The 57671-nt window shown below is 66.3% G+C and carries 51 protein-coding genes and 1 pseudogene (2 of these 52 running past the window's edge); 37 read left to right on the top strand and 15 right to left on the bottom strand.

Annotation, left to right across the window (positions count from 1 at the left end):
* From VSR34_RS12360 to VSR34_RS12350, 3 genes are all read left to right on the top strand, one after another.
* On the top strand, positions 1-594 hold the 3' portion of the coding sequence (locus tag VSR34_RS12360; RefSeq protein WP_342962588.1) for an MBL fold metallo-hydrolase. It extends 51 nt beyond the left edge of the window; only the last 594 of its 645 coding nucleotides appear in the window; its start codon lies beyond the left edge, outside the window; its stop codon occupies positions 592-594.
* A 14-nt stretch (positions 595-608) separates the two neighbouring features.
* Complete coding sequence (locus VSR34_RS12355; RefSeq protein ID WP_028211851.1) at positions 609-1247, top strand: exonuclease; 639 nt, start codon at positions 609-611, stop codon at positions 1245-1247.
* A gap of 77 nt (positions 1248-1324) precedes the next feature.
* Complete coding sequence (locus VSR34_RS12350; RefSeq protein WP_174480071.1) at positions 1325-1795, top strand: Lrp/AsnC family transcriptional regulator; 471 nt, start codon at positions 1325-1327, stop codon at positions 1793-1795.
* A 66-nt stretch (positions 1796-1861) separates the two neighbouring features.
* Here the strand turns inward: VSR34_RS12350 and VSR34_RS12345 are convergent, their stop codons facing one another.
* The 3 genes from VSR34_RS12345 to VSR34_RS12335 all read right to left on the bottom strand — a co-directional run bounded on the left by VSR34_RS12345 (position 1862) and on the right by VSR34_RS12335 (position 4738).
* Entirely contained in the window at positions 1862-3043 is a 1182-nt protein-coding gene (locus tag VSR34_RS12345; RefSeq protein WP_342962587.1) for a cation diffusion facilitator family transporter, read from the bottom strand.
* A 292-nt stretch (positions 3044-3335) separates the two neighbouring features.
* Positions 3336-3644, bottom strand: a complete 309-nt coding sequence (locus VSR34_RS12340) for an H-NS histone family protein (protein WP_028211853.1) — start codon at positions 3642-3644, stop codon at positions 3336-3338.
* 413 nt (positions 3645-4057) lie between these two features.
* Entirely contained in the window at positions 4058-4738 is a 681-nt protein-coding gene (locus VSR34_RS12335) for a pyridoxamine 5'-phosphate oxidase family protein (protein WP_028230480.1), read from the bottom strand.
* A gap of 189 nt (positions 4739-4927) precedes the next feature.
* Here VSR34_RS12335 and VSR34_RS12330 point away from each other — a divergent pair, with 189 nt between their 5' ends.
* The gene (locus VSR34_RS12330) at positions 4928-6148 is read left to right on the top strand and encodes an MFS transporter (RefSeq protein WP_028211855.1); all 1221 of its coding nucleotides are present in this window, start codon (positions 4928-4930) and stop codon (positions 6146-6148) included.
* 99 nt (positions 6149-6247) lie between these two features.
* On the opposite strand, the gene VSR34_RS12325 is transcribed toward VSR34_RS12330, so the two are convergent.
* Positions 6248-7393 (bottom strand): branched-chain amino acid ABC transporter substrate-binding protein, encoded by a 1146-nt coding sequence (locus VSR34_RS12325; RefSeq protein WP_028211856.1) that lies wholly within the window; start codon positions 7391-7393, stop codon positions 6248-6250.
* A 780-nt stretch (positions 7394-8173) separates the two neighbouring features.
* On the opposite strand from VSR34_RS12325, the gene VSR34_RS12320 reads away from it, so the two are divergent.
* Together VSR34_RS12320 and VSR34_RS12315 are read left to right on the top strand one after the other, a co-directional pair.
* Positions 8174-8872 carry a dienelactone hydrolase family protein gene (locus VSR34_RS12320; RefSeq protein ID WP_028211857.1) on the top strand — a complete coding sequence of 233 codons (699 nt, stop codon included), beginning with the start codon at positions 8174-8176 and terminating at the stop codon, positions 8870-8872.
* A 199-nt stretch (positions 8873-9071) separates the two neighbouring features.
* Positions 9072-10586 (top strand): amidase, encoded by a 1515-nt coding sequence (locus tag VSR34_RS12315; RefSeq protein ID WP_342962586.1) that lies wholly within the window; start codon positions 9072-9074, stop codon positions 10584-10586.
* Positions 10587-10688: 102 nt separating this feature from the next.
* Here VSR34_RS12315 and VSR34_RS12310 read toward each other — a convergent pair whose 3' ends face one another.
* From VSR34_RS12310 to VSR34_RS12300, 3 genes are all read right to left on the bottom strand, one after another.
* Entirely contained in the window at positions 10689-11000 is a 312-nt protein-coding gene (locus VSR34_RS12310) for a high-potential iron-sulfur protein (protein WP_028211859.1), read from the bottom strand.
* 204 nt (positions 11001-11204) lie between these two features.
* Positions 11205-12311 carry an NAD(P)/FAD-dependent oxidoreductase gene (locus VSR34_RS12305; RefSeq protein ID WP_342962585.1) on the bottom strand — a complete coding sequence of 369 codons (1107 nt, stop codon included), beginning with the start codon at positions 12309-12311 and terminating at the stop codon, positions 11205-11207.
* A 232-nt stretch (positions 12312-12543) separates the two neighbouring features.
* On the bottom strand, positions 12544-12858 hold the full coding sequence (locus VSR34_RS12300) for a DUF4148 domain-containing protein (protein ID WP_342962584.1): 315 nt from the start codon (positions 12856-12858) through the stop codon (positions 12544-12546).
* A 651-nt stretch (positions 12859-13509) separates the two neighbouring features.
* Between VSR34_RS12300 and VSR34_RS12295 the strand changes: the two are divergent.
* The 14 genes and pseudogenes from VSR34_RS12295 to VSR34_RS12230 all read left to right on the top strand — a co-directional run.
* A pseudogene (locus VSR34_RS12295) lies at positions 13510-13929 on the top strand (hypothetical protein); the annotation flags it as partial.
* Between the two features lie 40 nt (positions 13930-13969).
* Positions 13970-14767, top strand: a complete 798-nt coding sequence (locus VSR34_RS12290) for an endonuclease/exonuclease/phosphatase family protein (protein WP_028211861.1) — start codon at positions 13970-13972, stop codon at positions 14765-14767.
* 129 nt (positions 14768-14896) lie between these two features.
* Complete coding sequence (locus VSR34_RS12285) at positions 14897-15541, top strand: LysE family transporter (protein WP_342962583.1); 645 nt, start codon at positions 14897-14899, stop codon at positions 15539-15541.
* Positions 15542-16195: 654 nt separating this feature from the next.
* Positions 16196-16966: a ferredoxin--NADP reductase gene (locus VSR34_RS12280; protein WP_028211863.1), complete on the top strand. Its 771-nt coding sequence runs from the start codon at positions 16196-16198 to the stop codon at positions 16964-16966.
* A gap of 396 nt (positions 16967-17362) precedes the next feature.
* Positions 17363-18376, top strand: a complete 1014-nt coding sequence (locus tag VSR34_RS12275; RefSeq protein WP_342962582.1) for an ATP-binding protein — start codon at positions 17363-17365, stop codon at positions 18374-18376.
* Positions 18373-19029, top strand: coding sequence for a response regulator transcription factor RqpR (gene rqpR / locus VSR34_RS12270; RefSeq protein ID WP_028211864.1), 657 nt, complete (start codon positions 18373-18375; stop codon positions 19027-19029). The genes VSR34_RS12275 and rqpR overlap by 4 nt, the downstream gene beginning before the upstream one ends.
* A 309-nt stretch (positions 19030-19338) precedes the next feature.
* Positions 19339-20760, top strand: coding sequence for an amino acid permease (locus VSR34_RS12265; RefSeq protein ID WP_342962581.1), 1422 nt, complete (start codon positions 19339-19341; stop codon positions 20758-20760).
* 458 nt (positions 20761-21218) lie between these two features.
* Complete coding sequence (locus tag VSR34_RS12260) at positions 21219-21707, top strand: (2Fe-2S)-binding protein (protein WP_342962580.1); 489 nt, start codon at positions 21219-21221, stop codon at positions 21705-21707.
* 14 nt (positions 21708-21721) lie between these two features.
* Complete coding sequence (locus tag VSR34_RS12255) at positions 21722-24121, top strand: xanthine dehydrogenase family protein molybdopterin-binding subunit (RefSeq protein ID WP_342962579.1); 2400 nt, start codon at positions 21722-21724, stop codon at positions 24119-24121.
* Positions 24122-24134: 13 nt separating this feature from the next.
* Positions 24135-24932, top strand: coding sequence for a xanthine dehydrogenase family protein subunit M (locus tag VSR34_RS12250; RefSeq protein ID WP_342962578.1), 798 nt, complete (start codon positions 24135-24137; stop codon positions 24930-24932).
* An 82-nt stretch (positions 24933-25014) separates the two neighbouring features.
* Entirely contained in the window at positions 25015-25902 is an 888-nt protein-coding gene (locus VSR34_RS12245; RefSeq protein ID WP_028211869.1) for a MoxR family ATPase, read from the top strand.
* Between the two features lie 119 nt (positions 25903-26021).
* Positions 26022-27206: a VWA domain-containing protein gene (locus VSR34_RS12240; protein WP_238327807.1), complete on the top strand. Its 1185-nt coding sequence runs from the start codon at positions 26022-26024 to the stop codon at positions 27204-27206.
* Positions 27197-27778 (top strand): carbon monoxide dehydrogenase subunit G, encoded by a 582-nt coding sequence (locus VSR34_RS12235; protein WP_342962577.1) that lies wholly within the window; start codon positions 27197-27199, stop codon positions 27776-27778. Before VSR34_RS12240 ends, VSR34_RS12235 begins: the two co-directional genes overlap by 10 nt.
* Positions 27751-28773, top strand: coding sequence for an XdhC family protein (locus VSR34_RS12230; RefSeq protein ID WP_342962576.1), 1023 nt, complete (start codon positions 27751-27753; stop codon positions 28771-28773). Before VSR34_RS12235 ends, VSR34_RS12230 begins: the two co-directional genes overlap by 28 nt.
* A 159-nt stretch (positions 28774-28932) precedes the next feature.
* Here VSR34_RS12230 and VSR34_RS12225 read toward each other — a convergent pair whose 3' ends face one another.
* Positions 28933-29061, bottom strand: coding sequence for a hypothetical protein (locus VSR34_RS12225; protein WP_028211872.1), 129 nt, complete (start codon positions 29059-29061; stop codon positions 28933-28935).
* 13 nt (positions 29062-29074) lie between these two features.
* Positions 29075-30475: an OFA family MFS transporter gene (locus VSR34_RS12220; RefSeq protein WP_028211873.1), complete on the bottom strand. Its 1401-nt coding sequence runs from the start codon at positions 30473-30475 to the stop codon at positions 29075-29077.
* Between the two features lie 456 nt (positions 30476-30931).
* Between VSR34_RS12220 and VSR34_RS12215 the strand changes: the two genes are divergently transcribed.
* Entirely contained in the window at positions 30932-32875 is a 1944-nt protein-coding gene (locus VSR34_RS12215) for a DUF3857 and transglutaminase domain-containing protein (RefSeq protein ID WP_342962575.1), read from the top strand.
* Positions 32876-32890: 15 nt separating this feature from the next.
* Here VSR34_RS12215 and VSR34_RS12210 read toward each other — a convergent pair whose 3' ends face one another.
* Together VSR34_RS12210 and VSR34_RS12205 are read right to left on the bottom strand one after the other, a co-directional pair.
* Positions 32891-33931, bottom strand: coding sequence for a serine/threonine protein kinase (locus VSR34_RS12210; RefSeq protein ID WP_028211875.1), 1041 nt, complete (start codon positions 33929-33931; stop codon positions 32891-32893).
* Positions 33932-34054: 123 nt separating this feature from the next.
* Positions 34055-34267, bottom strand: a complete 213-nt coding sequence (locus VSR34_RS12205) for a hypothetical protein (protein WP_028211876.1) — start codon at positions 34265-34267, stop codon at positions 34055-34057.
* A 545-nt stretch (positions 34268-34812) separates the two neighbouring features.
* Between VSR34_RS12205 and VSR34_RS12200 the strand changes: the two genes are divergently transcribed.
* From VSR34_RS12200 to VSR34_RS12180, 5 genes are all read left to right on the top strand, one after another.
* Entirely contained in the window at positions 34813-37995 is a 3183-nt protein-coding gene (locus tag VSR34_RS12200; protein WP_342962574.1) for an efflux RND transporter permease subunit, read from the top strand.
* A gap of 10 nt (positions 37996-38005) precedes the next feature.
* Positions 38006-39265, top strand: coding sequence for an efflux RND transporter periplasmic adaptor subunit (locus VSR34_RS12195; protein WP_342962573.1), 1260 nt, complete (start codon positions 38006-38008; stop codon positions 39263-39265).
* On the top strand, positions 39265-40821 hold the full coding sequence (locus tag VSR34_RS12190) for an efflux transporter outer membrane subunit (protein ID WP_342962610.1): 1557 nt from the start codon (positions 39265-39267) through the stop codon (positions 40819-40821). The genes VSR34_RS12195 and VSR34_RS12190 overlap by 1 nt, the downstream gene beginning before the upstream one ends.
* A 166-nt stretch (positions 40822-40987) precedes the next feature.
* Positions 40988-42229 (top strand): MFS transporter, encoded by a 1242-nt coding sequence (locus tag VSR34_RS12185; RefSeq protein ID WP_036018939.1) that lies wholly within the window; start codon positions 40988-40990, stop codon positions 42227-42229.
* Positions 42230-42561: 332 nt separating this feature from the next.
* Positions 42562-42747 carry a hypothetical protein gene (locus VSR34_RS12180; protein WP_028211880.1) on the top strand — a complete coding sequence of 62 codons (186 nt, stop codon included), beginning with the start codon at positions 42562-42564 and terminating at the stop codon, positions 42745-42747.
* A 192-nt stretch (positions 42748-42939) separates the two neighbouring features.
* On the opposite strand, the gene mgrA is transcribed toward VSR34_RS12180, so the two are convergent.
* Entirely contained in the window at positions 42940-43983 is a 1044-nt protein-coding gene (gene mgrA, locus VSR34_RS12175) for an L-glyceraldehyde 3-phosphate reductase (RefSeq protein ID WP_028211881.1), read from the bottom strand.
* Positions 43984-44202: 219 nt separating this feature from the next.
* Here mgrA and VSR34_RS12170 point away from each other — a divergent pair, with 219 nt between their 5' ends.
* Positions 44203-44409 (top strand): DUF3185 family protein, encoded by a 207-nt coding sequence (locus VSR34_RS12170; RefSeq protein WP_028211882.1) that lies wholly within the window; start codon positions 44203-44205, stop codon positions 44407-44409.
* 53 nt (positions 44410-44462) lie between these two features.
* Here the strand turns inward: VSR34_RS12170 and VSR34_RS12165 are convergent, their stop codons facing one another.
* The gene (locus tag VSR34_RS12165) at positions 44463-45224 is read right to left on the bottom strand and encodes a phytanoyl-CoA dioxygenase family protein (protein ID WP_342962572.1); all 762 of its coding nucleotides are present in this window, start codon (positions 45222-45224) and stop codon (positions 44463-44465) included.
* Between the two features lie 553 nt (positions 45225-45777).
* On the opposite strand from VSR34_RS12165, the gene VSR34_RS12160 reads away from it, so the two are divergent.
* Entirely contained in the window at positions 45778-46146 is a 369-nt protein-coding gene (locus VSR34_RS12160) for a hypothetical protein (RefSeq protein ID WP_028211884.1), read from the top strand.
* Between the two features lie 126 nt (positions 46147-46272).
* On the opposite strand, the gene metK is transcribed toward VSR34_RS12160, so the two are convergent.
* Positions 46273-47460, bottom strand: a complete 1188-nt coding sequence (gene metK / locus VSR34_RS12155; protein ID WP_028211885.1) for a methionine adenosyltransferase — start codon at positions 47458-47460, stop codon at positions 46273-46275.
* 180 nt (positions 47461-47640) lie between these two features.
* On the opposite strand from metK, the gene VSR34_RS12150 reads away from it, so the two are divergent.
* From VSR34_RS12150 to hslU, 9 genes are all read left to right on the top strand, one after another.
* Complete coding sequence (locus tag VSR34_RS12150; protein ID WP_342962609.1) at positions 47641-48621, top strand: lipid A biosynthesis lauroyl acyltransferase; 981 nt, start codon at positions 47641-47643, stop codon at positions 48619-48621.
* Between the two features lie 70 nt (positions 48622-48691).
* Entirely contained in the window at positions 48692-49558 is an 867-nt protein-coding gene (gene dapF / locus VSR34_RS12145; RefSeq protein ID WP_342962571.1) for a diaminopimelate epimerase, read from the top strand.
* Between the two features lie 132 nt (positions 49559-49690).
* Complete coding sequence (locus VSR34_RS12140) at positions 49691-50374, top strand: DUF484 family protein (protein WP_028211888.1); 684 nt, start codon at positions 49691-49693, stop codon at positions 50372-50374.
* A 34-nt stretch (positions 50375-50408) separates the two neighbouring features.
* Complete coding sequence (xerC, locus tag VSR34_RS12135) at positions 50409-51347, top strand: tyrosine recombinase XerC (protein ID WP_028211889.1); 939 nt, start codon at positions 50409-50411, stop codon at positions 51345-51347.
* Between the two features lie 76 nt (positions 51348-51423).
* On the top strand, positions 51424-52626 hold the full coding sequence (locus VSR34_RS12130) for a class I SAM-dependent rRNA methyltransferase (RefSeq protein WP_028211890.1): 1203 nt from the start codon (positions 51424-51426) through the stop codon (positions 52624-52626).
* Positions 52627-52883: 257 nt separating this feature from the next.
* The gene (locus tag VSR34_RS12125) at positions 52884-53972 is read left to right on the top strand and encodes a GTP-binding protein (protein ID WP_342962608.1); all 1089 of its coding nucleotides are present in this window, start codon (positions 52884-52886) and stop codon (positions 53970-53972) included.
* A gap of 607 nt (positions 53973-54579) precedes the next feature.
* Positions 54580-54999, top strand: coding sequence for an RNA polymerase-binding protein DksA (dksA, locus tag VSR34_RS12120; protein ID WP_028211892.1), 420 nt, complete (start codon positions 54580-54582; stop codon positions 54997-54999).
* 366 nt (positions 55000-55365) lie between these two features.
* Positions 55366-55902, top strand: coding sequence for an ATP-dependent protease subunit HslV (gene hslV, locus VSR34_RS12115; protein WP_028211893.1), 537 nt, complete (start codon positions 55366-55368; stop codon positions 55900-55902).
* Between the two features lie 28 nt (positions 55903-55930).
* Complete coding sequence (hslU, locus tag VSR34_RS12110) at positions 55931-57280, top strand: ATP-dependent protease ATPase subunit HslU (RefSeq protein ID WP_028211894.1); 1350 nt, start codon at positions 55931-55933, stop codon at positions 57278-57280.
* A 249-nt stretch (positions 57281-57529) separates the two neighbouring features.
* On the opposite strand, the gene VSR34_RS12105 is transcribed toward hslU, so the two are convergent.
* On the bottom strand, positions 57530-57671 hold the 3' portion of the coding sequence (locus VSR34_RS12105; protein WP_342962570.1) for a type II toxin-antitoxin system RelE/ParE family toxin. It continues 176 nt past the right edge of the window; only the last 142 of its 318 coding nucleotides appear in the window; its start codon lies beyond the right edge, outside the window — the gene reads right to left on this strand; it ends in the stop codon at positions 57530-57532.

Raw genomic sequence — 57671 nt, 5'->3', positions numbered from 1 at the left:
CTCGTCGACGAAACGACGAACCGCGCCGCCGTCGTCGACCCTGGCGGCGACCTCGAGCGCATCGAGGCCGAGATCGAACGCCAGGGCGTGCAGCTGGAAAAGGTGCTGCTCACCCATGGCCACCTCGACCACTGCGCCGGCGCGAAGGCGCTCGCGACGAAATTCGGCGTGCCGATCGAAGGGCCGCAGGAAGACGAGCGCTTCTGGATCGACCAGTTGCCGCAGCAGAGCGTGCGCTTCGGCTTCGGTCACGCCGAGGCGTTCGAGCCCACGCGCTGGCTTCGCGACGGCGACACCGTGCGCTTCGGCAGCGAGGAACTCGAGGTCTATCACTGCCCCGGGCACACGCCCGGCCATGTGATCTTCTTCAGCCGCAAGCACCGCATCGCCACCGTCGGCGACGTGCTGTTCGCGGGTTCGATCGGCCGCACGGACTTCCCGCGCGGCAATCATGCCGACCTGATCCGCTCGATTCGCGAAAAGCTCTGGCCGCTCGGCGACGACGTCACGTTCGTGCCCGGTCATGGCCCAGTCTCGACGTTCGGAGAAGAGCGCCGTTCCAACCCATACGTCGCAGATGGCGTACCTGGATGAGAGTGAAACGTACGATGAATCAGGCCGCTATTGAGGAAATCTACGTCAGCACCGACGTCGAGGCCGATGGTCCGATCCCCGGCCCGCATTCGATGCTGAGCTTCGCTTCGGCTGCTTACACCGCCGACAAGCGTCTGATCGCCACGTTCTCGGCCAATCTGGAGATGCTGGAAGGCGCGGCGCCGCATCCGGTGCAGGCCGCGTGGTGGGCGACGCAGCCCGACGCGTGGGCCGCCTGCCGCAAGGATCTGCAGGATCCGGCGGCGGCGCTCGTCGCCTATGTGGAATGGGTGGAGGCGCTGCCCGGGAAGCCCGTGTTCGTCGCGATGCCGGCAGGCTTCGATTTCACCTTCATGTTCTGGTACATGATGCGCTTTGCGGGGCGCTGCCCGTTCTCGTGGTCGGCGCTCGACATCAAGACGCTCGCGTTCGCGATGACCGGCCTGCCGTACCGCAAGTGCATCAAGCCACGCTTTCCGAAACACTGGTTCGACGACCATCCGCACACGCACGTGGCGCTGGACGACGCGATCGAACAAGGCGCCCTTTTCTGCAACATGCTGGCCGACCTGCGGGCCGGCTTCAGTGCAAGGCAAGCCGACCCTGATGGGGACGACTCAGGGCAAAACACCGCAAGTGCACCGGCAAATTAGGTAATCTCCCTCATCGGTTGCGCTTTACATTGCGTTCTGTTCTCCTGACCTCTACCATTCAGGGATACAGCGACGCAATGGAGGCGCAGTTGACACTCGATACGTTCTCTCAGAAGATCCTGCGCCTGCTGCAGCTCGACGCGCGCCGTTCCGTGCAGGAAATCTCCGACCAGGTCGGTCTGTCCAGCACACCGTGCTGGCGCCGCATCAAGGACATGGAACAGTCGGGCGTGATCCAGCGCTACACGGCGCTGCTCGATCGCGAAAAGCTTGGCCTGCACGTCTGCGCGCTCGCGCATATCCATCTCACGCGACATACTGAAGGCGGCGTCGAAGCCTTCGAGCGCGAGATCGCCACCTGCCCCGAAGTCACCGAGTGTTACAGCACCACGGGCGAATCGGACTACATTCTCAAAATCGTCGCGCCCGATATCAAGGCCTACGACACCTTTCTGCACGAGCGCATCTTCCGCATTCCCGCCGTGGCGCAAGTGCGCACCAGCGTCGTGCTGCGGGAAATCAAGTTCGATACGCAGTTGCCGCTCTAATCCAGGCCAGCGTAGGCGCAGCGGCGTCTTCGCCGCGCCGCTCGCCTGCGCGCCGTGCGACGCGGCTCAGTCCGTGGCGCGCGGCTTGTCGTGCGTTGCGAGCGCGCCTTGCGCATCGAGCGACTGCATCACGTCGAGCTTGCTCGCGCCGAGGCGCGCGCGCAGTGCTTCGAGATCCACCAGGGCGATGCGGCGTGCGTCGTCCGCGGCGGCCAGCACCACCTGAATCTCCAGCCCCGTGCTCAGGTAGTGCAGCGTCACGCCTTCCACATGGACGTCGTGCTCCGCCAGCGCCTCACGCAGATGCGCCGCCACGTCCTCGCGCGGCGGCAGGTTGGCCACCGACCGCACGTGCATATCGTCTTCGGGATCCACGTGAATGAGCGCGTCGAGCACGCGTGAATCGGTGAGCAGGCGCGCGCGCGCCGTCTCGGCGATGTAGTGACCTTCCGAAACCGAAATCAGCGGATCGACGAGGATGTGCGCATCCACGAGCGCGAGGTCGCCGGTCTTGCGCGTGCGCATCTCGTGCACGTCGAGCACGCCCGGCGTTTCGACGAGGAGCGCGCGCAGGTCGGCTGCGGCGGCCTCGTCCAGCGCGCGGTCGGAGAGGTCCTGCAACGCGTCCCAGCCGAACACCCAGCCCATGCGCGCGACCATGAAGCCGACGATGGCCGCCGCGATCGGATCGAGCAGCCGCACGCCCGCGAGGCTGCCGACGATACCGATCGCCACCACGAGCGACGACGCCGCGTCCGATCGCGCGTGCCACGCATTGGCGATCAGCATGGCGGAGCGCACGCGCTGCGCCTCGCGCAGCATGTAGCGAAAGAGGCCTTCCTTCAGAACCAGCACGAGCAGCGCGACGATCAGCGCGCTCGCGTGCAGCGGCGGAATATCACCGAGATTCATGATGCGCGTGCCGGCGCGCACCAGCATGCCGACGCCCACCGCAATCAACAATGCGCCGAGGAAGAGCGAGGCGACTGTCTCATAACGGCTGTGGCCGTAGTTGTGATCGGCGTCCGGCTTGGCGCCGCTATGCCGGTTGGCCAGCAGCACGACGAAATCGGAGACGATATCGGCCAGGGTATGGACGCCGTCGGCGATCAACGCCTGCGAATGCGCCACCACGCCGACCACGATTTGCAGCACCACCAGAACACAATTGACAGCAACGCTGACCCACGTAGTGCGGCGCGCGACGTCGTGTTTATCTGATAACGGTGGAGCGGAGGAGGAAGTCATGCACAGCAACCGGCAAAATTAGGGAATAACCGCAATTGTAGTCCCCCTGTGCGTCGATTTTATGGATATCCCTAAAAATCTCTTTTAAATCAGACGCCTACAATAACGCGAAGCATTCGCATTCCTGTCCCGGATCCGGTTCGATCCGCCTGCCGCGATCAGAAAATCAAAAAGCCGCGCGTCGGTCGACTGCGCGGCTTCTCGTTTAGCGGATCAGACGATTCCCCGCCTGACCCCACTCCTGCATCGGCTCGATGCATGGCGCGTTCGTGCGCGCCGCCGGCGAGCCGATTTACTTCTGGATCAGAAAACGATCGCGATCCTGGCCAGCGATCCAGCGCGGCGGCTTGCCGCGGCCCGACCAGGTGCTTCCGCTTTCCGGATCGCGGTATTTTGGCGCGACGCTCGCGCGTGAGCGGCTGGCGGCTTTTGCGGCCTTCGCGTTAGCGCGGCCGCCGCCGAGTTCTGCCAGGGTAATGCCGTAGTCGGCCATTTTTTGCTTGATTTCGTCGAGGACCTCGGCATATTCGCGAGCCTTCGCCTCTTCAATCTGCTTTTCCAGCTTTTCTCGCTGAGCGAGGAGTTCCTTGTAGGAAGACATAGGTGCCCTTGTGGTTTGATCATAATGGCTACTGATCTCATGCCAGTATGCCCATTGAGAGATGCGTGCCTCGGAAATCGGTGGCGAGATTAACACAGAATCGAATGCCCGGAAGTACACGGACAATAAAAATGACCTTAACGTGATATCGATTCCACCGTCCTTCCCACTAGGGTCTAACTCTTTGTCATTTCGTGCAAATCAGGATTTTTACTAAATCTTGCTTTTAACAGAAAAATCCACATCTCATAATTAGCAACGGATGAAAATTAAATGTCTTGAAATGCGTCAAACATTTCATCGCATGACAACTTGCGGCCCATCGACGGCGAAGGGCCATACCATTGGCAAGTCGCGAGAGGCAATCCGCTATATCGATGGGCTATTAGCGGCCGCATGCGCGGAAAACCTCGTCACGACGAATGTCGCTCGATGCAGTCCGCTAGCACCGCATGCAAGGATGGCAAATCCGGCTGCGGCGCTTCGAACACGAAGCGGGTGCAGGCGCCATCGATCACGAGATCGGCGCCGTAGCGATCCACGCCGGCAAGATCGAGTCCGGCGCGCCGCTGCGAATGTGTCTCGAAAAAGCGGATCAGCGTGGTTTCATCGTCGGCGGCGAGCGGTTCCAGCGTGTCGAGATCGGCGCCGTCCATCCAGCCCATCGCGCCAAAACCGCCGATATAGCGCAGCCGCTCGACCTGCATGATCCAGAACGTGAAGTCGCCGAGCGCGAGATAACGTTCGGCATCGGGGTGATAGCGCAGGTAGCGGCGCGCCAGTGCCACGCTCGCTTCGCCATCGGCGGCGGCAGCGACCGGTTCGAAGCGGCCGAGCAGCGTGGCGCGCGGCGCGTTGAGCACGTCGGCGTCGGCTGAGTGCGCGACGAGAAAACCGGCGCGCGGATCGTCGAGCAGGTTGCGCGTGTGCTCGGCAAGCCGGCTCACGAGTATTACCGGGCGGTGCCGCGCGTCGGGCGCGAACGGCAGCAGCGTCGGATACGGAAACCCGCGCGGCTCGCGGGAGTGCGTGGCGAGCGCGCCGACGGCCGTCTGGTGCATCAAATGCAAGGGTGCGTGAGCGGGGATTTTCAAGGGCACGTCCTCCAACGGTGCTGTGGGCAAGGGACAGCGGCGCGGCACACCGCTCCTGGATAGTAGAACAGCGCGAGCGCGCCCGGCAGCCGTTGCGCGCCTTCGCTAGAATCGACTCCTTTCAGGAGGCTTCCGTTTCTGGTGCCACTTGAGTCTCCGTTTCGCTCAACGCCTCTGCCCGGAATTCCCGTGTCCGACCGACCAACCGATCCCGCCCTCGCCGTCGCCGGCCCCACCGCTCATCACCGGGCGCTGCCCGCCGGCAGGCGCAACCGCGCGCGCATCGCGACGATGGCGCTCTTTTTCATCGCCGGCATGATGTACGCGTCGTGGGGCGTGCACGTGCCGACCGTGCGCGACAAGTTCCATCTGAGCCCGGCGCTGCTCTCGTACGCGCTGTTCGCCGTGGCGGGCGGCTCGATCGCCGCGATGACGACCCTCGGCGGCTGGATCGCGCGCGCGGGCTCGCGCCGCGCCTGCCTCACCGGCGGCCTCACCATGTGCGTGTCCGGCGCGCTGATTCTCGCCGTGCCCTATTACTGGATGCTGCTCGTCGTGCTCGCCGTGTTCGGCATGGGCATGGCGACGCTCGACGTCGCCATGAACGCGGAGGCGAGCGCCGTCGAGGAAGCGGTGGCGAAGCCCATCATGTCGGGGCTGCATGGCATGTTCAGTCTGGGCGGCATGGCGGGGGCGGCGATTGGCGGCGTGCTGCTCGCGCGCGGCATGGCGCCCGCGCTGCACCTCTTTCTCGCCGCGGCGCTGTCGGCACTCGTGCTCTTCCTTTCGTGCCCCGCCGTGCTGCCGCACGTGCCGCACGCGACGCATGGCGAGCACGCGAAAACCGGCAACCGCTGGCGCACCCCGGCGCTGTGGGCGCTCGGCGCCATCGCGCTCATTGCGCTGATCGCCGAAGGCGCGATGTACGACTGGGCCACGGTCTATATGCGCGACGTCGTGCTCTCCACGCCCGCACTCGCCAGCGCGGCCTACGCGGCGTTCTCGGGCGGCATGGCCGCGGCGCGCTTTGCCGGCGACGCGGTGCGCGCGCGCTTTGGCGCGCCCCAGCTCGTGATGGCGAGCGCCTCGCTCGCGTGCGCGGGCATGATCGGCGCGCTGGTGCTCCCTTACTCGTTCACGGCGCTCGTGGGCTTCACCCTGATGGGCCTCGGCCTCGCCAACATGATGCCGGTGCTGTTCGCGGCCGCTGCGCGCGTGAAGGGCATCCACGCGGCCGAAGGCCTCGCGCACGTCGCGGGCCTCGCTTATTTCGGCTTGCTGTTCGGGCCGGTGGTGATCGGCGGCATTACGCAGGTGACGAATCTCACGATCGGGCTCGCCGTCGTGGCGCTGTGCGCGGCGCTCGTGGCGTTTGCGGGGCCGAAGGTGCTGCGGCGGCTGCGGATCTAGTCCGCGAACGCGTGTTGCCCGAGGCAATAAACAAAAAGCCCGCGGGTCCGAAAACCCGCGGGCTTTTCCAATCGCGCAAGCGATATCGCCAGAGGCGAATTACATCTTCACGACGTCGAGCAGCGACTTCTTGCCCGCCTTGTAGTTGTACAGCGAGATCACGCCGTGCTTGAGGTCGCCCTTCGAATCGAAGGTCGTCTCACCGATCACGCCCTTGTAGTCCGTGCTCGGCATTTCGGCGAGGATCTTGGCCGTATCCGTCGAGTTCGCACGCTTCATCGCGTCGACGATGATGTACACGGCGTCATACGTGAACGGTGCGTAGATCTGGATCGGCTGGCCGAAGCGCTTCTCGAACTTGGCCTGGAAATCCTTGCCGCCCGGCATCTTCTCGAGCGCCATGCCGGCTTCCGAGCACACGACGTTGTCGGTCGCGTCGCCGGCCAGGTCGGCCAGCTTGTCGGTACAGACGCCGTCACCCGCGAGCACCTTCGCGCGCAGGCCAAGCTGCTTGGCTTGCTTCGCGAACGGGCCGCCGGTGGCGTCCATGCCGCCGTACATGATCGCGTCGGGGTTTTCGCCCTTGATCTTCGTGAGAATGGCGCGGAAGTCCACGGCCTTGTCGTTGGTCGCGTCATGCGACACCACGGTCATGCCGAGCGCCTTGGCGGTCTTCTCGAATTCGTTCGCGAGACCCTGACCATAAGCCGTCGAATCGTCGACCACGGCCACGGTCTTCACCTTCAGGTTCTTCGCTGCGTAGTTCGCGAGCGCCGGACCCTGCTGGGCGTCGGTCGCCACGACACGGTAGGTCGTCTTGAAGCCTTGTTGCGTGTAGGCCGGGTTCGTGGCCGACGGCGAGATCTGCACGATGCCCGCATCGCTGTAGATCTTCGAAGCCGGGATCGAGGTGCCCGAGTTCAGGTGGCCGACGACGGCGACGACCTTGTCGTCGACGAGCTTCTGCGCGACCTGGGTGGCCGTGCGCGGGTCAGCCGCGTCGTCTTGTGCGTCGAGCACGAGCGTGACCTTCTGGCCGCCGACCACGAGGCCCTTCGCGTTGATCTCTTCGACTGCGAGACGTGCGCCGTTTTCGTTGTCTTTACCGAGGTGCGCAATGCCGCCCGTGAGCGGAGCGACGTGGCCAATCTTGACCGTGACGTCTGCGCTCGCTGCCGTTGCGAACGACGCGAACAACATGGCCGCAGCGCTGATCGGCAACAGCTTGTGAAGCTTGATATTCATGTAAGTCTCCAGTTTCGAACCCAAAAGCTACGTAATCGCCCAGTGCTCCCGCGCCCCGAACGTGTCGCTCCCCGTGCGGACGACCACGCAGGATGCATCCTTGATGCACCTGGCCAGCATGGTGAAAGACCCGCTCATGGCGGAACCCCCATCCATACTTGCGCGCAAGTGTAGGCGATCAAATTAATTTGGGGGACTTTTTTCAGATATTGGTGCGAGTACCAATATGCGTAATGCAACAACGGTCTGGAACCCTGATCTTTCGACCGAAAGCCTTGTGTAATACGGCATCCCGCTTTGGATGCAATGCCTGGAAAGGCCCGCGATACGACTCCCGCGAGCTGTTTTTGAGATTTTTGACGGGAGTTGTTGGTTGTTCGCGCACCCGTTGCGGGAATCCACCAGGGGCGTAATGCGGCAATATGAAGAGTCCTCGCCTTCGCGATAACGTTTGCCATTCGTGGCGTCATGCCGCACGCGCGATGGCGCGAGGACCGGTTCAAGTAAGCATTCGATTAATTTCGGATCCCGACGCATCGCAATTTGGCCGCATCGAGCGCCTGGCTCTTGAATCGCCAGCGAGTTTGCCGAGCGTCGCCTGGCTCCTGGCGGTCGATGCGCGCCGTCAAACCCGCGCGCGCTCTGCAGAGGTTCATGGCCCTATGGCAAACTGGCTCCCCGATTTCGCGATGCCATCGCCCGCGCAAACACAGCCAAACACACGCCGCGCCGCGCGATGGCCACCGCATGACTCATCAACGCAATAAGACGGAGAGCAACATGAGCCTTTCGACTCGATGGATCGACATTCCCGCCGGCAAGGACAGCTTCGGCGCGTACCTCGCGCTGCCCAAGGGCGGCAAGGGCCCGGGCATCGTCATCATCCAGGAGATCTTCGGCGTGAACGGACACATTCGCGACGTGGTCGAGCAATACGCGCTCGATGGCTACGTCGCGATCGCCCCCGATGTGTTCTGGCGCACGGCCCCGCGCATCGAACTCGGCTACGTGGGCGCGGACCGCGACCGCGGCATCGAGCTGCTGCAGAAGACGAACGTCGACCTCGCGGTCGAGGACATCGGCGCGACCGCAGCCGCGCTGCGCGCGCTGCCCGAGTGCACGGGCAAGGTCGCTGCGATCGGCTACTGCTTCGGCGGACGTCTCGCCTACCTCGCGGCCGCCAGCGGCTCGCTGGATGCGGCGGTGTCCTACTACGGCGGCGGCATCCAGAACCAGCTCGACGTCGCCGACAAGGTCACCAAGCCGATCCTCTTCCACTACGCCGAACTCGATCACGGCATTCCGCTCTCGGCGGTCGGCCAGGTGAAGGAGCGCTTCGCGGGCCGCCCGAACGCCGAGTTCCATCTGTATCCGAACGCCGATCACGGCTTCAACTGCCCGGTGCGCGCGTCGTACAACCAGCACGCCTCCGCGCTCGCGCACGGCCGCACGCTGAGCTTCCTCGCCGAGCATCTGTAATACCGGCGCCGCCGGGCGGCGGGCGGCGTTGCGCAGCCTTGCGCACCGGGCGCCGCCTGGTCTGCCGCGCGCCGATCGTGGCGCGCGCAAGCATCTGCGCCTGCGTTGCCCGTCCAATGGCACAACGCCCGCGCGCCCGCTTACACTCCTCTCGTACGCTGCCGGATGACCCCCAACCCGACGACGAGGAGTGCGCGCCTTGCAGTCCGACTATCTGGAATACGACGCCATCGGCCTCGCCGATCTGGTGCGCCGCGGCGAGGTGAGCGCGCGCGAATTGCTCGACACCGCCATCGCGCGCGCCGAGGCCACCAATCCCGCGATCAACGCCATCATCCTCAAGGACTATGAGGCGGCGCGACAGCGCGCGCGGCGCATCGAGGCCGGAGGCAACGGCGTCGACTCGCTCCATGACGGTCCGCTCGCGGGCGTCCCGTTTCTCGTGAAGGATCTTGGCGCGGCGGTGGCGGGCCTGCGCATGACCCTGGGCAGCCGCCACTACCGCCATTACATTCCCACCGCGGACGCGCCCGTGGTCGCACGCTTTCGCGCCGCAGGCCTGAACATCTTCGGCAAGACGAGCGCTTCCGAGCTCGGGCAGATGCCCTACACCGAGCCCGAGCTGTTCGGCCCGTGCCGCAACCCCTGGAGCCTCGATCACACCCCGGGCGGTTCGAGCGGCGGCGCGGCCGCTTCGGTGGCGGCCGGCATCGTGCCGCTCGCGCACGCGTCCGACGGCGGCGGCTCGATCCGTATTCCCGCCTCGTGCTGCGGGCTCTTCGGGTTCAAGCCGTCGCGCGCGTTCCAGCCCGCCACGGATGTGCCGCCGCCGCCCGGCGCGCTCGGCGTCGATCTCGCCGTTTCGCGCAGCGTGCGCGACAGCGCGCTCATGCTCGACCTGATTGCCGGCGATCCCACCTTGCCGCCGGGCGCGCCGGGCACCTTCCTCGCCGCCGCGCGCGCGCCGCTCGAGGGCTCGAAGCCGCTTGCCATCGCGCTGCTGCGCGAACCCATGTTCGCGGATACGCTCTCGCCCGAAGTGAGCGGCGCGCTCGACGACGCGGCCGCGCTGCTGACCTCGCTCGGCCATCGCGTGGAGCCGTACGCGCTGTCCGTGGATTACGCGGCGGCGCGCGAGGCCTTCCTCATGCTGTGGTCCGTGGTGGCAGAGCAATACGTGCTGAACGCCGACGAGATCACGGGCACGAAGCCGCGCCGCCAGGAGTTCGAGATCGCGACGTGGGCCATGGCGCACGTCGGCCGCAAGCTCGGCGAACGCGAGCTGCCTGCGGCGCTCGACGTGCAGCAGCGCATCACGGCGCAACTGGCCGACCTGATGACGCGCTACGACGTGCTGCTGTGCCCGACGCTCGCCGCGCCACCGGTGAAGATCGGCGAGCTGAAGCCGAGCTCCGGCGAGCGCATGCAGATGCGCGCGGTCACGGCCGTGCCGGTGGAAGTGCTGATGCGAAAGCTGCTGACCGAAGCCTCGAACAAGGCGTTCGCGTGGGCGGGCTGTACCGAGCTCTTCAATCTGACGGGACAGCCGTCGATGTCGGTGCCGCTCGCGTGGAACGCTCGCGGGCTGCCGATCGGCGTGCAGTTCGCCGCGCGCGAGGGCAACGATGCGCTGCTGTTGCGCCTCGCCGCGCAACTGGAGGCGGCGCGCCCGTGGTTCGGCCGGCGTCCGCCGCTCCTGCAGGCGCGGCGCTAGCGCGCCCCGATGACTTTGCAGGTGAAGCGCGCGGCGCCCGGGTGCGCGAGGCCTGCGCGCCATAACCGGGCACCCGGTCTCCCGCGCCGCTTTCCGCTTGCCTTACGCCTTCTTGTTATACGCACTGCACCAGCCCTTGCCCGCGACCTGCTTGCCGCCGAACATCGGGCACGGCGCGAACGCGTCGGTGGCTTTGCCCTGGTAGAACGAGCAATTGCTGCAGTCCTGGCCGGCGGCGTATTTCGCGAACTTCGCCTTGTCGACCTGGGTCGCGTCGAGCTTGTAGCCGAGCGCCTGGGCGGTGGGATCGGATTCGGCGACCTTGGGCGCATCGGCGAAGGCCTGGCGCGAAAGCGCGAGCGTCGAGGCAACGCCAATGCTCGTGATCAGAAAGCTGCGACGGGACGATTGCATATGACTCACTCCAGTATTGTGTTGTGGCGATTCGTTCGCTGGGGTAACGCGCGGCTTTTGCCACGCGAATGCCGGACGCCGCTCCGTTGGCGGCGTGGCGAAGAAGCTTAACAACGAAGCAAGACGGCGAGACGCTGCAATGCCGGAGATAAGTGAGCCGCAACATGCGGCTCACTCACGGAAGGGGAATGGCAAGAAGGGAATTCAGTCGATCGCGGCCATTTCGCACACGCGCTGCGCGATCGCGAGCGAAGCCGTGAGCCCCGGCGACTCGATGCCGAACAGGTTCACGAGGCCGCGCACGCCGTGCGAGGCCGCGCCCTGGATCATGAAGTCGGCGGCGCTCTCGCCCGGGCCCGAGAGCTTCGGGCGAATGCCCGCGTAGGCCGGCTGCAGTGCGCCGTCGGGCAGCGCGGGCCAGTAGCTGCGGATCTGCGCGTAGAACGATTCGGCGCGCCGCGGATCGACGTCGTAGTCGATCGCGTCGATCCATTCGACGTCGGGGCCGAAGCGCGCATGCCCGCCCAGATCGAGCGTGAGATGAACGCCGAGGCCCGCGTCGTTCGGCATCGGATAGATGAGACGCGTGAACGGCACGCGGCCCGACACGCTGAAGTAATTGCCGCGCGCGAGATAGAGCGGCGGCACGTGGCGCGCGTCGAGCCCCCGGATGCGCTTCGCGAGCTTCGTCGCGTAAAGGCCCGCGCTATTGATGACGCAGGCCGCGCGGATGTCGGTCGGCGCATCCCCGGCCGTCCTCACGGTGAAGCCGCTGCCGAGCGCGTCGATCGATTCGACCGGCGACTTGAGCGCGATCACGGCGCCGTCGCGCTCGGCGTCGCCCTGCAGCGCGAGCATGAGCTGATGGCTGTCGACGATGCCCGTTTGCGGCGAGTACACGGCCGCGACGCATTCGAGCGCCGGCTCGAGCGCGAGCGCCTCGCTCCCGCTGATGCGCGTGAGGTCGAACACGCCGTTTTCCTTGCCGCGCGCGAGTATCGCCTCGAGCTGCGGAATCTGGTTCGCCGCGGTGGCGACGAGCAGCTTGCCGCAGCGCGCGTGGGGCACGTTACGCGTCGCGCAGTAGTCGTACAGCATCTCGCGTCCGCGCACGCACAGCGTGGCCTTGAGCGAGCCGCGCGGATAGTAGAGCCCGGCGTGAATGACTTCGCTATTGCGCGAACTGGTGCTGGTGCCGATGGCTTCGGCGGCTTCGAGCACGATCACTTCGCGCCCGCGCGCGGCAAGCGCACGCGCCACGGCGAGGCCGACCACGCCCGCGCCGATCACAACACATTCGATCTGGTCCATGTCCCTGCGTCCCGCCTTCGCGACGCCAGCAGGCAAGCCGGCCGCGCCACGATCCTCTCTGCCATGGGTATGGCGGTGCGCATCGCGCACCGCTGCTTGAGGAAAATTGTACGCCGCCCACCGAGGCGGCTACGACTTGCACTCGCGGCGAAGGAGCGGAAGGGAACAGAGGAAGGCAGTCAGCGTGTCCGCGCGTCAGCCGCGAACGTCACGGCGACGCTGAAAGACACCGCTACTGCGTGCGCCGGGCGCGGAAGAAGCCCGCCGTGATCTGCTCGCGCGGCACGGTGTAGCCGCCCATCGCATATTGCTGCGGATAAGCCGGCGAATTGGGGTCGAGACTGAGTTCGCCGTCGGCACGGGCGCGCGCCAGTTCGGCCTTCACTTCGGCGCGCGTCCTGGGACCGTTGTTCGAGGCTGCTACGACGACCGGATCTGACTGAACGGTCGGCGCCGCATCGCCACTCGCGAATGCCGGCGCGGCTGCGAGGGCGGTGGCGGTGGCGGCGCTGACCAGCAGCGCAGCGAACGGAATGGACTTCTTCATGGCGGTGCTCCTTCCGGCGACTGCGGATCACGGTGCGATGGGCTGCCGGGGATGCAGGCCAGGCGGTGCGCAATCCGGGGAGAGGTTTGGAATACGCGAGAGCCAGTGTAAACATCGACTATCGAAAAGCCACGCCGATAAGCAACAAGTCTCCGTTGCACTGAAGACAACAATTTCGTGCGGAATACCGCGCGCGGTTCGGGGTTGTTGCGCTCAAATACTCAATCTCCCGGCGCGCTGCGGTTGAAGGGGATCGGCCGCGTCCCCATCTCAAATGAACCGCAGCAGTCCGGCCTTTGCGAACCGGGTATAGGATCGATGGTCAGAACGTACCCGCCCTGTTGCGTTGCCGACGTGATCGCCTCGCTGGGCGCCGTGCACGGAGTCGCCAATATGACGTTGTGGAAACATTGCCTTACGCTCACGTTCTGCGCCGCACTGGCGGGAACGAGCGCGTGCGCGGTGGGGCAAGGCACGGCGCAACAGCCCGAGGTGCCGGCCTATGTGCCGGCCCCGGGGCCCGCTGTCGCGCCAGCCGGGGAGCCCACGACGCCACCGCCACCGCCGCCGTCAGCGCCGACCGCGCCTGCTACGACGACTGCGCCGCCGCCCCCACCCGCCGCGCCTGCGACGGCGCCGGTCAACGAGGCCGTGGTGCAGTGGACGCTGGAGGTGTTGCGCGACGGCCAGCAGATCGACTCGTTCGACGGCACCACGACGGTCGGCCAGGCGCGCACCGATACGCACCACAAGGTTGTCGCGCACAACGTGGGCTGCAAGGATCAGCCCGCGGGCAGCATCGACCTGTCACGCACGATCACGGTTTCGCCGCTGCAGGTGCGGGCGAACCTCATCGTCCTGTCGATCGACGCCCAGGAAACGCTCGAAGGCGACACCGCGCCGAGCACGCCCGAAGGCTGCAAACTGCCGCCGCAGCCGCGCCAGGTGAGTGCGAACCATCCGGGCCTCATCGTGCCGGACGGTCAATGGGTGAACTGGCAAATCGTCGACCGGAACCCCTCGCTCGTGTACCGGGTGCGCGCGACGCTCGCGCCTCACGCCGCGCAGTGACGGATGCGCGACCCGGCGCGACCCAACCCGTTAAAAAAGCATGCGAAATCCCGAACAACCGCTGATCGACAGCTCGCCGCGCAACGACTTCGTCGCCGTGAGCTGGAACCTCCACAAGGGCCGCTCGCCGCTCGGCTTCGAGGCCTGGGAGGCCATGCGGCGCTGGGTCCAGTCCACCCACGCCGACGCCTGGTTTCTCCAGGAGGCAATGGCCCGCCGCCTGCCGCAGCCGGTGCTCGCCTCGGCCTTCGGCGCGCAGCTGGACGACCCGGTCGAAGACATCTGGCACTGCCAGGCCACCGAAATCGCCACTGCGCTCGAGTTGCAGATCGCGCTCGGCCCCAATGTGTTCAAGCCGTCGTGGCGGCATGGCAATGCGATCCTCTCGCCGCATCCGCTCGACCTCGGCGGGCGCTGGGACATCTCCGCGCACCGCTTCGAGCGGCGCGGCTTGCTGGTCGCGCGCGCGAACGTGGCCGGGCAATCGGTCACGCTGCTGTGCGCGCACCTTGCACTCACGCGCAGCGCGCGCCTGCGGCAGATGCACTGGATCGCGCACTGGATCGTGAAGGAAGCGCCGCAGGGGCCGCTCGTGCTGGCGGGCGACTTCAACGACTGGCGCAACGATTCGGTGCCGCTGTTCGCCGAGCACGGCTTGCAGGAAGTCGCCACGCTGCTCGGCGAGCCCGCGCGCACGTTCCCGGCTTTCTCCCCGGCCCTCGCGCTCGACAAGATGTTCGTGCGCGGCCTGAAGCCCGTCGAATTGATCCAGCCCGCGCAGGAAACGGCGTGGCTTTCCGATCATCTGCCGTATATGGCGCGCTTGCGGCTCGAATGACGCGCCGGGCCACCAGGCGCCGCCGATCCGGCGCCTGCCCCGCGGCACGCTCTTGAATGCCGCCCGCGGCACGCGCGAGCACGCTACTATGGCGCGTTGCGCACCGCGCCTTTCGTCGGGTCTCCCCGGATGCATTACCTCGCCACGCTGCTGCAGATCGTTGTCGTCTATCTGTTTGCGCTCATCAGCCCCGGCCCCAACTTCTTCATGGTGACCCAGCTCTCGCTCGCCGGGCGGCGCGGGCTGGGCGTGGCTTCGGCGGCGGGCGTGGGCGTGGGCTCCACGCTCTGGGCCGCGCTAGCCATGCTCGGCTTCGCGGCGGTGCTGCAGCACATCGGCTGGCTCTACAACGGCGTGCGCGTGGCGGGCGCGCTCTACCTCGTCTGGTTCGGACTCAAGCTGCTGCGTTCGGGCGTGCGCCGCGAGCTGGCCGCGGCGGCGCAAGCGGTGGCCGCGCCGCCGCCGCCCGCCGACCGGCGCGCGTGGCTGCGCACGTGGCGCGCGGGGCTCTTCACCTGCCTGACTAACCCGAAGTCGTGCGTGTTCTGGACCAGCGTGTTCGCGGCGGTGTTTCCGGCCCATCCGCCGCTCTGGTTCTATGGCGTCGCGCTTGCCACGGTCGCGGCGATGTCGTTCGGCTGGCATTGCAGCCTTGCCTTCCTGTTCGCCGACGATCGCACCCAGCGCGGTTATCGCCGCCTGCGCCGCCCCATCGACGCGTTTTGCGGCGCCGCGCTGATCGGGCTCGGCGTGAAGCTTGCTGCGGACCGCTAGGAAGCGCTCACGTGCCGCATTGCCGCAGCACCGCTGCAGCGTCGAAAACGGCGTGATCGCGCGTCTATCCGCACCTAAAATGCGCGCCGAAACTGCCCCGCGAGCAGGGTCAATGCTGCGGGCCGTCAGGCCTTCCGGTATCATTTAGCGCAAAATTCGCACGCGCGCGTCTTACGCGCGTATGAAGCTGCGTCGCAGGCGGCTCGAGACCCCGCTCTCGCGGGTTCTTGCAAGCTCCGGTCCACAAGGCCGGACGATTACCCGCCGCCGCCATCGCAACTCGCCAGCTGTCCTGCGCCCGAGCCAATCATGCTCGTGGGGCGCGCCAGCAAGCCACCGCACCGGGTCACCTCTTGCCGCGAAGCGTGGCCGTATGCCGTCCGGGCGCGGCTCATGCGCGGACCGTGTCTGATCCATGCGGGGTCCGCACATCGGCCTGAGCAGGTCCTTGTGGCCCGAGCGCGGTAAAATGGCGGATTGCGCCTCGTTCGCAGCGGGGCGGACTGGAAAACCGGGCTTGCCTGCCTGATGTCCAGGGCAGACCAGGGCATTGGGCAGCCGGGTCCCGAGCATATCGTCAAGCTACGCTGTACTGGACAGCAGGCCGGCAGGACCGCCCGAATCCGGCGGCCCTTGTTTCGCAATTCAGGAACCATGAGCAAATTCACCGAAGAAACCGTTCTGAGCGTCCATCACTGGACCGACACGCTTTTCAGCTTCACCTGCACGCGCGACCAGGCCCTGCGGTTCGACAACGGCCAGTTCACGATGGTCGGCCTCGAAGTGGACGGCAAGCCGCTGATGCGCGCGTACTCGCTCGCGAGCGCGAACTATGAAGAGCATCTCGAGTTTCTGAGCATCAAGGTGCCGGACGGCCCGCTCACGTCGCGCCTCCAGCACCTGAAGATCGGCGACAAGGTGCTGATCGGCAAGAAGCCCGTCGGCACGCTGGTGGCCGACAACCTCCTGCCCGGCAAGGTCCTCTGGCTGCTCTCCACCGGCACGGGCCTCGCACCGTTCATGTCGATCATCAAGGACCCGGACATCTACGACCGCTTCGACAAGATCGTGCTCACGCACACCTGCCGTTTCGTCGACGAACTCGCGTACAAGGATTTCATCACCGAAGAGCTGCGCGAGCACGAATACCTCGGCGAGATCGTGCGCGAGAAGCTCGTGTATTACCCGACCGTCACGCGCGAAGTGTTCGACAATCGCGGCCGCATCACCGAGCTGATCGATACTCAGAAGCTGTTCGAAGACCTCGACCTGCCGCCGTTCTCGCCGGAGCGCGATCGCATCATGCTCTGCGGCAGCACGCACATGCTGCGCGACACGGTAGAACTGCTCGAAAAGGCCGGCCTCAAGGAAGGCAGCAACAACGAACCTGGGCACTACGTAGTGGAAAAAGCGTTCGTCGGTTGAGCGCCGCGCCCGAGTCGTTCGCCACTCGCAGAACCGGAGCCTTGCGCTCCGGTTTTTTTTCGCCTGCGCGCTGAAAATTGGCCCGTTATTTTGTCGTTGACGCGGTTACGTTTGTCACAAAGTCACGATACTTTGTTGTCAGTGTTTTTCCTACATGACAAACGCGCGTGACTTCACGCTACACCTGAGGTTTTAGCGCTAACCCTTGTCAGATATGAGGGTTTTTTGATTTTTGCGATAATATCGCAGTGCAGCATCGGATACATTGGATCGGCTGAGGGCCAGAGCCGGTTGTTACGGAAAGTAAATTTCGTTACGCTGCGCCGTGCTGTTTGCCGTCACACCAAGAACGTCGGACGAAAACCCGACAGCCAGGACCGGTTCAGGAACGGGGGAATGATGGATACGCCGAGATACGCCGCATTGAACGCGTGCACGCCAGGCAGCGATGCGCCTCGCGCCGCCTATGCGGCCGACGGCCTCGCCCTCCTCGCCTGGTCCGCCGCCGCAGATGAAGCGGCCACGGCGGCCTCGCTAGAAGGTCTCTCGCGGGTTCAGCGGCAAATTGCCGCACCCGCGCGCCACGCGAGGCGCTCATCGGGCGGCGACACCGCCGCCCGCTCCATCCACGCCGACGAAGCGGCGCGCCAACGCCTGGCGCGCGATCTCCACGACAGCGTTGGCGCGGAACTCGCCGCCACGCACTTTGCGCTTGCCAACGTTCACAGCTGGCTGCCCGCCAACGCCCCGCCGCAGTGCGCCGAGGCACTCGCGCTGGTTGCTCGCTCACTCGAAGCCGCCACCGGCGCGATGCGCCACGTGCTCGACGGTTTGCACGCGCCGCAACTCGATGCGGGGCTCGCGCCCGCGCTGGCCGGCTGGGTGCGAGGCTTCGGCGCGCGCACCGGGCTGGCCGCCCGGCTGGCGGTCACCACCGACGACGCGCGCCTCGCGCGCCTGCCCGCGCAAGCCGCGCTCGCCGTGTTCCGCGTGGCGCAGGAGGCGCTCTCGAATGTGGCACGTCATGCGCACGCCACGCGCGCCGAGGTGCGGCTCGAAAGCACGGCGCGCCACCTCACGCTCACCGTGGTCGACGACGGCATCGGCCTCACGCGCCGCGGCGCGGCGCACGGCATTGGCGACGGCGAGGGCACGCGTGCCAGGAGAACGGACCGCTCCAGCCAATCGAGCCATTACGGCCTCGCCGGCATGCGCGAGCGCTGCGCCGCCTTCGGCGGCTCGCTGCGCGCCGTCACGGGCGGCATCGCGCCCGCCGGGCGCGACGAAGCCTCGCAACGCGAAGCGGCCCCGCGCGGCACGACAGTGCGCGCCCGCTTCGCCTGGGACGCGCTGCTCGGCACATCGCTCGGCGCCTCGCCCCTCCTCCCGAAAGAAGGCGCTCGCTCATGACCCATCGCATCCTGCTCGTCGACGACCATGCCGTCGTGCGCCAGGGCGTCCGCCAGTTGCTGCTGGACCGCGGCATCGCCAGCGAAGTGATCGAGGCGCAGACCGGCGCCGAGGCGCTCGCCGCGATCCAGAAGCACGTATGCGACGTGGTCCTGCTCGACATCTCGTTGCCGGACATGAACGGCGTCGAGGTGCTCAAGCGCGCGAAGAAGAAGGCGCCGCGCGTGCCGGTGCTGATGTTCTCGATGTATCGCGAGGATCAATACGCGGTGCGGGCGCTGAAGGCGGGCGCGGCGGGCTATCTCTCGAAGACGGTGGACGCCGCGCAGATGATTGCGGCGATCCAGCAGGTCGCCGCGGGCCGCAAGTATGTGAGCCCGGCCATGGCCGAGGCGCTCGCGGACTACGTGCTCGTGGACGGCGAGCAGCTCCCGCACGAGAAGCTCTCCGACCGCGAATACCAGACGCTGTGCATGCTCGCCTCGGGCCAGCGCCTCACCGACATCGCGCACGCGCTCTCGCTCTCGGTGAAGACGGTGAGCGTCTACCGCACGCGGCTGCTCGAAAAAATGAAGCTCAGCAACAACGCCGAGCTGACCTTTTACGTCATGAGCAACCGGCTCGTCGACCTCTCCCCCACCGTGAACGCCTGAACGGCTCTGCCCGCGCCACCGAGGCAGCCTTCTCGCCATAAGCGACTGATCCGGAAATGGATTGCGCCGTTTGCACCGGTCGCCGCAATGATTGCGCGCAGGCGTGCGGGTTTGCGGCGGAATCGTCCACGCAATCCTCGCGTTTTCGACCCGGCTCGACCGGGCTCGCGCGCGACATCCGCTAAAATTTAGGGTTTCCCCCAGACATCGGCACGCGAGGCCGGCGAAGCCAGCGGCGAAGGCAAGTCAAGGTCGAAAGACCGCGCCGGCTCCGCGCTCTCGCGCGTATTACGTGGAGTTCCCAGCCAAATGTCCCTCTTTCGCAAGAAGAACGTCGAGCACATGCTGAAGGCGAGCGCTCAGGGCGCCGGTCTGAAAAAAGCGCTCGGCGCGCTCGACCTCACCTTTCTCGGCATCGGCGCGATCATCGGCACCGGCATTTTCGTGCTGACCGGCACCGGCGCCGTGCAGGCCGGGCCGGCGCTCATGATCTCCTTCCTGATCGCCGCCGTGGCCTGCTGCTTCGCCGCGCTCGCCTATGCCGAATTCGCCTCGACAATTCCCGTCGCCGGCTCGATCTACACGTACTCGTACGCCACGCTCGGCGAACTGGCCGCGTGGGTCATCGGCTGGGACCTGATGCTCGAGTACGGGCTCGCCACTTCCGCGGTCTCGGTGGGCTGGTCGGGCTATCTGCAGTCGCTGCTCGCAGGCTTCGGCCTCACGCTGCCCGCCGCGCTCAGCGCCGCGCCCGGCGCGGTGCCCGGCGTGCATACGCTCTTCAACCTGCCCGCCCTCCTCGTGATGATGGCGATCACCGCGCTGCTCTCCGTGGGCGTGCGCGAATCCACGCGCATCAACAACATCATGGTCGCGATCAAGGTGACCGTGGTGCTGCTCGTGATCGCCGTGGGCGTGTTCCACGTCACGCCCGCGAACTGGCATCCGTTCATGCCCAACGGCTGGAATGGCGTGTTCGGTGCGGCGGCCGTGATGTTCTTCGCGTTCATCGGCTTCGACTCGGTGTCTTCCGCCGCCGAAGAAGTGAAGAATCCGAAGCGCGATCTGCCCGTCGGCATCATCGCGTCGCTCGCGGTGTGCGCCGTGCTCTACGTCGCCGTGGCGGCGGTCGTGACCGGCATCGTGCCCTCGCAGCGCTTCGCCCATGTCGGTCACCCGGTCTCGTTCGCGCTCCAGGTGGCGGGCGAAAACTGGGTGGCGGGCTTCATCGATCTGGGCGCCGTGCTCGGCATGCTCACCGTGATCCTCGTGATGAGCTACGGCCAGACCCGCATCATCTACGCGATGTCGCGCGACGGCCTGCTGCCCGCGAAGCTCTCGAAGGTGCATCCGCGCTTCGCCACGCCGTTCTTCACGACCTGGCTCGTGGGTATCTTCTTCGGATTGGTCGGCGCACTCGTGCCGCTCAACGTGCTCGCCGAACTCATCAACATCGGCACGCTCGCCGCGTTCTCGATGGTGTCGATCGCCGTGCTCGTCCTGCGCAGGACGCACCCGCACCTGCCGCGCGCGTTCCGCTGCCCGGGCGTGCCCGTGGTGCCGGTTCTCGCGGTGGGCTCGTGCCTCTTCCTGATGATCAACCTGCAGCCGCTCACCTGGGTCGCCTTCCTCGTCTGGACCGCGGTCGGCCTCTTCGTCTACTTCGGCTATTCGCGCCGGCATTCGCGCCTCGCGCACGCGCCGCACGAGCACGTGCATCACGAACAGTAAGCGCGTCTATTACGAAGCCTCGCTGCACTGCAACGCAACGGCCCGCCCGATATTCGGAGCGGGCCGTTTTTCATGCTGTGCCGCATCGCTTGCGGCAAGTACAACCCCCCGCAGCGTAAACCGGCAAATTGTGCTTTACTGTCCAGGCTTCACTGAACAGCAAGGCACCAGCCGGACCCAGATTCCGCTCCACCCGCTTCGCCCGAACCGCCTCGTCATTGTTTGCGTGGCGGTATGCGTTGCGCGCGCAGCCAGCGCGATGCGTTTAACGGGTAAGTATTTCGGCGGGCGGTTGTGGCGGTCGATTCAGTGTCATAAGCGGGCCCAGGCAGGTCTCTCTATCCCATCACAAAGTATGGGACCGGAGTCAAGCACAGCGCCGCTCCAGGCGACGCGCTTCGGCGCGGGACCGGAGCAGGCACGAAAGCGCGAACTCCGGTCGACATTGGAGACAGTCAATGGCGATCAGTATCCGCCTCCTGGTCAACGGCTCGCCCGTGACCGCAGAGGTCGAACCTCACACGCTCCTCGTCCAGTTCCTGCGCGAACAGCTGCGTCTCACCGGCACCCATGTCGGCTGCGATACAGCGCAGTGCGGGGCCTGCACCGTCCATCTCAATGGTCGCGCAATCAAGTCATGCAACCAGCTCGCGGTGCAGTGCGACGGCATGGAAGTGACGACGATAGAAGGCCTCGCGAAGAACGGCACACTGCATCCCATGCAGGCCGCGTTCCGCGAATGCCATGGCCTGCAATGCGGGTTCTGCACGCCCGGCATGGTGATGTGCGCGACCGCGCTCGCCGCACAGAAGCCCGACCTCACTGAAGCCGACGTGCGCGAAGGCCTCGACGGCAACTTCTGCCGCTGCACGGGCTATCACAACATCGTGAAGGCGGTGGTCGCGGGCGCGCAGGAAATGCGCGCCGGCACGACCGCCGCCGCGTGATTCGGGAGGCCGCCATGAATGCACCCGAACCCAATCGCATGATCGGCGCGCCCGTGAAGCGCAAGGAAGACTTCCGCTTCCTCACCGGCGCCGGCCAATATACCGATGATGTCGTCCTGCCCGCGCAAACGTACGCCGTATTCGTGCGCTCGCCTCACGCTCACGCGCGCATCAGGAGCATCGACACGAACGCCGCCAGGGCAACGCCCGGCGTCGTGGCCGTGTTCACCGGCGCAGACCTCGCGGCCGAGAACGTGGGCGGCCTGCCGTGCGGCTGGCTGATACACAGCATCGACGGCACACCCATGCACGAGCCGCCGCATCCCGTGATCGCACACGAAAAGGCGCTGCACGTGGGCGACCAGGTCGCGCTCGTGATCGCCGATTCGATCAAGGCCGCGAAGGATGCCGCCGAGCGCGTCGAAGTCGACTACGAGGAACTGCCCGCCATCGTCGACACGGCGCATGCCGCCGACGCGGGCCAGCCGCTCGTGCACGACAGCGTGCCGAACAACACCTGCTATACGTGGGGCCACGGCGACAAGGCCGCGACCGACGCTGCGTTCGCGCGGGCCGAGCACGTGACGACGCTCGACATCGTCAACAACCGCCTCGTGCCGAACGCGATCGAGCCGCGCGCCGTGAACGCAAGCTACTCGGCGCACGACGACAGCTACACCGTGTACGTGGCGAACCAGAACCCGCACGTCGAGCGTCTGCTCATGGCCGCATTCGTGCTCGGGCTGCCCGAGACGAAACTGCGCATCGTCGCGCCGGACGTGGGCGGCGGCTTTGGCTCGAAGATCTTTCTGTACGCCGAAGATGTCGCGCTCACGTGGGCCGCGAAGAAAATCCGCCGCCCGGTGAAGTGGACCGCCGAACGATCGGAGTCCTTCGTTTCCGACGCGCACGGCCGCGACCACGTGACCCGCGCCGAACTCGCGCTCGACAAGGACGGCAAGTTCCTCGCCATGCGCGTGCACACCACGGCGAACATGGGTGCGTATCTGTCGACGTTCGCCTCCAGCGTGCCGACCATCCTCTACGCGACGCTGCTCGCGGGCCAGTACACCACGCCCGCGATTTACGCCGAGGTCAAGGCCGTGTTCACGAACACGGTGCCGGTCGATGCATACCGCGGCGCGGGGCGCCCCGAAGCGACCTACGTGGTCGAGCGTCTCGTGGAAACGGCCGCCCGCGAGATGAACATCGACCCGGCCGAAATCCGCCGCCGCAATTTCATCACGCGCTTCCCGTACGCCACGCCCGTGGGCCTCACCTACGATACGGGCGACTACGAAACGTGCCTCGCGCGCGCGCTCGAACTCGCCGACGTAAAGGGCTTCGCCGCCCGGCGCGATGCCTCGAAGGCGCGGGGAAAACTGCGCGGGCTCGGCCACTCATGCTACATCGAGGCGTGCGGGCTTGCGCCGTCGAACATCGCGGGCGCGCTCGGCGCGCGTGCGGGCCTGTTCGAAGCCGGCGAGGTCCGCGTGAACCCCACGGGCTCGGTCACCGTCTTCACGGGCTCGCATAGCCATGGCCAGGGGCACGAGACGACCTTCGCGCAGGTCGTGTCCGACCGACTCGGCGTGCCGATCGAGCAGATCGAAATCGTGCACGGCGACACGGCCCGCATTCCGTTCGGCATGGGCACCTACGGATCGCGCTCGATCGCCGTGGGTGGCTCGGCGCTCATGAAAGCGCTCGACAAGATCGAGGCGAAGGCGAAGAAGATCGCCGCGCACATGCTCGAAGCGGGCGCCGAGGACATCGAGTTCGCCGATGGCGTGTTCCGCGTGGCCGGCACCGACCGCACCAAGACTTTCGCCGAAATCTCGCTGGCCGCGTACGTGCCGCACAACTACCCGCTGGAGACGCTCGAACCGGGCCTCGACGAAAGCGCGTTCTACGACCCGACCAACTTCACCTACCCGTCGGGCGCGTATCTCTGCGAAGTCGAAGTCGATCCCGATACGGGCGAGACGCGCATCGAGCGCTTCACCGCCGTCGACGACTTCGGCAACGTCATCAACCCGATGATCGTCGAAGGCCAGGTGCATGGCGGCCTGGGCCAGGGCATTGGCCAGGCGATGCTGGAGCGCTGCGTGTACGACAACGAGAGCGGCCAGCTGCTCTCGGGCTCGTACATGGACTACGCCATGCCGCATGCGTCGGACATGCCTTCTTTCACGGTGGAAACCGCAAAAGGCACGCCGTGCACGCACAATCCGCTTGGCGTGAAGGGCTGCGGCGAGGCCGGCGCGATCGGCTCGCCGCCCGCCGTCATCAACGCGATTCTTGATGCGCTCAGCTCCCTGGGCGTCAAGGACCTGCAGATGCCGGCTACGCCGCATCGCGTCTGGCAAGCGATCCAGGCCGCCCAGGCCCCTTCCCACTCTTCACAGCCTTGAACGGAGGCGCACCATGTACGCATTCGACTATCAGCGCGCAACCGACGCGCAAGGCGCCGTGAAGACGCTCGCCGCCGACGCCGACGCGAAGTTCCTCGGCGGCGGCCAGAGCCTGCTCGCGGCGATGAAGCTGCGGCTCGCGCAACCCTCTACGCTCGTCGACGTCACGCGAATCCCCGAGCTCAAAGCGATCTCGGTGGACGGCAAGACGGTGAAGGTGGGCGCGGCCGTGTGCCATGCCGACGTCGCCGAAAACCCGCAGATCCGCAACGCGCTGCCGGCGCTCGCGGACCTCGCGGGCATGATCGGCGACCGCCAGGTGCGCGCGCTCGGCACGCTGGGCGGCTCGATCGCGAACGACGACCCCGCCGCCGACTATCCCGCAGCGGTGCTCGCCCTGAACGCGACCGTGGTGACGGACCGGCGACGCATCGCAGCCGACGACTTCTTCCTCGGCATGTACGAAACGGCGCTGGAACCCGACGAGCTGATCGTCGCCGTCGAGTTCCAGGTGCCCGAGCGCGCGGCCTACGAGAAGTTCCGCCATCCGGCCTCGCACTTCGCGCTCACAGGCGTGTTCGTCGCGAAGTACGGTGGTGAAGTGCGTGTGGCGATCACGGGCGCCGCGCCATCGGTGTTCCGCGCGAGCGCGCTGGAAGACGCACTGAAGACGAACTTCGCGCCCGAAGCCGCACGCGCGGTGACCATGCCCGCCGACGACCTCAACACCGATCTGCACGCGAGCGCGGAGTACCGCGCGCACCTCATACCGGTGCTCGCGGCGCGGGCGGTGGCGAGCGCCAACGGCTAGGCCTGTCCCGATGGCGAGCGCACCCGCGTCGAAGAAAACGCGGGGGCGCCCGCCTCAATTGATCCGCGCCCGCACACCGCTCATGCAATCCGCCTCCATCGACGACACGCTCGCGCAACTCGAAGCGCGCGGCTATTTCGCGAGCCGCGAGCTCGCCACGGCGCTCTTTCTCGCGCTGCGCATGGAGCGCCCGCTCTTTCTCGAAGGCGAGCCCGGCGTGGGCAAGACCGAGCTGGCTAAGGCCGCCGCGGCCATGCTCGGCACGACGCTCCTGCGCCTGCAATGCTACGAAGGGCTCGACACGGCAAGCGCGCTCTACGAGTGGGACTATCCGCGCCAGATCATGGCGCTGCGGCTTGCCGAAGCCGCCGGCGAAAAGCCGCGCAACGACACGCTCTATCGCGACGAATTCCTGCTCAAGCGGCCCTTGTTGCAGGCGCTGCAACTGGACCCCAACAACCCCGCCGCCCGCCGCGTGCTCCTGATCGATGAAATCGACCGCGCCGACGAGCCGTTCGAAGCGTTCCTGCTGGAGCTTCTTTCGGACTTCCAGGTATCGATTCCCGAGTACGGCACCGTGCGCGCGAGTACGCCGCCGCTCGTCGTCATCACCTCGAACCGCACGCGCGAAGTGCACGACGCGCTCAAGCGGCGCTGCCTCTATCAATGGCTCGGCTACCCGGACCGCGCGCGCGAACTCGCCATCGTCGCCGCGCGCGCGCCCGAGACCAGCACCGAATTGCAGCACCGCGCGGTGGCGTTCGTGCATCAATTGCGCACGATGGACCTCTTCAAGGCGCCCGGCATCGCGGAGACGATCGACTGGTGCCGCGCACTTTCCGCGCTCGCCGTGACGGAGCTCGATCCGCAATCGGTGCAGGACACGTTGGGTGTGCTGCTCAAGTACCAGGACGACCTGGCGCAGCTCGACGCGCAGCGCATCGCGCAAACGCTCGCGCTCGCGGAGTGAGCACGATGGCTTCCGGCGAAACCCAGGCGACACCGGCCACCGCAACGCCCACGCTCGCACCGAAGTTCGCGCGCAACGTCGTGCACTTCGTGCGCGTACTGCGCGGCGCGGGCCTGCCGATGTCGCCGTCACGCGCCGTCGACGCGATAGAGGCGCTGCGCCACATCGACCTCGGCCGCCGTGACGACGTGCACGCGGCGCTCGCGGCCCTGCTCACGAGCGCGCCCGACGAGCGCGAGATCTTCGACGCCGCGTTCGACCTCTTCTGGCGCGATCCCGATTTCGAAGGCAAGCTGCGCGCGCTCCTGCTGCCGAAGGTGCAGGGCGGCGTGCCGCCGCCGCGCCGCAACAACCGGCTCGCCGATGCACTCGCGGCGCGTGCGGCCACGCGCCCCGGTGCGAGGCCGCCGCCCTCGCACGAAGAACATGAGTTGCGCGCCCATGCCACCTTCAGTGCCGAAGAGCGTCTGCGCCATCGCGACTTCGACACGCTTTCCGCCGACGAATGGCGCACGCTGCGCCACCTCATCCGCGCGCGCCGCCTGCCGCTCGCCACCGAGCGCACGCGCCGCCTGAAGGCCGCCTCGCATGGCACGCACGCCGACCTGCGCGCGAGCGCGCGCCACGCGGTGCGCGCGGGCGGTGACTGGACCGTGTGGAAATATCGCGCGCCGGTGGAGCGCAAACTGCCGCTCGTGCTGCTGCTCGACATCTCCGGCTCGATGAGCAGCTATTCGCGCGCGGTGCTCTACTTTTGCCACGCGCTGCTGCAATCGCGGGAACGCCTGCAGGTGTTCCTGTTCGGCACCCGCCTCACGCACGCCACGCGCGCGCTGCGCGAACGCGATCCCGACATCGCGCTCGCGCAGCTCGCGACCCACGTTGCGGACTGGTCGGGCGGCACGCGCATCGGCGCGGCGCTCGCGGAATTCAATCGCCGCTGGGCGCGCCGCATGCTCGGCGGCCGCGCGACCGTGCTGATCGTCACCGATGGACTCGATCACGACGACTGCGGCCTGCTCGGCGAGGAGATGGGGCGCCTGCACCGGTTCGCGCATCGGGTGGTGTGGCTCAATCCGCTGCTGCGTTACCGCGATTTCGCACCCAGGGCGCGCGGCGTGCAGGCGATGCTGCCCCACGTCGATGCGCATTACCCCGTCCACAACCTCGACAGCCTGGAGGCGTTCGCGCGCAGCCTGTGCGAAGCCGCGCCGATGGCGCATGCGAGCCCTGCAACTCGACCGGCACGCGCATTGCACGCGCTGCAGGTGCGCCCGGAACAAGGAGAAACACGATGGAGCTGACCGAAAGCCACACGCTGCCCGTGCCGCAACAGCGCGCCTGGGAGGCGCTCAACGACACGGTGATCCTCAAGGCGTGCATACCGGGCTGCGAGAGCCTCGAAGCCGATGGCGAGAACACCTACGCCGTCGCGCTGGTCGCCGCCGTGGGTCCGGTGAAGGCACGCTTCAAGGGCCGCATGGAGCTCTCCGATGTCGACGCTCCGAACAGCTACAGGATCGTGTTCGAGGGCCAGGGCGGCGCGGCCGGCTTCGGCAAGGGCGACGCACATGTGAAGCTCGAGCCCGCCAGCGACGAGACGACCACACTCATCTACACTGCGAACGCCCAGGTGGGCGGCAAGCTCGCACAGATCGGCTCACGCCTCGTGGACGCCGCGGCGCGCAAGATCGCCGGCGAGTTTTTCAAGCGCTTTGGCGCGCAGCTGAGTCCCGGGGGCGCCGAGGAACAGCCGGATGCCGGCGAAACGGCCGCACAAGCCGGGGACGCGGCCGAAGGCCAGCCCGAAGGCGAAGGCACAGAGGAAACACCAAAGAGGAAACGATCATGGACAGCGTGGATCTCGAAGTCCTGAAATCCAGCGTACGCTGGCTCGATGCGGGGCACCGCGCGTTGCTGGTGACCGTCGTGAAGACATGGGGCTCGTCGCCGCGCCCCGAGGGCGCGATGCTCGTGGTGCGTGACGACGGCCTGGTCGTCGGCTCCGTTTCGGGCGGGTGCATCGAGGACGACCTCATCGACCGCGTGCGCCGCGAAGGCGTGACGATCGCGAGTCCCGAAGCGGTGAAATACGGCATCACGGCCGAAGAAGCGCATCGTTTCGGACTCCCATGCGGCGGCACCATCCAGCTCGTGCTCGAACCGTTGAGCGAGGCGTCGAACCTTCGCGCGCTGCTCGAAACCGTCGAGCGCGGCGAACTCGTTGCGCGCACACTCGATATGGCGACGGGCCAGGCCACGCTCGGCCCCGCGAGCGCGACCGACGGCGTGGATTTCGACGGCGCGCGCCTGCTCACCATCCACGGCCCCCGCTACCGCATGCTGGTGATCGGCGCGGGGCAGCTTTCGCGGTATCTCTGCCAGATCGCGGCGGGCCTCGACTACCAGGTGACGGTGTGCGACCCGCGCGAGGAATACACCGACACGTGGGATGTGCCCGGCACGACGCTCGTGCGCACCATGCCCGACGACACCGTGCTCGACATGAAGCTCGACGAGCGCTGCGCCGTCATCGCGCTCACGCACGACCCGAAGCTCGACGACCTCGCACTGATGGAGGCGCTCAAGACGCGCGCGTTCTACGTGGGCGCGCTGGGCTCGCGGCGCAACAACGCGGCGCGGCGCGAGCGGCTCAAGGAGTTCGACCTCAGTGAAGCGGAGCTTGCGCGGCTGCACGGACCGGTGGGCATCTACATCGGCAGCCGCACGCCGCCCGAGATCGCCGTGTCGATACTCGCGGAGGTGACGGCGGCGAAGAACGGCGTATCGCTGCCCACGATCCTTCAGGTCGAAGGGGCGAAGGCGGCACGCGAGCAGGCAGCGGGCGCGGGATCGACGTGCGACGCGTGAAGCGAGCCTCGGGTGCTTCTCGCATCGAAGGCCGCGTTCCTCGCATTGTTACGAACCCCAAATGAACTGCGGGCCGCGACTCGGCGTCGGCGGCCCGCAGCACGGGATGCTTCCAGGCGGGCGGCTAACGCCGCCGCGCTCCGGCTTCAGCGCGAGGCATCAGCCGAACAGTTTCATGGCCTGCGTGAGCGTATTGGTCACGCCCCACGCGAGCGGCACCAGCACGTAGAGCCAGAAGATCGCCATCAGCGGCTTGTTCGACGCTTTTTCGGCAGCCTGGGTGGTCATGGTGTATTCCTCCTTATTTGCCGGCAGCGAGTTGCGTCTCGCTCATGTGGTGCTTCGCATCCACGCGGCGCACGAGCAGATTGCAGATGAAGCCGATCACGAGCAGCGAGGCCATGATCTGCACGGTCATCGTGTACGCATCGGCCTTCGCCACGCCGTGCGCGACCTGGTACGCGCGCACGTAGTTCACGAGCACCGGACCCGCCACGCCCGCCGCGGCCCATGCCGTCAGCAACCGGCCGTGAATCCCGCCGACGAACGCCGTGCCGAACATGTCCGCGAGATACGCGGGCACGGTCGAGAAGCCGCCGCCGTACATCGAGAGGATCAGGCAGTAGGCGAGCACGAAGAGCACGATGTTGCCGCTCTGCGCGAACTGCGGCACCGCGTAATACAGCACCGCGCCGAGCACGAAGAAAATGAAGTACGTGTTCTTGCGGCCCACCCAGTCGGACGCCGAGGCCCATACGAAGCGCCCGCCCATGTTGAAAAGCGAAAGCAGACCGACGAAGCCCGCGGCCGCTGCCGCGCTCACGGTGTCCTTGAAGCTCTCCTGGATCATGACCGAAGCCTGGCCGAGAATGCCGATGCCGGCCGTCACGTTGAGGAACAGCACGAGCCAGATCAGGTAGAACTGCGGCGTCTTGAGCGCCTGGTCGATGTGCACGTGCTGGCTCGAGACGAGCTTTTTCGCCACGACGGGCGGCGTCCAGCCCGCCGGCTTCCAGTTGGGCGCGGGCACGCGGATGGCGATCGCGCCGATCGTCATCGAAATGAAGTATGCGATGCCGAGCACCACGAAGGTCTGCGCGACGCCCACGCTCGTTTCGCTCGCGAAATGCTTCATCAGCATGACCGAGAGCGGCGCCGCGATCATCGCGCCGCCGCCGAAGCCCATGATGGCGAGGCCCGTGGCCATGCCGCGACGGTCGGGGAACCAGCGGATCAGCGTGGAAACCGGCGACACATAGCCAAGCCCGAGGCCGATGCCGCCAATCACGCCATAGCCGAGATAGAGCAGCACGATCTGGTGCAGATACACGCCGAGCGCGGAAACGAGGAAACCGCCGCCAAAGCAGCACGCGGCGGTAAACATCGTGCGGCGCGGGCCGACGCGTTCGAGCCACTTGCCGGCAAACGCGGCCGAGAGGCCGAGAAACACGATGGCGATCGAGAAGATCCAGCCCAGCGTGGTGAGCGACCAGTCGTCGGCGGCGGACTGCGTAATGCCGATCACCTTGGTGAGCGGCGCATTGAATACGGAAAATGCGTAGGCCTGGCCGATGCACAGGTGCACGGCGAGCGCCGCGGGCGGCACCATCCAGCGCGAAAAGCCCGGCGGGGCGACCGTCGCCTCCTTGGAAAAGAATGGTGCGGACTGCGCACCGCGCGTCGAATCTGCAACGCTGCTCATGGGGTCTCCTGAGTCGGCCGGAGGTTGAGAGCGAGAAAACGTTCGCTCCGGTCCCATCCAAAATGGCTGTTGGTAGGCGTGGTTTCTGTGTTCTTTTGTGCGCTAACGCACGAAACACTTGATTGCCGCTTGACGGCTGCACGAACCTTAGTCCCCTGGCGCTGCCTTGGCAATATGAGACGAACATGCATATGCGGCGGGGAGGCGCGCGCGCAGGCGATCGGCGCCGATCGTTGCGCGCGCAGCGAATTCGACGGCGGCGCCGTGTGACGCCACGGAGAACGACGCAAGCGGCCGGGCTGGCATTTTCGTTGCGTGATCCAATATCTAGACTCAATGCTCGATACACGGCTCAACGCCGGCGCTTTGCGCGCCAGCCGCTTGACAAGGCCCGCACATGACTTTTAAGTGACGGAACTAGCGCTGATCCGTGATCCGACACCCGCCGAGCCTCCCATGCGCCTCGCTCTCGTTCTTTGCCTAGCCGTGCTCGGCTCCGTCACGGAAACCTTCGCCGCTGAACTGCGCGCGGGAGTGCCGCAGCTCACGACGGGCGCGCCCAACCCGGCGGGCAGCGCCACGCAGGCGCCCTACACCAACGAATCGGAAACGCAGACCTTCACGGTCAACGCGGACGGCTCGTACACGAAGCTCGACTCGCTCACGCTGCGCGTGAACACGGAGGCCGGCATCGCGCGCGTGGGCCAGTACTACGTGTGGTTCAACCGCGAAATGGCCCACGTGGACGTGCTCGAAGCATGGACCGAAGACCCCCGTGGCGGCCGTCACGACGTGCGCCCCGAGCAGATCCGCGACGTCCAGGAAGTCCGCTCGTTCGACGCTCCCATGTTCCAGGACGTGCAGGACAAGGTGATCGTGTTTCCCGCCGTCGAGCCGGGCGCGCGCGTGCATCTCACATGGCGCAAGATCCAGCGCGTGCCCCTGGTGCCCGGCTGGTTCAGCGATTTCACGCCACCCGACCTCGCGCCCACGCACAACTTCCGGGTGATCTACGACCTGCCCGCGAACGTGCCGCTCTATGCCGACACGCGCGGCTTCACCGTCCTGCCGCCCGCCACGCTCAACGGCCGCACACGCTACGAGTACCGCTACGACAAGTCGAACTTCGAGCGCCTCGAGCATGGCTCGGTCGCTTACGTGAGCTACGGCGACCGGTTGATGGTGTCCACCTTCCCCGACTACGCGGCGTTCGCGAAGGTCTACCGCGAAGCCGCCGACGACCCGGGCGCGCACGACGCGGCCATCGTGCGCCTCGCACAGACACTGACCGCGCACGACGACACCCCGCGCGCGAAGGCGCAAACGCTCTACGACTGGGTACGTCGCAACATCCGCTACGTGGCGATCAACATCGGCCGCGGCGAGATCGTGCCGCATCGCGCAACCGACGTGCTCGCGAACCGCTACGGCGACTGCAAGGACCACGTCGCGCTCTACGGTGCGCTGCTCGGCGCCGTGGGCATCCGCAGCACGCCCGCGCTCGTGAATAGCGGCACGGTCTACACGCTGCCTGCCGTGCCCGGCTTCGGCGTGATCAATCACGTCATCACGTGGCTGCCCGATTTGCAGATGTTCGCCGATTCCACGGCGAGCAACGTCGAATTCGGCTATCTGCCGTCCACGGACATGGACCGCACCGCCGTCCTCGCCGGCGACGGCACGCAGGTCCGCACGCCCGCCACGGCCACGACGACGCGCGAGAGCGATCTCGACATCACGGTCGCGCCCGACGGCTCGGCGCGCTTCATCTACCGATTGCAGGCCGACGGCTGGTCCGCCGAGCAGACGCGCAGCGCGCTGCGGCTGCAAACGCCCGCGCAGCGCGAGGAATCGCTGCAATGGGAGCTGCGCAACGCCAACTTGCGCGGCAGCGCCATGCTCGCCTCCAGTCCGCTCGACGCCACGGCCGGCCCGCTCGTGCTCACGCTCACGGGCACCTTCGAAGGTTTCGTCGATCCGGAGATGACCACGCCCGTGCCCACGCTCACGAGTTTCGTGGGCGGCCTCGATGCGAATCTGCATTACTGGCTGGGCGAATCGCGCCGCACGCAGCCGTTCGTATGCCGCAACGTCGTGGTGACCGAACGCGCGCGCATCGTGCTGCCGACGGGCATGCGCGTGCTCGACGTGCCGATGCCGCTGCACGCCGAGAACCGTTTCGTCGATTTCCGTTCGCAGTACACGCTGGATACGGCCGCAAACGTGCTGCGCGTCACGCGCATGGGGCGCACGCATTTCGAAAGAGACGTTTGCAATGCCGAAGATTTCACGCAGATGCGCCCGGCGTTCGAGACCATGGCGCGTGACCTGCGCGCACAACTGATCGTCAAGCCCTCGGCGCTGGGCGCAACGCGAGAGAGCGCGACGAACGCGCAGTGAGCCTGCGCGCGGCGTTCATACGGGCCAGAGCGGCCCTTCCTGCATTGCGCCGATCTGCTCGCGCAGTTCGAGAATGCGTTCTTCCCAGTAGCGCTGCGTGTTGAACCACGGAAAGGCCGCCGGAAACGCGGGATCGTGCCAGCGGCGCGCGAGCCAGGCCGAGTAGTGAATGAGGCGCAGCGTGCGCAGCGCTTCGACCAGATGCAGTTCGCGCGGCTCGAAATCGCAGAAGTCCTCATAACCGGCGAGCAGATCCGCGAGCGCGCGCGAGGCGCCAGCGCGATCGCCGGGCAGCAGCAGCCACAAATCCTGGATAGCGGGACCCATGCGGCTGTCGTCGAAGTCCACGAAATGCGGGCCGGCATCGGTCCAGAGCACGTTGCTCGGATGACAGTCGCCGTGCAGGCGCAGCGAGCGAACGTCGCCCGCGCGCTCGAACGCCGCTTCCACGCCTTCGAGCGCGAGCGTCACCGCGGTCTGCCACGCTTCGCGCACGTCCGCCGGCACGAAGCCATGTTCGAGCAGGTAGGTGCGCGGCTCGTAGCCGTAGGTCTCGATGTCGAGCGTCGGCCGCGCGCGATAGGGCTCGGTCGCGCCCACGGCGTGAATGCGCCCGATGAAGCGCCCGAGCCATTCGAGCGTGTCGCTGCGGTCGAGGTCGGGCGCGCGGCCGCCGCGCCGCTCGAAAAGCGAGAAGCGAAAGCCGTCGTATTCGTGCAGCGTGCGCCCTTCGAAAACGAGCGCGGGCACCGCGGGAATCTCGCGCGCGGCCAGTTCGGCAACGAATGCGTGCTCTTCGAGAATCGCCTCGTCGCTCCAGCGCTCGGGACGATAGAACTTGGCGACGAGCGGCGGGCCATCTTCCAGGCCCACCTGGTAGACGCGGTTCTCGTAACTGTTGAGCGCGAGCATGCGGCCGTCGGTGCGGCGGTTGGCCGGCATCAGCACGGCGTCGACCGCGTCGAGCACGCACTCGGGTGTCAGGCGCGCGTAGGGCGCGCCCTGCTGGTCGCCGGGGCCGGTGGGCTCGCCCGGTAAAGAGGGATCGTGATTCATACCCGCAATTGTGCCTCTTGCGGGCGGAGCCGGCGAGCGCGGCGCGCACAACCGGCGCAGCGCTGATGCGACGAGACGCGGCGCGCCTCGTCAGCGTGTTTGCGCGTGGCGCGGGGCCTCGGCTCAGTGAATTTGCGCGCCGGCGGGCATGACGTGCTCGCCCGTATCGATCAGATCTTCCAGAAAAAAGGGCTCGGTGTTGAGTTGTGCCGACGACCCGGGCTCCCCGGCATACCAGGTCACCATCGCCATGTCGCCGAGAATGCGCATCACGATGCCGCGCGCGCCTTGTGGCACGGCGATATGAACGGAACGGACGATAGAACCGATTTGCATGATGTTTCCCCGTTACCTCGCTACCTACGCCGGCTCTCTCGAAGAAAGACCGGTCGGCATGCTGACTAAAAAGACCGACGCGCACTGGTTGCGCGCGCATCCAAACCCCGCCTCGGGCGACCCGGTCTCTGCGCGCACGAGGCACGGCCGGACCCTTGGCATCCCCATTGTTGCCTGTTTGAGCGCGCACGCAAAGCGAAAAAATAGGGGGGTGTATCAACGACTGCAGCGGCGCTGCACCCCGCGCCGCCCTTCTCGCTCAGGTTTGCCCGCGCGCCTTACGAAAGGCTGTCTGTAACAGATGGTAAACCCGGCGCTTCGCGCGCTTGCCAGGGCAGTCCCTGAAAAAGTACGCTGATGCACGGTGACAGGCGCTATAGTCCTGTCCGAACCGGGCACCATCCATGCTGCGGCGCAGCCGGGGCACAGACCTCACGCGCGCCCACACGCGCCGGTCATGATACCGATAACCGAAACGCTCGCCCCTCCGGCCCGACCCGCCTCGCGAGCCACACTCCGACACCAGCTAAGGAACCTGCCGTTCCATGTGGATCGTTCGACTCGCGCTCAAGCGCCCGTACACGTTCGTCGTGCTCGCGTTGCTGCTCTTGATCGTCGGGCCACTGACGATCTTGCGCACGCCCACGGACATTTTCCCGAACATCGACATTCCGGTGCTTTCGGTGATCTGGACCTACACGGGGCTGCCCGCCGACGAGATGGAAAAGCGTATCGTGCTCAACTACGAGCGCGGCCTTTCGGTGGCCGTGAACGATATCGAGCACACCGAATCCACTTCGCTCAACGGCATTGCGGTCGTCAAGATCTTCTTCCAGCCGCATGCCAATATCCAGGAAGCGCTCGCCGAGGTCACGGCGCTTTCGCAGGCGCAGTTGCGCTCGCTGCCGCCCGGCATTCAGCCGCCGTTCATCCTGCGCTACAACGCCTCGACGGTGCCGATCCTGCGCCTGTCGCTTTCCTCGCCGCAGCTCACCGAGCAGGAGCTGTTCGACTACGGCAACAACTTCCTGAAGACGCAGCTCGCGACCGTGCCGGGCGCATCCGCACCGCTGCCCTATGGGGGCAAGCAGCGGCAGATCATGGTCGACATCGACCAGCGCGCGCTGCAGCAGCACAATCTCTCGCCCATGGACGTGGTGAATGCGATCAGCGCGCAGAACCTCATCCTGCCCTCGGGCACGGCAAAAATCGGCGCGACCGAATATTCAGTGACGATGAATGCAAGCCCCGATAGCCTGGGGGGCCTGAATGACATTCCCGTGAAAACCACGGACAGCGGCACGATCTACATCCGTGACGTCGCGCACGTGCGCGACGGCTACGTGCCGCAGACCAACATCGTGCGCGTGGACGGGCAGCGCGCCTCGCTCCTCACCATCAACAAGAGCGGCAACACGTCGACGCTCGAAATCGTCGATCGCATCAAGGACATGATGCCGGCGCTGCGCAACCTCGTGCCGCCGTCGCTCAATATCGACCCGGTCGCGGACCAGTCGCTGTTCGTGCGCGCCTCCGTGCAAGGCGTGCTGCGCGAGGCGCTCATCGCGGCCGCGCTCACGGCGCTCATGATCCTGCTCTTTCTGGGCAACTGGCGCGCCACGCTCATCATCGCGATCTCGATTCCGCTTTCGATGATCACGTCGGTCATCGTGCTCGCGGCGCTTGGCGAAACCATCAACATCATGACGCTGGGCGGCCTCGCGTTGGCGGTCGGCATTCTCGTTGACGACGCAACGGTCGCCATCGAGAACATCAGCCAGCAGCTGGAACAGGGCAAGACGCTCGAGCAGGCGATTCTCGACGGCGCGCATCAGATCGCGATTCCCACGCTCGTCTCGACGCTCTCCATCTGCATCGTGTTCGTGCCGATGTTCCTGCTCACGGGCGTGGCGCACTATCTGTTCATCCCGCTAGCGGAGGCCGTGGTGTTCGCGATGCTGGCGTCGTACTTCTTCTCGCGAACGCTCGTGCCTACGCTCGCGAAGTACCTGATGCGCCATCATCACAAGGCCGCCGACCTGCATCACACGCATGGCGCGACGCGCAATCCGTTCATGCGCATTCACCTCGCGTTCGAGCGCGGCTTCGAGGGGCTGCGCGAGCGCTATCGCGTGTTTCTCGAAGCGCGCGTGACGCATCCCGTTTGGTTCGTCGTGGCGTTTCTCGCTTGCTGCGGCGCCTCGCTGCTGCTGATGCCGTTCCTCGGGCGCGACTTCTTTCCGCAGGTCGACGCCGGCACCATCGCGCTGCACGTGCGCGCGAAAACCGGCATGCGCGTGGAAGAAACCGCCGTGCTCGTCGACCGGATCGACCAGCGCGTTCGCGAGCTGATCCCGCGCGGCGAGCTGCATTCGATCATCGACAACATCGGCCTGCCGGTCTCGGGCATCAATCTCTCGTACAGCAACACGGGCACCATCGGCACCTCCGACGCCGACGTGCTGATTTCGCTGAACGAGGACCATCACGCCACCGCGGGTTACGTGCGCCTTTTGCGCCGCACGCTCAACGACGAATTCCCGGGCGTCCAGTTCGCCTTCCTGCCCGCCGACATCGTGAGCCAGACGCTGAACTTCGGCATGCCCTCGCCCATCGACGTGCAGATCGTGGGCCGCGACGTGGCCGGCAACCGCGCGTTCGCGGCGAAGCTGCTTGCGCGGCTGCGCGGCGTGCCCGGTTTCACCGATGCGCGCATCCAGCAGCCCGCGGACCTTCCGCGCATCTTCATCGACGTGGACCGCACGCGCGCGCAGCAGGCGGGCTTCACGCAGAAGGACGTGGCGAGCGACCTGCTCATCACGCTCTCGGGCAGCCAGCAGACCACGCCCACGTTCTGGCTCAATCCGGTCAACGGGGTGAGCTACAACGTCGTGACCGAAGCGCCGCAATACACGATCGATTCGCTGCAGTCGCTCGCCAACATTCCGCTCACCGCGAACGGCCGCAGCAACATTCTCGGCTCGCTCGCGAGCATGCAGCGCGTTTCGAGTAACGCCGTCATCACGCACTACAACGCGCAGACCACGGTCGACATCTACGGCACCGCAGACGGTCGCGACCTCGGCGCCGTGTCCGACGACATCGCGAAGATCGTCGACGCAACGCGCAGCGAACTGCCGAAGACATCGAGCATCGTGCTGCGCGGCCAGGTGCAGACGATGAACGATTCGTTCTCCGGACTATTCGGCGGGCTCGTATTCGCGATCGTGCTCGTGTATCTGCTGATCGTCGTGAACTTCCAGTCGTGGCTCGATCCGTTCATCATCATCACCGCGCTGCCGGGCGCGCTCGCGGGTATCGTCTGGATGCTGTTCCTCACGCACACCACGCTTTCCATTCCCGCGCTCACGGGCGCGATCATGTGTATCGGCATCGCCACGGCCAATTCCATTCTCGTCATCAGCTTCGCGCGCGAGCAGTTGCGCCTGCACGGCGACGCGGCGCGCGCCGCGATCGAAGCGGGCTACACACGCTTTCGGCCGGTGCTCATGACGGCGCTCGCCATGGTGATCGGCATGGTGCCGATGGCGATCGGCCTTGGCGAAGGCGGCGAGCAGAACGCGCCGCTCGGGCGCGCCGTGATCGGCGGCCTAGCGGTGGGCACGCTCGCCACGCTGATCTTCGTACCCGTGGTGTTCTCGCTCATCTACCGCAAGCTCGGCGAGCGCCGCCAGCGCGCCAGTGAGAACGTGGTGCCCAAATCATGACTACCCTCTCATGACGAATCATTCGCAAACGCCTTCGCCGCACGAGCCGCACCCGGCCCCACGCCGATTGCGCCGCTGGCCGATCGTGCTCGGCGCGCTCATCGTGCTGGGGCTCGCGGCGCAGGGCATCTGGTCGCGCCATAGCGCGCATGCCGCACTCGAACGCGACGCGAAGACCGCCAGCGCGCCCGCCGTGCAGGTGGTCACGCCGCAGCGCTCGGCGCGCGCGCTCGACCTCGTGCTGCCAGGCAACGTGCAGGCGTTTCTCGACACGCCGATCTACGCGCGCACCAGCGGCTATCTGCGCAAGTGGTACTTCGACATCGGCGCGCACGTGAAGGCGGGCCAGCTCCTCGCCGAAATCGACGCGCCCGAAGTGGACGACCAGCTACGCGCGGCGCGCGCCGACCTCGCCAACGCCGAAGCGAACTACGCGCTCGCCAAAACGACGGCCGACCGCTGGACGCAGATGCTGCAAACGCGCTCCGTGGCGAAACAGGACGCTGACGAAAAAGTCGGCGACATGCTCGCCAAGAAGGCGACGCTCGAATCCGCGCGCTTCAACGTCTCGCGGCTCTCGCAACTGCAGTCGTACGAGCGCGTGACGGCACCGTTTGACGGCATCGTCACGGCGCGCAACGTGGACGTCGGCGCGCTCATCGACGCAGGCAATGGCGGCACCTCGCAAAAGGAGTTGTTCCATCTCGCGCAGGCCGACCGGCTGCGTGTCTACGCCAACGTGCCGCAGGCTTACGCGCAGCAGATCCGCGTGCAGCAGCACGCGTATCTCACGCTCAATGAAGCGCAGGGCAAGCGCTTTGCGGGCGTCGTCGCGCGCACGGCGGGCGCGGTCGATCAGCAGCAGCGGACGATGCTCGTCGAAGTCGATGTCGACAACCGCAGCGGCGAGTTGCTGCCCGGCGCGTACGCGCAGGTGCATTTCGCGCTCGACGGCTCGGCCACGCCGATCACGTTGCCCGGCAACACCTTCCTGTTCCGCCCCGATGGCGTCGTGGTGGCGACCGTCGATGGGCAAGACCGCGTGAAGCTCGTGAAGGTCACGCTCGGCACCGATTTCGGCACGCGCGTCGCGGTGGTAGCGGGCCTCTCTGGCGACGAGCGCGTGATCATCAATCCGCAGGACGCGATCGTGGAAGGCACGCCGGTGCGCATCGTGCAGCCGCGCGGCGCGCATGAGGCCGGCGCGGCGCATGGTGCGAGCGGCGCGCATGGCGCGCACGGTACAAGCGCACAGGCGCAGGGTGAATGATGACGGCCGCCCGCGCCCGACTTCTCGCGTTCACCGCGCTCGCCGCGTTAGCAGCGCTCGGCGGCTGCACGGTCGGGCCCGACTACGTGCGCCCTGCGATGCCGGTGGCCGCGACATTCAAGGAACTCGAGGGCACGGGCTGGACGATCGCACAGCCCGCCGACAACGCACCGCGCGGCGCGTGGTGGACGATCTACGAGGACGCGACGCTCGACGCGCTCGTGACCCAGGTCGAAGGCGCGAACCAGAACGTGCAGGCCGCTCAGGCGCACTTTCGCGCGGCGCGCGCGAACGTCGCGCAGCAGCGCTCGGGCTTCTTTCCGCTCGTGACGGCGAGCGGCGACTTCTCGCGCTACCGCACCTCCGAAAACCTCGCATTCACGTCGAAAGCGGGACGCACGATCAACGATTACTCTCTGCGCATCGACGCGACATGGGAGCCGGACATCTGGGGCCGCGTCGCGCGCAGCGTCGAGGCCGCCCGCGCCAACGCGCAGGCGAGCGCCGCCGACATGCAGGCGGTGCTGCTCTCCATGCAGGCCGAACTCGCGACCGACTACTTCGAGCTGCGCGGCATCGACCGCGAACGCCAGTTGCTCGACGACACGATCAAGGCGTACCGCGAATCGCTCGAACTCACGCAGAACCGCTACGCGGGGGGCATCGCGACCGACGCCGACGTGGGCCAGGCGCAAACGCAACTGCAGACCACCGAGGCGCAGGCCATCGATCTCGGCGTGCAGCGCGCACAGCTCGAGCATGCGATTGCGATCCTCGTCGGGCAGTCGCCGTCGACGTTCTCGCTGCCGGCTGCACCGAAAGCGGACTACACGGTGCGCGCGATTGCAAGCCCGCCGGGCCTTCCCTCGACCTTGCTGGAGCGGCGTCCCGACATCGCAGCCGCCGAGCGGCGCATTGCGGCAGCGAACGCGCAGGTGGGCGTGGCGACGGCGGCGTTCTTCCCGAGCCTCATGCTCGCGGTGACGGGCGGACTCGAGGCGACCAACTTCAGCCAATGGCTCGTTGCGCCCGCACGCTTCTGGTCGCTGGGGCCGACGCTTGCGGGCACGCTGCTCGATTTCGGCGGCCGCGAGTCGGTGCGCGACGAGGCGCGCGCCCAATACGACGCGAGCGTCGCGCAGTACCGGGAGACCGTGCTCGACGCCTTCGGCGAGGTCGAGGACAACCTCGCCGCGCTGCGCGTGCTGGAGCAGGAGGCGGCCGCCCAGGACCGCGCGGTGGAGGCCGCACAGCGCACGCTCGCGACCATCAGCAATCGCTACCGCAGCGGCGCGATCACCTACCTCGACGTCGTGGTCGCGCAAACCACGGCGCTCACCAACGAGCGCCAGGCCGTGGCGATTTCGCGGCGGCGCATGGCGGCGAGCGTCGCGCTCGTGAAGGCGCTGGGCGGCGGCTGGACCGCGGCCGATTTGCCCGGCGATGCCGCGCTCCTCCATCCGCAGAATGCGCAGAAGGCGCAGCCCGCGAGCGCCGCCAGCGCGCCGGGCGCCGCTCGCGGCGCGCAGTCGGCTGCCTCGCCCGCGCCGGGTTGATCGGCCGCGTCTACCTCGACGCGAGCGCGGCTTGCCTCGCTCGTGCAGCCCTCACCGACACACATCACGTATCAGGGGTATCGTTGCGCCTTTGCACTATCCGCGCCTTGCGTGGGACCGGAGCTAGCGCTGAAGCGTTCGCTCCGCATCGACAGGAGTCGTCGTCGTGACTGCAACATCGGCCACCACGCGCAATGGCGCGCGCGCCGCCGTTCCGTATATCGAACGAGGCACCCGCGAATTCTGGCGCGCGAGCCTCGCACTGCTCTTCGCGGGCTACGCCACGTTTTCGCTTCTCTACTGCGTGCAGCCGCTCCTGCCCGCGTTCTCCGAGACGTTCGGCGTAAGCCCCGCGCAGAGCAGCCTCTCCCTCTCGTTCACCACGGCCGCGCTCGCCATCGCGATTTTCGTCGCGGGTTTCGTCTCCGAAGGCTGGAGCCGGCGCGGCATGATGACCGCCTCGCTGTGCGCCTCGTCGCTGCTCACGCTCGCCTCGGCCTTCGTGCCGCACTGGCATCAGTTGCTCGTGCTGCGCACGCTCGAAGGCATCGCGCTTGGCGGCGTGCCGGCGGTGGCGATGGCCTGGCTCGCCGAGGAAATGCATCCGGACGGGCTCGGCCTTTCGATGGGCCTCTATGTGGGCGGCACGGCCATTGGCGGCATGGCGGGGCGCGTGATCACGGGGATCCTCACGGATCTGTTCGGCTGGCGCGCGGCGGTCGCCGTGATCGGCGTGCTCGGGCTGCTCTCCACCCTCGCGTTCCGCTCGCTCCTGCCGCCCTCGCGCCACTTCATGCCCAAGCGCGGCCTAGGCTTCGCGCATCACCGCGCGGCGCTGCTGCGCCACTTCGCGCGGCCGGGCCTGCCCATGCTGTTCGCCATGGGATTCGTGCTCATGGGCAGCTTCGTGACACTCTATAACTACATCGGCTACCGGCTGATTGCCCCGCCTTATCACATGAGCCAGGCAGCCATCGGCGCGATTTTTCTCGTCTATCTGACAGGCGTGGTCGCCTCGCCGTGGTCGGGCCGCATGGCCGACACTTTCGGGCGCGGCCGCGTGCTGATCGCGAGTCTCGCGGTGATGCTCACGGGCGTGGTGCTCACGCTGTTCGCGCCGCTCACCGCCATTGCCGCAGGGATCGCCTGCCTCACCATCGGCTTTTTCGCGGGCCACGCGGTGGCGAGCGGCTGGGTAGGCCGGCTCGCGCGCGAAGCGAAGGGCCAGGCCGCCGCGGTCTACCTGCTCGCCTATTACCTCGGCTCGAGTGTGATGGGGTCGATCGGCGGTCATTTCTGGGCCGCGGCCGGCTGGGGCGGGGTGGCCGGGCTCGTGATCGTTCTGCTGGTCGCAGGACTTGCGCTTGCGATGAAGCTGCGCGCGCGCGAGCGCGCCGGAGCGGCCTGAAGGGGCGTGCGCCACCGCACTCGAAAGGCATCCGTAATATTCAGACAACTCGCGCTTCGAGCGCTGCGTGCATGGCAGCGCTACGGGGCGCCGCCTCAGGCGGGCCTTGGCGGCGGGGCACGCGCCTCACGGGGCAGCCAGGCGGCCCATGCGCGCGCCGCTTGGCTCGCCGTCCTCACCTATACTCGATTTGAGGCCCGAGGCCGCAGCGCATGCCGTCCGCATGACGACCCGGACGACAACCATTGCGAGCCTTTGTCGCACCTACGATAGCTCTGCATGGGACCAGACTAAGCGCTATAGCGCTAACGCTGGTCGAAAAGGAGACGAGCATGGAAGGTTATTTCACGATCGGCGATTTCGTGATGATCATCCCGATGGCCCTCGCTGGCGCGCTCTTTCTTGGCGCGGTGCCGTGCGCGACGGAGTTCAGACACAACACGCTGCGTGTGATCGGCGCGCTGCTCGGTGTGCTCGCTGCAGTGGCGCTCGTCGAGACGCTGCCTGCGCTGATGTAGCGGATTTTCTTCGCACCTTCCGTTCGACGCGCGCCGCGGCTGGCTAGCCGCCGGCGCGAAGCGGCGTCCTGGCGTTTCGGCGCGCGGCAAAGGAAGTACCAGGCGTCGTGTTGGACGAGGAAAAAAAAACCGCCTCGCAAGGAGGCGGTTTCGTCGCTCGATCGGGTCGTGCGCGAGACAGAAGCACTCCGCTCAGATGGCCTGATCCGTAGACGGCTTCTCCCACAGATTCACGCCGCCTTCGGTCGCATAGCGGTCGATCTCCGCGAGCTCTTCCTTCGAGAACTCGAGGTTCTTCAGCGCGGCGACGTTCTCGCGCACCTGCTCCGCACGGCTCGCGCCGATCAGCGCCGAGGTCACGCGGCCGCCGCGCAGCGTCCAGGCGATCGCCATCTGCGCGAGGCTCTGGCCGCGGCGCAGTGCGAGGTCGTTGAGCTTGCGCACGTGCTCGAGGTTCGTCGCGCTCAGGTGCTCGCTCTTGAGCGAGCCGCCGCCCGGACGGTTCACGCGCGCATCCTCGGGCACGCCGTTCAGGTACTTGTTCGTGAGCACGCCCTGCGCGAGCGGCGTGAACGCAATGCTGCCCGTGCCGAGGTCGTCGAGCGTGTCGAGCAGTTCCTCCTCGACCCAGCGATTGAGCATGTTGTACGACGGCTGGTGAATGAGCAGCGGCACTTTGTGCTCGGCGAGCAGCGCGGCCATTTCGCGCGTCTTCCCGGGCGAATACGACGAGATGCCCACGTAGAGCGCCTTGCCCTGCTGCACGGCCGTGGCGAGCGCGCCCGCCGTTTCCTCGAGCGGCGTATCCACGTCGAAGCGGTGCGAATAGAAGATGTCGACGTAATCGAGACCCATGCGCTGCAGACTCTGGTCGAGGCTCGCGAGCACATACTTGCGCGAGCCGCCGCCCTGGCCGTACGGGCCCGGCCACATGTCCCAGCCGGCCTTCGAGGAGATCAGCAGTTCGTCGCGGTACGGACGGAAATCGTCCTTGAAAATGCGGCCGAAATTGGTTTCGGCGCTGCCGTACGGCGGCCCGTAATTGTTCGCGAGGTCGAAGTGCGTGATGCCGAGATCGAACGCGGTGCGCAGGATGTCGCGCTGGGTCGAGATCGGCGTGGTGTCGCCGAAGTTGTGCCACAGACCGAGCGAGAGGGCGGGCAGCTTGAGCCCCGATTTGCCGCAAAAGCGGTACTGCATTTCCGAATAGCGTTCTGAGGCTGCTTCGTAGGCCATGGTCTGGATCCTCGGCAAAAACGGGTAGTAAGCGAAGGGGCGCGCGGCGCGCCGCCCCCCGGCGAGGCAGCTATGTTAGCCAATCCGCTCGGCTTGCGCAGATGCCCACTATGCGGGAAATGCTGTGGCAAGTCGCGTGCCGCAGGAAGAAGACACATCCTGGACGCGCTGCGGCCGCTCGCCTACACTGCGACGTCCATCCTTTGCGAGAGGTTGCTCATGGCCAAAGCGGTTTCGATCGCGCTCATCGCCTGCGGCGTCGTCCTGCTGTACTTCGGCGGCCAGTCGCTTCATTCATTCGCGAACGACATGTCGCGCCTCTTCACGGGCGCGCCCACGAACCGCACGATCCTGCTGATCGGAGGCGGCGTGGCCGCCACGCTCGCGGGCATCACCGGGCTTGCGATGTCGGGGCGGCGGCGCTAGGCCTTCACGCAGCCGCGCACGAGCAAGCCGCCCGGGGCCAACCCCGCTTCGACTCAGAGCTTCACTTCGGGCTTCGACGCCGACCGCGTGCCCGGCAGCGGCACATTGCTCGCGCCGTGATAGGTGTACACGAGCGAAAACTTCACCGTGTCGCTCTGGTTCTGCCCCGCCGAATGCAGCGTGTTGCAGTGGAAAAACACGACGTCGCCGGCGGCGAGCGTCGGTGAGATGGCGCGGTCGATCCACGCCTTGTTCTGCGGCAGGTCCGCGCGGAAGAACTTCGCGGCGTCGAAGCATTCCGACGTGAACGGCGCTTCGTGAGAACCGGGCACGAACCACAGTCCGCCGTTTTCCTCCGTCTCGGGTCCGAGCGCGAGCCAGACCGACACGAGGTCGTCGCGCTCGAACGACCAGTAGCGCACGTCGCGATGCCAGCCCGTGAGACTGCCGTAGTGCGGGTGCTTCGTCATCATGCAGTTATGATGCGCGCGCGAAAGGACCGGCTCCTCGCCGAAATACAGCTCCATCCACCCCGCGATTTCCGGCGACGTCGCCCATTCGCGAAACAGGGCATGGCGCGAGTAGGCGTCGAGCAGGCGCCGCACCGTATGGCCTCCGGGTGCCTCCTTCGACTCGGGCGCGCCGGGATAGCGCAAATCGGCTTCGAATTCGAGTGGCGCGGCAGCCGCGTGCAACTGCTCCTCGCCCACCCGCTTGATCGCCTCGCAGCGCTCGGGTGAGACGAGCCCCGGCACGACCACGAAGCCGCGTTCGCGTAGCGCCTGCACCTGTTCTTTCTTTGAATGGACTGACATGGGACTTCCGTTATGCGATCTCGATACGGGCAAGGGCCGCAGCCTGTGTTCGTGGCGCTGTGCGTCGCGACCTTCGATGACACCGCTGCGGCGTCCTGCCGACGTATCGATTGTAAAGCGTGGCGGCACGGGGGGAAGCGCCACGCCGCCGCGCACGGTGGCTCCATGCGAAGAGGTCTCACCGCGCGTCTCACGGCGCGTCTCACTGCGCACGCGAATGGCGCGCACGCACCGCCATGAGGACAAAGGGTGCGATCGTCTGCATCAAAGACGCGCGGGGGCGGGTATTAACCGACTTTTTGACGTCACGATTCGCGTGTAGCCTTTCGCGCATGCTGTTGCCATTCGCCCAATTCACCGCGCGGACGGATCGCCGTGAACCCCTTGTCCCACAAGGCGCTCAAAGAGAAGAATCCGTCACGTGGCGTCCCGCGCTGCGTCCTGCGGCCCGTCTCCTGTCCACCCATATCGTGACGCCCTGGCAGACAGGCACGTTTGCTGCTCTTTGTTCAGCGTCGCGCAAGGCGCACTCCGAACCGATTTCGCAACCGCCATGCATACCCTTTTCGATTCCCAACGCATGACCCACGCCGCTCACACAGTCCTCAAAGCGGCCCGCCCTGCCCGCCGCCACGTCGTGCGGGCACTGCGCCATCACGCGGCCCGCACGCGCGCGCTTGGCACAACGGTGCGCGAGGCAAAGCCCGTCGACAGCATGCGCACCTGGTTCCATTCGTTCTTCGCCGTGCTGCGCATGCGCGCGGGCACGCGCCACTTCTCGCTGCGCACCCTCCTCTATCGCCCGAATGCGCCGCTGCGCACGCTCGCCGCGCCCGCCACGGTCCACACGGCGCGCAACTCGCGCAAGCCGCGCCGCATGGGCGCGACCAGCGCGGGCTGGTTCGGCTTCGCGATGCGCTAAAGCCTGCCCGTTTCGCGCACGGCGCGGCGCCCAGACGAAAAACCCCGCAAGGGCTTACGCCCTGCGGGGTTTTTCTTCGCGCTCACGGGCGTTGCCGCCAGCCAGCGCGATGCGGGGTTGCGAGGCTCAGGCCACCGCGCTCACCGGCTCCGTGCCGGCGGCTTCGGCCAGCGCGAGCGCGCGGTCGGTCGCTTCCCACGAGAATTCCGGCTCTTCGCGGCCGAAGTGGCCGTAAGCAGCGGTCTTCTCGTAGACCGGGCGCAGCAGGTCGAGCATCTGGATGATGCCCTTCGGACGCAGATCGAAGTGCTCGCGCACGAGCTTCGTGATGGTCGCGTCCGAAACCTTGCCGGTGCCGAACGTGTTGACCATGACCGAGGTGGGCTGGGCCACGCCGATCGCGTACGAGACCTGGATCAGGCAGCGCGACGCGAGACCGGCGGCCACGATGTTCTTCGCGACGTAACGGCCGGCGTACGCGGCCGAGCGGTCGACCTTCGACGGGTCCTTGCCCGAGAACGCACCGCCGCCGTGCGGGGCGGCGCCGCCGTACGTATCGACGATGATCTTGCGGCCCGTGAGACCGCAATCGCCCTGCGGGCCGCCGATCACGAAGCGACCGGTCGGGTTCACGAGGAACTTGATCTCGCCCTTGATGAGCTCGGACGGCAGCACCGGCTTGATGACCTCTTCGATCACGGCTTCGCGCAGCGTGCCGAGGTCGATGTCGGGCGAGTGCTGCGTGGAGAGCACGACGGTGTCGATGGCGTGCGGCTTGCCGTCGACGTAGCGGATCGTGACCTGCGACTTCGCGTCCGGGCGCAGCCAGGGCAGACGGCCGTCGCGGCGCAGGTTCGACTGGCGCTCGACCAGACGGTGCGAAAGGTGGATCGGCAGCGGCATCAGCTCGGGCGTTTCGTCGCACGCATAACCGAACATCAGGCCCTGGTCGCCGGCGCCCTGGTCGAGGTTGTTGTCGTGTGCGCGGTCCACGCCCTGGGCGATGTCCGGCGACTGCTTGTCGTAGGCGACGAGCACCGCGCAGCCGCGGTAGTCGATGCCGTAGTCGGTGTTGTCGTAGCCGATGCGCTTGATGGTGTCGCGCGCGACCTGGATGTAGTCGACGTTCGCGGTCGTGGTGATCTCACCGGCGAGCACGACGAGACCCGTGTTGCACAGCGTTTCCGCGGCAACGCGCGAGTACTTGTCTTGCGTCAGGATGGCGTCGAGGATCGCGTCCGAGATCTGGTCGGCGACCTTGTCGGGATGGCCTTCGGAGACGGATTCGGAAGTGAAGAAATAATCGTTTGCCACGTGTCAGGCTCCTGTAGCTGGTGACGGTTGAATTTCACGTAGCCAGCTTCGGGAGCATTGAAGCGGCGACGCTTTAGCGGAATTGCTGCCCGGCTGCAGTCATAGCCCCGTTCATTGAACGGGTTTTGACCGACACCCGGCTTCGCCCCGCAAGTTGTCTATTAACTCGGCGAAGCCCGTATTATAGCGACTTCCTTAAATTGTCGCAGAGTACCCACGCGTGCCGTTCGTCGCCTTCTCCACACTTCGCAAGTCTCGCAGCGGAGCCGCCGCATGCTAGGCAAACTCGGCTCCCGTTTCGCCATCGGCTTGCTCAAGCTGTTCGCGATCCTGCCCTATGGTTTCGTCGCGCGTCTGGGCGACGGTCTGGGCTGGCTGCTCTACCAGATCCCGAGCCGCCGCAAGCGCGTCGTTCATACCAACCTGCGCCTTTGCTTCCCCGAATGGAGCGACGAAAAGCGCGAGGAAGTCGCGGGCCTGCACTTCCGCCACGCGATTCGCAGCTACATGGAGCGCAGCGTGCAATGGTTCGCCTCGGCGAAGAAGCTCGAAAAAATCGTCGAACTCGACAGCGAGATCGATCTCACCGATCCCGACTTGCCGCCCACGCTGTTCCTCGGGCTGCATTTCGTGGGCATCGAGGCAGGCTCGATGTTCCTCAACTACTCGCTGCACCGGCCGTGCGGCTCGCTCTACCAGCCGTTCTCGAACCCCGAGTTCGAAGCCGCGGCCAAGGCGGGCCGCAGCCGTTTCGGCGCGGAGATGGTGAGCCGCGCGGACAGCGCGCGCGCCGTGCTGCGCTGGCTGCGCGACCGCAAGCCCGTCATGCTCGGCGCCGACATGGATTACGGCATGCGCAACTCCACGTTCGTGCCCTTCTTCGGCGTGCCCGCGTGTACGCTCACGGCCGTGGCGCGTCTTGCGAAAGTCGGTCATGCCCAGGTCGTGCCGTTCATCGGTGAGGTGTTGCCCAATTACAAGGGTTATCGGCTGAAAGTCTTCAAACCTTGGGAAAACTATCCGACCGGCGACGACGACCTCGACGCGCGTCGCATGAACGAATTCCTCGAAGAGCAGATTCCGCGCATTCCCGAGCAGTATTACTGGGTGCACAAGCGCTTCAAGACGCGGCCGCCCGGCGAGCCGGGCGTGTACAGCTAGAGGTGGCTCACGCGCCCAACACGACTGCCGAGGCCCGGGTTTTCATCGGCGCCTCGCTTACAATACCGGCATGAAACTCAAATTCACCAAGATGCATGGCGCGGGCAACGACTTCGTCGTGCTCGACGGCTACAGCCAGGACATCCAGCTCACGCCGGAGCGCGTGCGCGAACTCGCCGACCGCCACTTCGGCATCGGCGCGGACCAGTTGCTGCTCGTCGAAAAGCCCACCGTGGAAGGCGTGGATTTCCGCTATCGCATCTTCAATTGCGACGGCGGCGAGGTCGAGCACTGTGGCAACGGCGCGCGCTGCTTCGTGAAATTCGTGCGCGAGCGCAAGCTCACCGATTCGAACCGCGTGCGCGTGCAAGTGCAGAAGGGCACGATCACGCTCGTCGTGCAGGAGAACGGTGAAGTCGTCGTCGACATGGACCGCCCCGAGTTCGAGCCGGCGCTCGTGCCGTTCAACGCCAACGGCCTCGAAGGCCGCCGCGAAGGCAACGACACGCTCTGGCCGCTCGACGTGAATGGCGCGAGACGCTGGGTGTCGGTGGTCTCGATGGGCAATCCCCACGCGGTGCAGGTCGTGGACGACGTCGAGGCGTACCCGGTGAAGACCGAAGGCGCCGTCATCGAAACGCATGCGCGCTTTCCCAACAAGGTGAATGCTGGTTTCATGCAGATCGTTTCGCGCAACGAAGTGAAGCTGCGCGTTTTCGAGCGCGGCGCGGGCGAAACGCTCGCGTGCGGCACGGGCGCCTGCGCGGCCGTGGCGGCAGGCATTCGCCGCGGGCTGCTCGACTCGCCCGTGAAGGTGCACACGCACGGCGGCCTGCTGACCATCGCCTGGGACGGCGCGCGCGACGAATCCGCAGCGCTCACCATGGCGGGGCCGGCCACGACGGTATTCGAAGGCGAGATCGAGCTGGCCGACTAGCGCGGGCGCTCTGGACCCTGGCGGCGCAGCGCGACGAGAGAACGTCGCGCCCCCCCAACGACTCGACTGCATGACAGACTGCGCGCCTCCCAATGCGATGCGCGCGCCTCACAACTACAACGCGTCCACAACATGAACGATCGCGAAGTTGCCGACTACCTGCTCGCCCACCCCGATTTTTTCGTCGAGCATGCCGAACTGCTCGCGTCGATCAAGCTGGGCAATCCGCACGGCAAGGCTGCCGTGTCGCTGCAGGAGCGCCAGATGGAGATGCTGCGCGAGAAGAACAAGCATCTCGAGCGCCGTCTTTCGGAGCTGCTGCGCTACGGGCACGAGAACGATTCGATCGCGTCGAAGTTCAACCGCTGGACCACGCGGATGATCGCTGAGCGCGATCCGTACGCGCTGCCGCGCACGATCACGCAGAACCTGCGCGACGTATTCGACATGCCGCAGGCCGCCCTGCGCCTGTGGGACGTCGCCGAGGCTTACGGCCAGGCCGATTTCGCGCGCCATACCGGTGAGGAAGTGCGGATCTTCGCGAACAGTCTCGACACACCCTACTGCGGCGCGAACACGGGCTTCGAGGCCGCGCAATGGCTCGATTCGAGCGAGGGCACCGCCGAATCGGTCGCGATCATCGCGCTGCGCGCGCCCGCGCAAGCCTCGAACGATGCGCCCGAAGGCAACGCCTTCGGCCTGCTGGTGATGGGCTCGCCCGACGCGCGCCGCTTCCACGAAGGCATGGCCACCGATTTCCTCACGCAGATCGGCGCACTCGCGAGCGCGGCGCTTACGCGCCTGCTGCCCCACTGACGCTCACCGACCGCCCCGAACGAAGCCGCCAACCGTGAACTCCACCGATCCGATCGCCGAATACCTCGCGATGCTCGAACACGAGCGGCGGCTCTCGGAGCACACGCTGCGCGGCTACACGCACGAACTCGGCGAGCTTGTGAAGCTTGCCAACGGCAAGCCCCTCGAAACGGTCACGGCCGCGCAGGTGCGCGGGGCGGTGGCGCGCGCGCACGCCGGGGGCCTCTCCGCGCGCTCGATCGCGCACCGGCTCTCGGCGTGGCGCGCCTTTTACCGCTGGCTCGCGGGGCGCGTCGAACTCGAGGCGAATCCGGTGGCCGCCGTGCGGGCGCCCAAGCGCGCGAAGACGCTGCCGAAGGCGCTTTCCGTGGACGACGCCGCGCAACTCATGGAAGCCCCCGCGATTGCCGGTGCGCAGGAAGGCGGTCCCGAAGCGCTGCGTGACCGCGCGATGCTCGAACTGTTCTACTCGTCGGGGCTGCGGCTCGCGGAACTGGTCGGGCTCGACGTGCGCTACGTGAAGCGCGAGGGCTACGAATCGGCGGGCTGGCTCAAGCGCGACGCCGCCGAAGTGGAGGTGCACGGCAAGGGCAACCGCCACCGCGCCGTGCCGGTCGGGCGCAAGGCGCTCGACGCGCTCGACGCGTGGATCGCGGCCCGCGGCGCGTTCGTGAAGCACGACGACGCCCCGCTCTTTCTCTCCGTGCGCGGCAACCGCATGGCGCCCGGTGTGGTGCGCGAGCGCGTGAAGCGCGCGGCCATCGCGGCGGGCATTCCGGCGAACGTGCACCCGCACGTGCTGCGGCACTCGTTCGCCACCCACCTGCTGCAATCGAGCGGCGATCTGCGCGCCGTGCAGGAGCTGCTCGGCCACGCGAGCATTTCGGCCACCCAGGTCTATACGTCGCTCGACTTTCAGCATCTCGCGAAGGTCTACGACACCGCGCATCCGCGCGCCAAAAAGCGCGACTGAAGCGCAGCGGCGCGAGCCCATCGGCGACAGGCAACGCCGCGTGCCGCGCGCGCAGTTACCCAGCATCGAACCCATCATGAATATCGTCACCCTCAAGCCGTCGAAAGAAAAATCCCTGCTGCGCCGCCATCCGTGGATCTACGCCAACGCGATCGACCGCGTGGACGGCAAGCCCGCCCCCGGCGCGACCGTCATCGTGCGCTCGGCGGACGGCCGTTTTCTCGCGCGCGCCGCGTATAGCCCGCATTCGCAGATCCGCGCGCGCGTGTGGAGCTTCGACGAGAACGAGCCGATCGACCATGCGTTCTTCAAGCGCCGCGTGCAGCGCGCCGTGGCCGACCGCCGCGCGATGGTGAGCGGCACGGGCGCGGTGCGCCTCATCTTCGGCGAGGCCGACGGACTGCCCGGCCTCGTCGTCGACCAATACACCGAAGACGGAGGCGAGGGCCGCAGCCAGATCGTGTGCCAGTTCATGGCCGCGGGCGTCGAGGCGTGGAAGGAAGCGATCGTCGCGGCGCTCACGTCGGCAACGGGCTGCCCGAACGTGTACGAGCGCTCGGACGTCTCGATCCGCGAAAAGGAAGGGCTCGAACAGATCACCGGCCTGCTCGCCGGCGACGAGCCGCCCGAAACGATCATCACGAGCGAGAACGGCGTGCGCTATCACGTGGACGTGCGCAACGGCCACAAAACGGGCTTCTACGTCGACCAGCGCGACAACCGCGCGCTCGTGCAGACCTACGCTGCCGGGCGCGAGGTGCTCAACTGCTTCTGCTACACGGGCGGCTTCTCGCTCGCGGCCATGAAGGGGGGCGCGAAGCGCGTCGTGTCGATCGACTCGTCGGGCGAGGCGCTCGCCACGGCACAGAAGAACGTTCAGGCGAACGGCTTCGACGCGGCGCTCGCCACCTGGCTCGACGCCGACGCCTTCAAGACGCTGCGCCGCCTCTACGACGAAGGCGAGCGCTTCGACCTCGTGGTGCTCGATCCCCCCAAGTTCGCGGCCTCGCGCGAGCACGTGGACCGCGCCGCGCGCGCCTACAAGGACATCAACCTCACGGGTTTCAAACTGCTGCGTCCGGGCGGCCTGCTGTTCACGTACTCGTGCTCGGGCGCGATCGATTCGGCGCTGTTCCAGAAGATCGTGGCGGGCGCCGCCGCCGACGCCAAGGTCGACGCGCGCATCCTCAAGCGCCTCGGCGCGGGCGTCGATCACCCGCTGCTCACGGCGTTCCCCGAAGGCGAATATCTGAAGGGCTTGTTGTTGCAAATCGCCTGAGGCGGCCTTATCTGGATTCTCCCGGCGGCACGCGTTTCCGGTCGCCCGTTCGAACCCCGATTCGATCTCGTGCCAGGCCCTCGCATGCGAGCGCGGCCCGGATGTGATTCAATACGAAGTTATGTTGTAACACTCGAAGGCATCGGGGCCCGGCGCCCCGCCGCCGCATGGCCCGATGCTTCGGCGCACCAGAACGCAGCACGGCGCGCCTGAACCGACACCCGAACATCTACCAGGCAGACAGCATGGCAACCAGCATGATCCCCGTCACCATCCTGACCGGCTTTCTCGGCAGCGGCAAAACCACGCTGCTCAAGCGCATCCTGAACGAGAAGCACGGCATGAAGATCGCCGTGATCGAGAACGAGTTCGGCGAAGAGAACATCGACAACGAGATCCTCGTGCAGGACAGCAACGAGCAGATCATCCAGATGAGCAACGGCTGCATCTGCTGCACGATTCGCGGCGACCTCGCCCGGGTGCTGGGCGACCTCGCGCAGCAAAAGCGCGACGGCAAGCTGGACTTCGACCGCGTGGTGATCGAGACCACGGGTCTCGCGAATCCGGGTCCGGTTGCGCAGACGTTCTTCATGGATAACGAGATCGCCGACGAATTCCTGCTCGACGCGATCATCACGCTCGTGGACGCCAAGCACGGCAACCGTCAGCTCGACGAACACGAAGTCGTGCAGCGCCAGGTGGGTTTCGCCGATCGCCTGTTCATCACGAAGGCGGACCTCGTCGACGAGGACGAACTCGCCGACCTGCGCCACCGCGTGCTGCACATGAACCCGAGGGCGCAGGTCCGCCTGGTCAATTTCGGCGAGGCCGACATCAAGGAAGTGTTCGACCTGCGCGGCTTCAACCTGAATGCCAAGCTCGAGATCGACCCGGACTTCCTCGCGGAAGACGATCATGCGCACGACCACGATCATGACCACGCGCACGCCCACGCGCATGATCATGATCACGCCAGTTGCGACCACGATCACGGCCAGTGCAACCACGAAGGCCACGAGCACGGCCATCACCACCATGCGCACCACGACGACAAGATCAAGTCGTTCGTCTACCGCAGCGACCGCCCCTTCGACCCGAACCGCCTCGAGGACTTCCTCGGCGGCATCCTGCAGATCTACGGCGAGCGCCTGCTGCGCTATAAGGGCGTGCTCTATATGAAGGGCGTGGACCGCAAGGTGGTGTTCCAGGGCGTGCACCAGATGATGGGGAGCGATCTTGCCGCCAAGTGGCTGCCGATCGAGAAGAAGGGCAGCAAGATGGTGTTCATCGGCATCGAACTGCCGCAGGATCTCATCACCGACGGGCTGGACGCCTGCCTCGCCTGAGGATTTCGCCGCTTTCGCGCCTATTTTGAGAGATGCCCGGAGCGCTGCCGGGCGTTTTCGTCTGCCCTTTCCGCGCGCCAGCGGGACCGCCGGCCAAGTCCCGGCGTGCCTCCCAACACGGTCCTCCCCCTTTTACACGCCAAATAACGTACCCGACCATCGCTTTTTCACGATTGGCGCGTTATATTTTCTGGATATCGTCCGGTTCGCAAACCCGTTGAATAAAGGCCGGCCGCCGCAGGGATTTCCCGCTTGCGGTTCGAGTTTGCGGTTCGGTTACAATACGGCCCCACTGGAAGAAGGCGCCCCGGAATGACGAGGGTTCGCCTCACCGGCAGCGCATCGCGTCGCAGCGCGCAGTCGGTACGATATATGCCTCAGGAGCATCTGAAGAACGGTTTCCAGAGGAGTTCGGCCCCGCAGCGGCGCTTCGGCGTCACGACAGTTCATCGTCCGTGCCCGCCAGCGCGCATGACGGCGCGGTGAATGCGCCTGGCAAGGTGGCAAAGGTTGAATGTGGTAAAGGGCCACCGCGGCCACTGCGGGCAACACAAAAGTGCAGGCAAGATGTGCCAGTTTTGCCTCACTCATTGAAGAAGCAAGCCAGATGACGACGACACGACTCTTGACCGAAGCCGAAATCCTGAAGATGAGCGACAAGGATTACATGAACGAGGATCAGCTCGCCTTCTTCAAGAACCGGCTCGAACAGCTGCAGGCGGAAATTCTCCGCAATGCGGGCCAGACAACCGAGAATCTGCGCGAAACCGTGATCGTTCCCGATCCGGCCGACCGCGCGACGATCGAAGAAGAGCATGCGCTCGAACTGCGCACGCGCGATCGCGAGCGCAAGCTGCTCAAGAAGGTGCAGCAGTCGCTCGCGCGCATCGAGTCCGGCGAATACGGCTGGTGCGAAGAAACGGGCGAGCCGATCGGCATCCCGCGTCTGCTCGCACGTCCGACCGCCACGCTCTCGCTCGAAGCGCAGGAGCGCCGCGAGCTGCGCCAGAAGCTGTTCGGCGATTGAGCTTTTTTCCAGCCGCGAGACCGGTTCTCGCGGCGGACGATTTGCCTTCCTTGTCGAAGCGCACGGAGCACCGTGCGCTTTTTTCTTTTGTGCGCCCCTCGCGCATCGTCCGGAATTCTTGCGGCCGCGAGCGCTGCTTCCCGGCTAGCCCGGTTGCCGTTTTTCTTGATCCCGCGGGCCTTGATATGCCCGGCGTCGCCCTAAAATCGAGTTGATATGCGCTCGCAGCGCGCCGCTGGCGCGCGCAACGCACCGGAATTCCGGGCAGCGGCGCCCCTCACGTCGTGCGCCGCCTCGCCCACCCGAAAGCGGCAGGCAATCCACTTTCGCACCCAACCCCGGCATCAACGGCAAAAAGGAACGCATATGGAGCAATTTCACGGCACGACGATCGTATCCGTGCGGCGCGGCGACAAGGTCGCGCTCGGCGGCGACGGCCAGGTCACCCTCGGCAACATCGTCATGAAGGGTGGCGCGAAGAAGGTCCGGCGCATTTACGGCGGCAAGGTCATGGTCGGCTTCGCCGGCGGCACCGCCGACGCGTTCTCGCTGCTCGACCGCTTCGAAGCCAAGCTCGAAAAGCATCAGGGCAATCTCACGCGCGCGGCCGTCGAACTGGCGAAAGACTGGCGCACCGACCGGATGCTGCGCCGCCTCGAAGCGATGCTGATCGCCGCCGACGCGCAAACCACGCTCGTCATCACCGGCAACGGCGACGTGCTCGATCCCGAAGGCGGCATTTGCGCGATCGGCTCGGGCGGCGCGTATGCGCAGGCCGCGGCCCGTGCGCTCATCGAGAACACCGAGCTTTCGCCGCGCGAGATCGTCGAAAAATCGCTCGAGATCGCGGGCGACATGTGCATCTACACGAATCACAACCGCGTGATCGAAACCATCGAGTAACCCGCCGGACAGACGAGAAGGAATCAGGATGAGCACCATGACCCCCGCCGAGATCGTCTCGGAACTCGACAAGCACATCATCGGCCAGTCAAACGCGAAAAAGGCCGTGGCCGTCGCGCTGCGCAACCGCTGGCGCCGCCAGCAGGTGGCCGAGCCGCTGCGCCAGGAAATCACGCCGAAGAACATCCTCATGATCGGGCCGACGGGCGTCGGCAAGACCGAAATCGCACGGCGTCTCGCCAAGCTCGCAGACGCGCCCTTCATCAAGATCGAAGCAACGAAGTTCACCGAAGTGGGCTACGTGGGCCGCGACGTGGACAGCATCGTGCGCGACCTCATCGAAATTTCCGTGAAGCAGACGCGCGAAACGGAAATGCGCAAAGTGCGCAGCAAGGCCACCGACCAGGCCGAAGACCGCATCCTCGACATCCTGCTGCCGAGCGCGCGTCCGGTAGGCTTCGGTTCGTCCGATGCAGCGAGCCACGGCGAAGGCGACAATGTCACGCGCCAAACCTTCCGCAAGCGCCTGCGCGAAGGCCAGCTCGACGACAAGGAAATCGAGTTCGACGTCGAACTGCCGCAAGTGGGCATGGACATCATGGGGCCGCCGGGCATGGAAGACATGACCGAGCAGATCCGCTCGATGTTCGCCAACCTCGGCGGCGGCAAGAAGACGCGCCGCAAGGTGAAGGTCAAGGAAGCGCTGAAACTCCTGACCGACGAGGAAGCGGGCAAGATGCTCAACGACGAAGAGGTCAAGCAAAAGGCCGTGCAGAACGTCGAGCAGAACGGCATCGTGTTCCTCGACGAAATCGACAAGATCGCCTCGCGCAACACCGAAGGCAGCGGCGGCGGCGAAGTCTCGCGCCAGGGCGTGCAGCGCGACCTGCTCCCGCTCGTGGAAGGCACGACCATCAACACGAAGTTCGGGATGGTCAAGACCGACCACATCCTGTTCATCGCGAGCGGCGCGTTCCATCTTTCGAAGCCGAGCGATCTGATTCCGGAACTGCAAGGCCGTTTCCCGATTCGCGTGGAACTGGACTCGCTCTCCGTGAAGGACTTCGAAGCGATTCTGGTCGCCACCGACGCGAGCCTCGTCAAGCAATACCAGGCGCTGCTCGCCACCGAAGACGTGCAGCTCGATTTCGCCGAAGACGGCATTCGCCGCCTCGCGGAAATCGCCTTCTCCGTGAACGAGAAGACCGAGAACATCGGCGCGCGCCGTCTCTATACGGTGATCGAAAAGTTGCTGGAAGATGTGTCGTTCGCGGCCGGCAATCACGCGGGCAAGAGCGTGACCATCGACGCGGCGTATGTCGATAAGGCGCTCGGCGAAGTGGCGCAGGACGAAGATTTGTCGCGGTATGTGCTGTAACTGCGAGCCCGAATTGCGGCGCAACGCATGGAAAAGGGACCCCGCAGGCAAGCTGATCGCTTGAGCTGTTGAAACCGGCACCTGATTCCACAAATGGCCCCTGTTGGTCAACGACTTACAGGGGCTTTTCCATGACCGGTCTGTTCTCGTTCTCACGAAGCACCGGTGCCTGGAACCCAGGAAGATCGAGTCGACGACCCAGGAAAGCAACCCGGGCTCAATATGCAGCCGGAGTTTATCCACCCCCGGCTACTTTTTGGAAAGTTTTTGACTTTCTTCCCAGGCGGTAGCCGCAGCTTCATAGATGCCGCCGTCGCGGCGGCCGACCGCAAGTACGACGATGTCGGGCGGGCTTTCTCCGTCACGGACCAGGTAGACCAGACGGTAGCCG

Origin of the sequence: Paraburkholderia sp. JHI2823, assembly GCF_038900695.1 — a bacterium.
Classification (GTDB): Bacteria; Pseudomonadota; Gammaproteobacteria; order Burkholderiales; family Burkholderiaceae; genus Paraburkholderia; species Paraburkholderia mimosarum.
Note: the sequence above shows the minus strand (reverse complement) of the source record. Positions and strands in the feature narration are given on the sequence as shown.

Coding starts and splice junctions, on each gene's coding strand:
- VSR34_RS12200 (WP_342962574.1), top strand. CDS start 34,813: ATGTGGATCGTTCGACTCGCGCTCAAGCGCCCGTACACGTTCGTCGTG.
- VSR34_RS12250 (WP_342962578.1), top strand. CDS start 24,135: ATGTACGCATTCGACTATCAGCGCGCAACCGACGCGCAAGGCGCCGTG.
- VSR34_RS12325 (WP_028211856.1), bottom strand. CDS start 7,393: ATGAATATCAAGCTTCACAAGCTGTTGCCGATCAGCGCTGCGGCCATG.
- VSR34_RS12255 (WP_342962579.1), top strand. CDS start 21,722: ATGAATGCACCCGAACCCAATCGCATGATCGGCGCGCCCGTGAAGCGC.
- VSR34_RS12350 (WP_174480071.1), top strand. CDS start 1,325: ATGGAGGCGCAGTTGACACTCGATACGTTCTCTCAGAAGATCCTGCGC.
- VSR34_RS12355 (WP_028211851.1), top strand. CDS start 609: ATGAATCAGGCCGCTATTGAGGAAATCTACGTCAGCACCGACGTCGAG.
- VSR34_RS12210 (WP_028211875.1), bottom strand. CDS start 33,931: ATGAATCACGATCCCTCTTTACCGGGCGAGCCCACCGGCCCCGGCGAC.
- VSR34_RS12225 (WP_028211872.1), bottom strand. CDS start 29,061: ATGACCACCCAGGCTGCCGAAAAAGCGTCGAACAAGCCGCTGATGGCG.
- VSR34_RS12310 (WP_028211859.1), bottom strand. CDS start 11,000: ATGCAATCGTCCCGTCGCAGCTTTCTGATCACGAGCATTGGCGTTGCC.
- VSR34_RS12140 (WP_028211888.1), top strand. CDS start 49,691: ATGAACGATCGCGAAGTTGCCGACTACCTGCTCGCCCACCCCGATTTT.
- VSR34_RS12180 (WP_028211880.1), top strand. CDS start 42,562: ATGGAAGGTTATTTCACGATCGGCGATTTCGTGATGATCATCCCGATG.
- dapF (WP_342962571.1), top strand. CDS start 48,692: ATGAAACTCAAATTCACCAAGATGCATGGCGCGGGCAACGACTTCGTC.
- VSR34_RS12130 (WP_028211890.1), top strand. CDS start 51,424: ATGAATATCGTCACCCTCAAGCCGTCGAAAGAAAAATCCCTGCTGCGC.
- dksA (WP_028211892.1), top strand. CDS start 54,580: ATGACGACGACACGACTCTTGACCGAAGCCGAAATCCTGAAGATGAGC.
- rqpR (WP_028211864.1), top strand. CDS start 18,373: ATGACCCATCGCATCCTGCTCGTCGACGACCATGCCGTCGTGCGCCAG.
- VSR34_RS12220 (WP_028211873.1), bottom strand. CDS start 30,475: ATGAGCAGCGTTGCAGATTCGACGCGCGGTGCGCAGTCCGCACCATTC.
- VSR34_RS12240 (WP_238327807.1), top strand. CDS start 26,022: ATGTCGCCGTCACGCGCCGTCGACGCGATAGAGGCGCTGCGCCACATC.
- VSR34_RS12205 (WP_028211876.1), bottom strand. CDS start 34,267: ATGCAAATCGGTTCTATCGTCCGTTCCGTTCATATCGCCGTGCCACAA.
- VSR34_RS12235 (WP_342962577.1), top strand. CDS start 27,197: ATGGAGCTGACCGAAAGCCACACGCTGCCCGTGCCGCAACAGCGCGCC.
- VSR34_RS12280 (WP_028211863.1), top strand. CDS start 16,196: ATGAGCAAATTCACCGAAGAAACCGTTCTGAGCGTCCATCACTGGACC.
- VSR34_RS12245 (WP_028211869.1), top strand. CDS start 25,015: ATGCAATCCGCCTCCATCGACGACACGCTCGCGCAACTCGAAGCGCGC.
- VSR34_RS12165 (WP_342962572.1), bottom strand. CDS start 45,224: ATGTCAGTCCATTCAAAGAAAGAACAGGTGCAGGCGCTACGCGAACGC.
- VSR34_RS12320 (WP_028211857.1), top strand. CDS start 8,174: ATGAGCCTTTCGACTCGATGGATCGACATTCCCGCCGGCAAGGACAGC.
- VSR34_RS12275 (WP_342962582.1), top strand. CDS start 17,363: ATGATGGATACGCCGAGATACGCCGCATTGAACGCGTGCACGCCAGGC.
- VSR34_RS12285 (WP_342962583.1), top strand. CDS start 14,897: ATGCATTACCTCGCCACGCTGCTGCAGATCGTTGTCGTCTATCTGTTT.
- VSR34_RS12125 (WP_342962608.1), top strand. CDS start 52,884: ATGATCCCCGTCACCATCCTGACCGGCTTTCTCGGCAGCGGCAAAACC.
- VSR34_RS12265 (WP_342962581.1), top strand. CDS start 19,339: ATGTCCCTCTTTCGCAAGAAGAACGTCGAGCACATGCTGAAGGCGAGC.
- mgrA (WP_028211881.1), bottom strand. CDS start 43,983: ATGGCCTACGAAGCAGCCTCAGAACGCTATTCGGAAATGCAGTACCGC.
- VSR34_RS12290 (WP_028211861.1), top strand. CDS start 13,970: ATGCGAAATCCCGAACAACCGCTGATCGACAGCTCGCCGCGCAACGAC.
- hslV (WP_028211893.1), top strand. CDS start 55,366: ATGGAGCAATTTCACGGCACGACGATCGTATCCGTGCGGCGCGGCGAC.
- VSR34_RS12170 (WP_028211882.1), top strand. CDS start 44,203: ATGGCCAAAGCGGTTTCGATCGCGCTCATCGCCTGCGGCGTCGTCCTG.
- hslU (WP_028211894.1), top strand. CDS start 55,931: ATGAGCACCATGACCCCCGCCGAGATCGTCTCGGAACTCGACAAGCAC.
- VSR34_RS12305 (WP_342962585.1), bottom strand. CDS start 12,311: ATGGACCAGATCGAATGTGTTGTGATCGGCGCGGGCGTGGTCGGCCTC.
- VSR34_RS12215 (WP_342962575.1), top strand. CDS start 30,932: ATGCGCCTCGCTCTCGTTCTTTGCCTAGCCGTGCTCGGCTCCGTCACG.
- VSR34_RS12345 (WP_342962587.1), bottom strand. CDS start 3,043: ATGACTTCCTCCTCCGCTCCACCGTTATCAGATAAACACGACGTCGCG.
- VSR34_RS12340 (WP_028211853.1), bottom strand. CDS start 3,644: ATGTCTTCCTACAAGGAACTCCTCGCTCAGCGAGAAAAGCTGGAAAAG.
- VSR34_RS12160 (WP_028211884.1), top strand. CDS start 45,778: ATGCATACCCTTTTCGATTCCCAACGCATGACCCACGCCGCTCACACA.
- VSR34_RS12260 (WP_342962580.1), top strand. CDS start 21,219: ATGGCGATCAGTATCCGCCTCCTGGTCAACGGCTCGCCCGTGACCGCA.
- VSR34_RS12300 (WP_342962584.1), bottom strand. CDS start 12,858: ATGAAGAAGTCCATTCCGTTCGCTGCGCTGCTGGTCAGCGCCGCCACC.
- VSR34_RS12190 (WP_342962610.1), top strand. CDS start 39,265: ATGACGGCCGCCCGCGCCCGACTTCTCGCGTTCACCGCGCTCGCCGCG.
- VSR34_RS12230 (WP_342962576.1), top strand. CDS start 27,751: ATGGACAGCGTGGATCTCGAAGTCCTGAAATCCAGCGTACGCTGGCTC.
- VSR34_RS12195 (WP_342962573.1), top strand. CDS start 38,006: ATGACGAATCATTCGCAAACGCCTTCGCCGCACGAGCCGCACCCGGCC.